This window comes from Streptomyces sp. SS1-1, from assembly GCF_008973465.1.
In the GTDB taxonomy this organism is placed as follows: domain Bacteria; phylum Actinomycetota; class Actinomycetes; order Streptomycetales; family Streptomycetaceae; genus Streptomyces.
This window is the reverse complement of record NZ_WBXN01000004.1, coordinates 3,234,067-3,288,854: the sequence shown is the minus strand read 5'-3', so window position 1 is coordinate 3,288,854 and position 54,788 is coordinate 3,234,067. Positions and strand designations below refer to the sequence as shown.

Here is a 54,788-nt window from a genome sequence, read left to right as displayed (position 1 = left end):
GGGTCCATGGCGTGGTTCCCCGGCAACCACCACCCGTCCGACAAGGCGCTCTACGACATCACCGTGAGCGTGCCGGAGGGGACCGAGGTGGTGTCCAACGGGGAGCTCGCGGAGCGGCGCACCACCGGCGGCCGTACGGCCTTCCACTGGCGTTCGGCCGAGCCCATGGCCTCGTATCTGGCCACCCTCGCCATCGGCGACTACACCCTTCACCGGTCCACCGTGCGCACGGCGGCGGGCCACGACCTGCCCGTCCTGTCCGCTGTCGTCCCCTCGGAGGCCGGGCCCGCCGGGAAGGCGCTGGAGCGGCTGCCGGAGGTCGTGCGCTGGGGCGAGGAGACGTTCGGGCCGTACCCCTTCTCCTCCACCGGCGTGATCGTCGCCGGTGAGGGGGACGCGGACTACGCCCTGGAGACCCAGTACCGGCCCGTCTTCCCCGGCACCCCCGGCACCGGGCTGCTGGTGCACGAGATGGCCCACCAGTGGTTCGGCGACTCGGTGACGCCCGAGAGCTGGCGGGACATGTGGCTGAACGAGGGCTTCGCGACGTACGCGGAGTGGTTGTGGGAGGAGGAGCACGGCGGCGACAGCGCGCAGGAGACCTTCGACGCGCTCTACGACCACGGCGAGGACGAGTACGAGGACCTGTGGTCCTTCCCGCCCGCCGAGCCGTCCGGCGCCGCCCACATCTCCGACGAACCCGTGTACTCGCGCGGCGCGATGGTGCTCCACAAGATCCGGCAGACCGTCGGCGACAAGGCGTTCCGGGCCCTCGTGCGGGGCTGGACGGCGAAGCACCGCCACGGCAACGCGGACACCGAGGACTTCACGTCCTACGTCGAACGGACGGCCCCCGACGAGGACTTCACCCCCATCTGGCGGGACTGGCTGTACGGGGAGGGCAGGCCCGAGCACCCCTGACGGCACCGGCACCGGGACCGGCCGCCGTCAGTCCGTGCCCTCCAGGTCCGCCCGTATCGCCGCCCGTGCCGCCCACACGGCCTCCGCGTGCTTGAGGCGCAGCTCCTGCATCGCGGGGGAGTCCAGCGGCGGGTCGCCGGTGGCGAAGGCGTCCTGGAGGTCGCGCAGGGTCGCGTACACCGACTCCAGGGCGTCGGCCCTCGCCTGCGGCGCGCACAGCAGGGCGCTCTCACGGGCCTCGTCGCAGCCCGACGACCGGAACGCCCGGCGTACGGCCGCCGCACGCTCCCGGCCGTCGCCGGACAGGGCCGCCTCCCGCATGTCCTCGTAGGCCAGGCGGTACGTGGTGAGGACGGTGACGTAGATCTGCCGGCGCTCCTGCCGGGTGCGGTCGGCCCGGTCGCGGCGCCAACGGACGCGGTCGGCGAGGAGGGTTGAGCCGACGCCGACGAAGGCGCCCAGGGCGGTGGCGGCGAGGGTCGTCCAGTCCATGACGGGTCAGGCGTCCCCGTCCGCGCCGTACGCGGCCAGCAACCGGGCCAGGTCCGGGGGCCACAACGGCTCGGTGGGCGCGAGGAGTTCGGGGGCGGTCCACCAGTGCCAGCCGAGGATGTCGCCGGACGGGCCGAGGTGCGGGCCGGCCGGCTCGCGGCGGTCCGTCAGCGCCAGGTAGATGTGCTCCCGGCGCCGGACGGGGATGCCCTGGTGGGTGAAGTCGTGGTCCCAGGTGGCCAGGAGGGGGCCCGGCTCCAGGTCCGTCCAGCCGGTCTCCGCGCGCAGTTCGCGGGCGGCGGCCTCGCGGGGCGTCTCGTCGCCGGACGGAGAGCCGCCCGGGAGCGCCCAGTGCGGGCCGGCCTCGTCGTCGGCGTAGCGGAAGAGGAACACCGCCCCGGCGGGGTCGAGCACGGCCACCCGGCCGCCCTCGAGCACGGCCCGCGGGGTGCCGGGCAGGGACTTGCGCAGGACCGTGCAGGGCCGGCCGTGCTCGCGGTCCTCGCCGTGGCCGATCGGCTCGTAGCCGAGGGACGTCCAGAAGGCGAGGGCCGGGGCGTTGCCGTCGAGGACGGCGAGGCGGACGCCGGTGCGGCCCTCGGCGCGCAGGCGCTCCTCCACGAGGGCGGCGAGCCGGGTGCCGTGGCCCTGGCGCTGGGCGGAGGCGTCCACCATCAGCAGCCCGATCCACGGGTCGGGGTCCTCGGGGTCGGGGTGCCGGGCGAGGGTGATCACGACGCCGACCAGCCGTCCGGCGCTGCGCGCGAGCAGGACCTCGGCGCCCGGCACCGCCAGCTCGTCGGCCAGGGCCGCCGCGACCTGCTCCGGCCGGATGTCGTCCGGGTCGGGGAAGTCGCCGCTGAGCGCCTGGAACGCGCGGTTCGACGCGTAGAGGGCCGTCAGCTCGGTGAGGAGCGGGGCCGGGATGTCGTGGTCGGGGGTCAGCGGGAGGGGGTCGAGGATCACGGGGGCAACCTACCGGAGGGGACGGGGCGCGCCCCGGTACGCCGAACCCCCCGGCGGGGCCGGGGGGTTCGGGGCGGTGCGGGGGGACCGTCAGACGTTCACGCCGAAGTCCTGCGCGATGCCGACGAGGCCCGAGGCGTAACCCTGGCCGACGGCACGGAACTTCCACTCCGCCCCGTTGCGGTACAGCTCGCCGAAGACCATGGCGGTCTCGGTCGCGGCGTCCTCCGACAGGTCGTAGCGGGCGATCTCGGCGCCGCCGGCCTGGTTGACGATGCGGATGTAGGCGTTGCGGACCTGGCCGAAGTTCTGCGAGCGGTTCTCCGCGTCGTAGATGGAGACCGGGAACACGATCTTGTCGATGTCGGCCGGGAGACCGGCCAGGTTGACGTTGATCGCCTCGTCGTCGCCCTCGCCCTCGCCGGTGCGGTTGTCACCGGTGTGGACGATGGTGCTGTCCGGCGTCTGCTTGTTGTTGAAGAAGACGAAGTGGGCGTCCGAGTAGACCTTGCCCTGGGTGTTGACCGCGATCGCCGAGGCGTCGAGGTCGAAGTCCGTGCCGGTGGTGGTGCGGACGTCCCAGCCGAGACCCACGGTGACGGCGGTCAGGCCCGGAGCCTCCTTGGTGAGCGAGACGTTGCCACCCTTGGACAGGCTTACAGCCATTGTTGGGAGTCCCTTCCCTCGTTGCGGTACGGCTAGAAGCTACAGCTACCCCTATGAACGCGGGGAGCGGTACCGCAGTTCCAGGTGTCTTTACTTTCTTTGCCGAAGAACGCCCGCAGGGGGCAACCGCCGCCGTCGGCGCCGCCGATATTCGCGTGACGTGGACGGGACGGGCGCGCGACCATGGACGGCATGTCCGGTCCCCATGTCATCCGCGGCTCCGTCTCCCTCCCGGAGGCCGAGCTCATGTGGCGTTTCTCGCGCTCGGGCGGACCCGGGGGCCAGCACGTCAACACCAGCGACTCGCAGGTCGAGCTGCGCTTCGACCTCGCGGCGACCGAGGCGCTGCCCGAGGTGTGGAAGCAGCGGGCGCTGGAGCGGCTGGCCGGCCGGCTGGTCGACGGCGTCCTGACCGTACGGTCCTCCGAGCACCGCTCCCAGTGGCGCAACCGCGAGACGGCCGCCGTGCGGATGGCGTCGCTGCTCGCCGAGGCGACGGCCCCGCCGCCCAAGCCGCGCCGGCCGACCCGCGTCCCGCGCGGCATCAACGAGCGCCGCCTGCAGCAGAAGAAGCAGCGCGCCCAGACCAAGCGCGGCCGCTCCGGGCGGGACTGGGGCTAGAAAGCCCGGACCGACCCGGCCTCCAGCTTCGCCGTCGTCAGGTCCAGCACCCCCACCGTCTGGTCGCCGGACGTCTCCCCGGTCGCCCGGAAGCCCAGGCCGAGGTAGAAGCCCTCGGGGCCGTCCGGTCCCGGGTGCCAGGTGACGTACAGCTCGTCGCCGCCGCGCCGGCGGATCTCGGCGGCCACGCTCGCGACCGCGAACCGGCCGTAGCCCCGGCCCTGCTCGCTCGCGTCGATGTTCAGCCGCCACAGCCCCGAGCGGCGCACGCTCCCGCCGTCGCCGCGCCAGTCGATGTCGAGGAACGCCATCAGGAAGCCGACCGGGCGCTCCCCGTCCATGATCAGCCGCGGCCAGGCCACGCCGACGGGATGGACGTACGCCTCGGCGAGGGACTCGACCACGGGGGTCACCGCGTGTTCCTGGTCGGGACGGACCCGTATGCCCGTGGCGGACTCGAGATTTCCAGGTGTGATCTTTTCGAGTCGCGGCGAGGAAGTGTGCGGTGTCATCCCGGGAGGGTAAGCCGCGCGATCTTCCGCGGGCGCGGGAATTTCCTCCGCCGCGCCCGCTCATCGCGCGTGGAGATCACCTCAACTGCCGGTAACGGCCCCGGAAATACGTCAGCGGGCCGCCGTCCGGACTCGGCAGCGAGGCCGTCAGGACCCGGCCGATGACGAGGGTGTGGTCGCCCGCCGTCACACGCTGCTCGGTGCGGCACTCCAGCGTGGCGAGCGCGCCGCCCACCAGCGGGGCGCCCGTCTCGATGCCACGGGTGTACGGGATGTCGGCGAAGAGCAGCCGGTCGCTGACCCGGCCCTTCATGGCGAAGCGGCCCGCGATGTGCCGCTGGCTCTCGGCGAGGACGGAGACCGCCCACAGCGGCTGCTCGTCCAGCAGGTCGTCCATGCGGGAGCCCTCTCGCAGGCTGACCAGCACCAACGGCGGGTCCAGGGACACCGACAGGAACGCGGTGGCCGTCATCCCGACGTCCTCGCCGGCGGGTGCGTGCGGGTCGCCGGGGTCCAGGGGCGGCTCCAGCGCGGTCACCAGCACCACACCCGCGGCCAGCCGCGACATGGCGGCGCGGAACTCGTCGTTGCTCACTCCCTCAGCATGCCCGTGGGGGCCGCGGGACGCGGGGAGGACGGCGGTGACGGGCTGCGTGGGAGTGGTGAAGTTCTGCACGGGGAAACGCTAATGTCGGCCCCGGTACGGGCACATCGGGCCTGCGGACGAGAACGGACCTAGGACTCGCGCCCTACCGTCTTCCGGGGTGTTTCGCGGCACCTCCACACACCCCCGGGTTCGCGTTCTGTGAACACACAGGAAAAACGCAGAAACGCCGGTCAATTGTTCATGTTTCTCTGTGACTTGAGTCACAAGGGGCATTAATTGTTGACCCTGTGTACCGAGTGGGCAGCGCGCTGTGATTCAGTGGCGGGGAACCCAGCAAGGACGATATGCCGAAGAGCACCCTTGAAGCGCTGCGAGGTCTCGGGGGGAGGGCGAGCATGGAGACCGAGTCGGAACCGTACGTCCGTCTTGCGACCCTGCGGCGACTGCACCAGGTCATGGCTGACATGAACACGGCTCGCAGCCTGGCCGACACCCTCCAGACCGTCGCCGACGGCGTCGTCAACGGCCTCGGCTACGAACTCGCCTGCGTCAACCTGGTGCGTCCCGACGGCGACCTCGTGGTCGCCGCCTTCGCCGGGAACCCGGCCGCCGAGGCCCTCATCACCGGCCGCGTCGGCTCCCGCGACTCCTGGGAGCGCCGCCTGAACATGGGCGAGCACTGGGGCGACCTCGTCTTCATCCCGCACACCGAGGGCTGGGTCCTCGACGACGACGACGTCCCCCAGCCGCCTGAACATGGGCGAGCACTGGGGCGACCTCGTCTTCATCCCGCACACCGAGGGCTGGGTCCTCGACGACGACGACGTCCCCCAGTGGTACACGGAGGGCCCCGCGCCCCGCTTCGAGGACGAGTGGCACCCCGCCGACCGCCTCTTCGCCCCGATGTACACGCCCGGCGTGCACGGCGGCGCGTGCGGCGAGCTGATCGGCGTGCTCTCCGTGGACCGCCCGCGCAACGGCCGGCTGCCCGGCGCCTGGGGGCGCGAGGCGCTCCAGATGTACGCCTTCCAGGCCGCCATCGCCATCAGCAACGCACGTCTACGCGCGAATATGCAGCGGGCCCTGGTCCGCCTCGAGCGCGACCAGCAGGCGCTGCGGGCCAGCGAGGAGAGCTTCCGGCAGGCCTTCGAGTACGCGCCCTCCGGCATGGCCATCGCCGAGATGGGCGGCGACCAGCACGGCCGCATCCTGCGCACCAACGACGCCCTGTGCCGGCTGCTCGGCCGCCCGGCCTCCGCGATGCGCCGCTACTCCTTCTCCGACCTGGTCCACCCCGAGGACATCGGCACCCTGCTGCGCACCTCCGCCGAGGGCGGCCGGGCCGAGCTGCGGCTCGCCCGCCGGGACGGCACCTACGTCTGGGTCTCCCTGCGCAACAGCGTCGTCGCGGACGCCGCCGACGGCCCGCGCTTCCTGCTCACCCACGTCGAGGACATCGAGGAGCGCAAGCGCCGCGAGCTCCAGCTCGCCCACCGCGCCTCCCACGACTCGCTCACCGGCCTGCCGAACTCGGCGGAGCTGCGCTCACGCCTGTCCGCCCGGCTGTGCAAGCGCCAGGCGCACGCGGGCGCGCTGGAGTCCACGGACGCCGCCTACGGGCACCCGGCCGTCTTCGACGCCAACGGGCACGGCTTCGACTTCCCCGGCTCGGCCGCGCTGGACGCCTACGACCACCATGTGCACACCGTCGCGCCGGAGGAGTCCGAGCGCGACGACGGCACGAAGGGCCTCGCGGTGCTCTTCTGCGACCTCGACGGCTTCAAGTCGATCAACGACCGGTTCGGGCACAACGCGGGTGACGCGGTTCTCATCGAGGTGGCCCGGCGGCTGACCCGGGGCGTCCGCGACGGCGACACGGTCGCCCGGCTCGGCGGCGACGAGTTCGTGATCCTCGCCGACGGGCTCGGCCGGGCCGACGCCCAGGACCTCGCCGTCCGGCTGCGCAACGAGATCATCCAGCCCATACGGGCCGAGGGACGGGCCGTGCGCGTCGGCGCCAGTTTCGGCATCGGATGGGCACACTGCGGAATGACCGCGGACGAAGTGTTGAAGTCCGCCGACGAGCGGATGTACGTAGAGAAACGATCTCGTCCCAAACAGCACAGACGGGCGGGGTGAGGCCCAGGTCAGCGAGCCGGTGCGGTGTGAGTCACCCGTTTGGGTCCACAGGAGCGGGTAGGCTCGCCATTCTGACCCCATGCATCGCAGCCCGCACCTGGTGAGGAGTACCAAGGGATGACGTCCGGCAACAACGGCGCCACTACGCCCGAGGACGACGACCCGTTCGGCTACCTCTACGCCGACGGGCAGGCCAATGGCGCCCAGCCGCCGTCCGGTGGCTACGGCTACCCGAACGCCGTCAACCGGGTGCGTACGGTCGGCCAGCGCCAGTACGGCCAGCAGGGCCAGCAGCCGGGGGCCGGGTACGGCCAGATACCGCAGCAGCAGGGCTCCTACGGCCAGCCGAACGCGCACTACGCGGCCCCGGAGACCCTGCCCGGCGGAGCGCCGACGACCCAGACGTCGTACAGCACCGGCACCGGGTCCGGCGGCCGCGGCCGCGGGCCCAACACCAAGGGGCTGCTGATCGGCGCCATCGCCGTCGTCGCGGCGGTCGTCATCGGCATCGGCGTCGCCATGCTGGGCGGCGACGACGACAAGGACGCCAAGGGCGACGACACCCCGGCGACCCCGACGCAGACCCAGACCCAGGACACCGAGCCGTCGAAGACGGCCGACCCCGGCGACGAGGTCGAGCTGCCGAAGAGCGACGCGAAGACGCTGGCCCTCGGCGGCACAGCGGCCACCGCGTCCGACGTCAAGGGCGCCCAGGCGGACGGCGGCGTGTACGTCACCGGCTTCAACCAGGTCGGCTCGTCCGTCACCTGGACGGTGAACGGCATCCCGAAGGGCGGCAAGTACACCGTCTACGTCGGCTACAGCGTCCCGGGCAAGGACGGCAACGCCACCCTGACGGTCAACGGCACGCCCTCCACCGCTCCGGTCAACCTCAAGAACTACGCGCACGCGGGTGAGGGCGACTACGAGAAGGGCTGGACGAAGACCTACAACTACATCCAGCTCAACAAGGGCACCAACACGATCAAGGTGTCGTGCGAGGAGGGCAACCAGTGCGACGCCCTGCTCGACCAGGTGTGGCTCGTCAAGGGCTGGGTCAAGTCCTAGGTCGCGCTCCGCGATCCCGTCAGGCGGCGGTGGCCTCGCCGGTCACCGCCACCCGGTCCCGCAGTTCCTCGTAGGTGCCGCGGTCGAACTCGCCGGCCACCGGCGCCACCACGCTCGCCGCGCCCAGAGCCGTCGCCCGGGCCAGCCGGTCCGGCCAGGCCAGCCCCTCGATGAGGCCCGACAGCAGGCCGGCGACCACCGCGTCACCGGCGCCCGTCGGATTGCCGCGCAGCCGGGCGGGCGGGGCGGCACGCCAGCGGCCCTCCGGGGTGACGGCGAGCAGTCCGCCCTCCCCGAGGGAGGCCACCACCGCGCGGGCACCCCGGCGCCGCGCGTCCTGCGTCGCCCGTGACGGCTCGTGCGAGCCGGTCAGTTCGGCCAGTTCCCCCGCGTTCGGCTTCAGGACGTCCGGGCGGGCGGCCACGCCCCGGCGCAGTGCCTCCCCGCTGGTGTCCAGGAGCACCGGCACCCCGGCCGCCCGCGCGGAGCGGACCAGTCCGGCATAGGCCCCGACCGGCACCCCCGGCGGCAGGCTGCCGCACAGGGCCACCGCGGACGCGGAGGCGAGGAGGGTGTCGTACGCCTCCTGGAAGGCGGACCACTCGGCGGGCGAGACGGTCGGGCCGGGCTCGTTCAGCTGGGTCGTGTCACCGGTGCGGTCGTCGACGACGGCGACGGTGCGCCGGGTCGGACCCGTCACCGGCACCAGGGCGTCGATCACGCCGGGGACGGCGGTGAGCCGTTCGCGCACCTCCCGGCCCGTCGCGCCGCCCGCGAAGCCGGTGACCGTCACCTCGTGCCCGAGGCCCGCCAGGACGCGGGCCACGTTCAGGCCCTTGCCGCCGGCGCGCTCGGTCACCTCGGAGACCCGGTGGGAGGTGTGGGGGCGCAGCGCCCCGACCCGGTAGGTGATGTCGAGAGCGGTGTTCAGCGTGACCGTCAGGATCACCTGGGCCGACCTCCCCCGAAGAAGTTCTCGATACGTGTGCCGTCGCCCGCCGGACGTCCCGTGCGGGCGTCACGATCATGCCAAAAGGGCGGCGGCCGTCACAGTCTCCCAGGACAACCGCCGCCCTCAACAGCAGGACACATCACCCCAGTTGGGGATCGATCACCCATTCACCCCGGCGCATCACGCCCTTGAGGTCGAAGTCGGCGTCCAGGACCACCAGGTCGGCGTCCTTGCCGGGCTCCAGGGAGCCGACGCGGTCGTAACGGCCGAGGAGCTTCGCCGGGTTGGCCGACAGGGCCGCCACCACGTCCCCGACCGGCAGCCGGTCGATCGTCACCGCCCGCTTGAAGGCGCGGTCCAGGGTGAGGGTCGAGCCCGCGATCGAGCCGCCCTCCACCAGGCGCGCCACACCGTCGGCGACCTCCACCTCCAGCGGGCCGAGCATGTAGCGGCCGTCGCCGAAGCCGGCGGCGTCCATCGCGTCCGTGATGAACGCGACCCGGTCCGCGCCCGCGTGACGGAACGCCAGCTCCAGGGAGGCAGGGTGCAGATGCGTGCCGTCGTTGATCAGCTCGACGGTGACCCGCTCGTCCTCCAGCAGGGCCACGATCGGGCCGGGCTCGCGGTGGCCGAGCGGGGGCATCGCGTTGAACAGGTGCGTGGCGACCGTCGCCCCGGCGTCGATCGCCTCCACGGTCTGCTCGTAGCCGGCGTCCGTGTGCCCGATCGCGGCGATCACCCCGTGCTCGACCAGCAGCCGTACGGAGTCGATGCCGCCCGGCAGCTCGGTGGCGAGGGTGACCATCGCCGCGTGGCCGCGGGCCGCGTCGATCAGCTTGCGCACGTCCGCCGGGTCCGGGTCGCGCAGCAGCTCCTCGGAGTGCGCGCCCTTGCGGCACGGCGAGATGAACGGCCCCTCGAAGTGGATGCCCGCGAGGTCGCCCTGCTCGGCGAGCTCGGCGAGCAGCCCGGCCCGCCGGGCCAGGAAGTCCATGTCGCCGGTGACGGTGGAGGCGACCAGGGTGGTGGTGCCGTGCAGCCGGTGGGTGTGGATGCCCTTCAGGACGTCCTCGGGCGTGCCGGAGGTGAAGGAGGCCCCGCCGCCGCCGTGGTTGTGGATGTCGACGAAGCCGGGCACGATCCAGTGCCCGGTGAGGTCGACGCGGTGGGCGTTCTCCGGTGCCGTGCCGGCGATCCGGGAGCCGTCGACGATCACCTGGCCCTCTTCGGGCGTTCCCGTCGGCAGGACCACCCGGGCGCCGGACAGGACGAGGGGCGCCGGGCCCGTCGCGGGCCGCGGGTGCGTCGTGGCGCTCTCCGGCGCCCCTGAGGGGATTGCCATCAGGCCGATTCCTCCGTGCGGTCGGTGGATGTGAGGAGATCCCAGGCCAGAAGACCGGCACCGAGGCAGCCGGCCGTGTCCCCGAGTGCCGCGGGGACGATCTCCGGCAGCTTCTGGAAGGTGACCCGCTGCCGGACCGCGTCCCGCAGCGGTGTGAACAAGGTTTCCCCCGCTTCGGCCAGGCCGCCACCGATGATCAGGGTGCGCGGGTCCAGCAGGGTGAGGGCCGTGACCAGGCCGTTGGCGAGCGCGTCCACGGCGGACCGCCAGACGCGGACGGCGTTCGGGTCACCGGACACGACGGCCTTGGCGCAGTCCGCCGCGTCCGCGTCCGGGTCGCCGCAGGCGGCGGCCCACGCCTCGCTGACGGCGGCCGCCGAGGCGTACCGCTCCAGGCAGCCGTGCTGCCCGCAGGGGCAGGGGGCGCCGCCGGGCCGGACGACGACATGGCCGATCTCGCCGGCGAAGCCGTGCGCGCCCGCCTCGACGCGGCCGTCGATGCCGATGGCGCCGGCGATCCCGGTGCCGAGGGGCACGAACAGGAAGCGGTCGGCCCCGCGGCCCGCGCCGACGCGGCCCTCGGCGAGGCCGCCGGTGCGGACGTCGTGGCCGAGGGCGACGGGGATGCCGCCGAGCCGTTCGGCGAGGAGGTCGCGCAGCGGGAGGTCCCGCCAGCCCAGGTTGGCGGCGTACACGGCGATGCCGCGCTCGGCGTCGACGATCCCGGGGACCGCGACGCCGGCGGCGGCCGCGGGCTCGCCGAAGTGCTCCTCGCCGTGGGCGCGCAGCTCCGCGGCGAAGTCGAGGATGCCCTCGACGACCGCCTCCGGGCCGCGGGCGCGGCCGGTCGGGCGGCGTGCCTGATGGAGCAGTTCACCGCCCGCTCCGGCCAGGGCGGCCTTCATCCCGGTGCCGCCCACGTCGAGGGCGATGACATGTCTCACGGGGGACAGTGTGGCTTGCGAACCCGCGAGAGGTCTAGTCCACTTACGTGGTGTAGACCTGTGGGGGCAATATGTATGACGATTCGAAAATTTCGAACAGAGGCGTGGGGCGGATTCGCGTGCAGCGGCGTGGTCGGAGGCGTACAGGGGCGGTCGTGGCGGTGGTGTCCGCGCTGGGCATGACGGCGGTGCTCGGCGGCTGCGGGGTGACCGGCGGCTCGGACGACGTCACGCTCAAGCTGGTGGCCGCCGACTACGGCGACGGCAAGGCGACCAGCTCGCGCGCGTACTGGGACAAGCTCACCGACGCCTACGAGGCCGAGCATCCCGGTGTCACCGTCGACGTCGAGGTCTACTCCTGGAACGAGGTCGACGCCAAGGTCAAGGAGATGGTGGCCGCGGGCGAGGCCCCCGACCTCGCGCAGATCGGCGCCTACGCCGACTACGCGGCGAAGGACCTGCTCTACGAGGCCGACGACCTGCTCTCCATCCCCGTGCAGGCCGACCTCGTCGCGCGGCTCGCCGAGGCGGGCCAGGTCGACGGCGTGCAGTACGGCATCCCGTTCGCGTCCTCCACGCGGCTGCTCTTCTACAACAAGTCGCTCTTCGAGGAGGCCGGCCTCACCGCGCCGCGCACCTGGAAGGAGCTGGCGGCCGACGCCGCCACGCTCAAGGCGCGGGGCGTCACGTACCCGTACGCGCTGCCGCTCGGGTCCGAGGAGGCGCAGGCCGAGACCATGCAGTGGCTGCTCAGCGGCGGGGGCGGCTACACCGACCCGCAGCTCGGCACCTACAGCATCGACTCCCCGGAGAACGTCGCCACCTTCACCTGGCTGAAGGACGACCTGGTCGGCAAGGGCCTCACCGGCCCCGTGGCGCCCGCCAGGCTCAACCGCGCCGACGCCTTCGCCGCCTTCGCGAAGGGCGAGGTCGGCATGCTCAACGGGCACCCCTCGCTGATGCAGGCGGCCCGGAAGAAGGGCGTGAAGGTCGGCATGGTGCCCATGCCCGGCGCCGAGGGGCCCACCAAGCTGTCCATGGGCGTCGCCGACTGGATGATGGCGTTCAAGCAGAACGGCCACGGCGAGGAGATCGGCACCTTCCTCGACTTCGTCTACGACAAGCAGAACGTCCTGGACTTCTCCCGGCGCTACGACCTGCTGCCCGTCACCACCTCCGCGTCCGAGGCGATGGCCGGAGCGAAGCAGGACGCCGAGCTCAAGCCCTTCCTGGAACAGCTGCCGTCCTCCGAGCTGTACCCGGTCGGCCGGACCTCCTGGGCCGCGGTCAGCGCGGAGATCAAGAAGTCCATCGGCTCGACGGTCGCCTCCGGCGGCAGCCCGTCGGCGGTCCTGGCGCGGCTGCAGACGACGGCGACCAGGCTGGACGGGGCCGAGTAGGAGCCGCTGTCGGTGGCGGGGGTTACGGTGCCAGGCATGGACCAGCACAAGGACCGGCCCGACGCCGCCCTCGCCGACCGCGAACGGGCCGTGCTCGCCCTGGAGCGCCGGGGCTTCTCCGGCCCCGGCGCCAAGGAGCGCGCCATACGCGAGGAGCTGGGCCTGGCCCCGGTGCGCTACTACCAGCTGCTCAACGCCCTGCTGGACGACCCGCGGGCCCTGGCCCACGACCCGGTCACGGTGAACCGGCTGCGCCGGGTGCGCGAGGCGCGCCGGGCGGAGCGCTGACGGCAGGGATAGGTCCGCGGCCGCTGGATAGGGTCCTTGATATGGCCCGTCACGACGATCCGACCGACCCCTCCCCGTCCCCCGCGGGCGCGACCCTTCCGGAGCCGGCCACCGGGCCCGGCCGGGACGGGCTCGCGGCGCTGCTCGCCCGGCCCGCCCGCGCGCTGATCGCGCTGGACTTCGACGGGACCCTCGCGCCGATCGTGCCCGACCCCGAGAAGGCGCGGGCGCACCCGGAGGCGGTGCCGGCGCTCGCCGCGCTCGCGCCCGAGGTCGCCGCCGTGGCCGTGATCACCGGCCGGCCCGCCGAGGTGGCCGTGCACCACGGCGGTTTCGCCGGGGTCCCGGGCCTCGAGCACCTGGTGGTGCTGGGGCACTACGGCGCCGAGCGCTGGGACGCGGTGAGCGGCGAGGTGTCCGCGCCCGACCCGCACCCCGGGGTCGCCGCCGTCCGCGCCGCCCTGCCCGACGTGCTGGCCGGCCACGAGGACGGCACGTGGGTCGAGGACAAGGGGCACGCGGTCGCCGTGCACACGCGCCGCGCCGCCGACCCGCAGGGCACCTTCGACGCCCTGCGCGGCCCGCTCACCGACCTCGCCGGACACAACGGCCTGATCGTCGAGCCCGGCCGGATGGTCCTCGAACTGCGCCCGCCCGGCATGGACAAGGGCAAGGCCCTGAGCGACCTCGCCCGCGACCTGGGCGCCGAGTCGGTCCTGTACGCCGGCGACGACCTCGGCGACCTCCCGGCCTACGCCGCCGTCGACACCCTCCGCACGACCGGCACCCCCGGCCTCCTGGTCTGCAGCGGCAGCGAGGAGGTCACGGCCCTCTCGAAACGCGCGGACCTGGTGGTGAACGGCCCGGAGGGCGTCGTCGAACTGCTCCGCACCCTGGCGGACCGGATCAGGTCGACGCACCCGACCACCGACTGACCGCCCCGCCGCCCCGCGCGCGCCGGCGCGGGTGGATGACTCGCGGCGACGGCTGCCCGGCCCGGTGGTCCGCCATGCGCGGGGCGCGCGGTGGGCCGGGCGGCCGGGGTCTCCGGCTCTGCCGGGGCCATGCGCGCCCGGCGCGCCTGCTGACCGCCCGCGCCGCCCCGTGGCACCGGGGCCGGATCCGGGCGGCGCCTGCCCGGACCGGTATCGGTGTCCCGCGCCGACTCGGCGCGCGCGGGCGAGGTGGCCGCGCACCACGCGGCGGTCACGCTGTTCCGCCACGGCCCCGGCGCCCTGTCCGCCGCGTTCGTGCGGGAGCGGCTGCAGCCGGGCCGCCCGGCCGCAGCCGGCAGCGCACCCCCTGCGGGGCGGCCGCCGTCAGCCCTGGTCGTCCCGCAACGCGTTCAGCTGGTCCAGGAACCACTGGGACGGGGGGAGGGCCGTCGCCGCGGCGGCGAGGCGCTTGGAGCGCTCGGCTCGTTCCGCCGGGGGGACGGACAGGGCCTCGTGGAGGGCCTGGGCCGTGGCGATGACGTCGTACGGGTTGACGGGGATCGCGTCCTCGCCGAGTTCCTCGAAGGCGCCGGCCTCGCGGGACAGGACCAGGACGCAACCCTCGTCGGAGACGAGCGGCACTTCCTTGGCGACCAGGTTCATGCCGTCCCGGATCGGGTTGACCAGGGCCACGTCCGCCAGCCGGTACGCGGCCAGCGAGCGTGCGAAGTCGTCCTTGACGTGCAGCACGACCGGCGTCCAGCCGGGTGTGCCGTACGCGTCGTTGATCTCCCGGGCGACCCGCTGCACCTCGGCCGTGTAGTCGCGGTAGACGGCGAGGTCCTGCCGCGAGGGATAGGCGAAGGCCACGTGCACCACCCGCTCGCGCCACTCGGGGTGCTCGTCGAGCAGCTGCCGGTACGCCAGCAGGCCGCGCACGATGTTCTTCGACAGCTCGGTGCGGTCGACCCGGACCACAGTGCGGCGGGGCGAGCCGTCGGGGGCGGTGCCGATCTCCTCGCGCAGCGCCGTCATCCGTTCGGCCACGTCGTCCTCGTGCGAGCGCGCCCGCAGGAAGTCCGCGTCGGCGCCCAGCCCGTGCACCCCCGTACGGGTGCCGCCGAGCCCGCCGGCGAACCGCTCGCAGCACGCCTCGAAGGCGTCCGCCCAGCGCCGGGTGAGGAAGCCGAGGCGGTCCGCGCCGAGCATCCCGCCCAGCACCTGCCGCGCGATGTCGTCGGGCAGCATCGCGAAGTACTCCGGCGGCGCCCACGGCGTGTGCGAGAAGTGCCCGATCCGCAGGTCGGGCCGCAGCTCGCGCAGCATCCCGGGCACCAGCGTCAGGTGGTAGTCCTGCACCAGCACGGCCGCCCCGGGGGCCGCCCGCTCCGCCAGGGCCTCGGCGAACGCGCGGTTGTAGGTCTCGTACGAGGCCCACTGCCGCCGGAACTCCGCGTCGAAGACCGGCTCCACCGGGGTCTGGTAGAGCATGTGGTGCACGAACCACAGGACCGAGTTCGCGATGCCGTTGTAGGCGTCCGCGTGCACGTCCGCCGGGATGTCCAGCATCAGCACGCCGTCCTCGCCGGCCCCGCGGCGCACCGCCTCCCGGTCGCCGTCGGACAGCGCCGAGCACACCCACAGGGCGCCCGCGTCCGGCCCGATCGCCGACAGCCCGGAGACCATGCCCCCGCCGCCCCTCTTGCTGTGCAGCGAACCGTCGTCGCGCACCTCGTACGAGACCGGGCCGCGGTTCGAGGCGACCAGTACCTTGGCAGCAGTCTGCGAGGAAGCCATACGCCTCAACCTAGCCCGGCCCGGAAACGCTCAAACGTGCGGTTCGGCTCAGTGGGGGCTCACGTACGCGCTGTATACGGCCGGGATGCCGCGTTCACGCGACCCTGCGCGCCGCGTACTCCGCGATCTCCACCATGGGCGGCCGCTCCTCCGTGTCCACCGAGTACGTCCGTGGCTCGAAACCGTCCTGCCCGCGCTCGAACTGGGTCAGCGCCGGGCGCACCAGATGCCCGCGCGCCAGCCGCAGTTGCGCGGTGCGGTAGATCGCCGCGGACATGCGGCCCAGCGCCTGCCCGTCCTGGTGCCGGTGCTTGCGCACCCCCACGTCCACCTGCGCGAGGGCGTCCAGCCCCACCAGGTGCAGGGCGTCCACCAGCATGCCCAGCTCGACGCCGTAGCCGACGGGGAAGGGCAGCTGCTCCAGCAGGGTGCGGCGGGCCGCGTACTCGCCGCCGAGCGGCTGTACGAATCCGGCCAGCTGCGGCCAGTGCATGTTCAGCAGGGGGCGGGCCATCAGCTCGGTGACCCGGCCGCCCTGTCCGGACGCGCCGCCGAGCGGGCGGTCGTACATCGCCTTGACCAGGTCGACGCCGGGGTCGGTGAGCAGCGGGCCGACGATGCCGAGGACGAAGTCCGAGGAGAACTCGCGCAGGTCGGCGTCGATGAAGCAGACGATGTCCCCGCCCGTCACCAGCAGCGAGCGCCACAGCACCTCGCCCTTGCCGGGCACGGCGGGGATACGGGGCAGGATGTCGTCGCGGTGGACGACCCGCGCGCCGGCCGCCGCGGCGACCTCGGCGGTGCGGTCGGTGGACCCGGAGTCGACCACGACGATCTCGTCGACCAGCGGCACCTGGTGCACCAGGTCGTGGGCGATGATCGCGACGATGTCGCCGACCGTCTCCTCCTCGTTGAGGGCGGGCAGGACGACCGAGACCGACTGGCCCGAGCGCTGCTTGGCGGCCAGCACGTGGTGCAGCGGACGGTCGGCCAGGGACCAGGAGCGGCTGATCAGCCAGCGCTCGACTTCTTCCAGCACGGTCGGCGGCTCCTCACTGTCGAAACTGTCGCACGACGTCGGTGATCCATCTCGCGGTTCGGACTGCTCTCTCAACTGTCCTGGCCTTCGGTTACAGTCTTGAACAACGCGAGTGACCATCGCATGTCAGGGTCGCCCGGGTTCACAACCGCAGGACAACCGCATACCGCTCATCCAGAGGGGCAGAGGGACACGGCCCGATGAAGCCCCGGCAACCCTCCAGTCGGTTCTCGTAGATCAGCGTCGATCGTCACCGTTGATCGTCTCCGCGAGGCTCCCGGCTAGGGAAGGTGCCAAATCCGTCTCACGGCGAGATGCGTCGTGAGGAAGATGAGGAGAAAGGGCCTCGCCTCACATGGCTGTGCAGACTGTTGCAAGCAGCACCGACTCCACCGTAGACCTCGGCCCCGCCGCCGCGCTGTCCTGTCGCGAGTGCGGCCACCGGGTCCCGCTCGGCCCGGTCTTCGCCTGCGAGGAGTGTTTCGGCCCGCTGGAGATCGCCTACGACTTCTCGGGCTACGACACCGAGAAGCTCCGTCGGAGCATCGAGGCGGGCCCCGCGAACATCTGGCGCTACGCGCCCCTGCTGCCCGTCCCGGCCGACGTGGCGGACAAGCCGAACATCAACCCCGGCTGGACCAAGCTCGTCAAGGCCGACAACCTCGCCCGCGAACTGGGCGTCACCGGCGGCCTGTACGTCAAGGACGACTCCGGCAACCCGACGCACAGCTTCAAGGACCGCGTGGTCGCGCAGGCCCTGGAGGCGGCGCGCGCCTTCGGCTTCACCACCCTGTCCTGCTCCTCCACCGGCAACCTCGCCGGCGCGGTGGGCGCCGCCGCGGCCCGCGCCGGCTTCCGCTCGTGCGTGTTCATCCCGCACGACCTGGAGCAGGGAAAGGTCGTCATGGCCGCGGTCTACGGCGGCGAACTCGTCGGCATCGAGGGCAACTACGACGACGTGAACCGTTTCTGCTCCGAGCTGATCGGCGACCCCGCCGGTGAGGGCTGGGGCTTCGTGAACGTCAACCTGCGGCCGTACTACGCCGAGGGCTCCAAGACGCTCGCGTACGAGATCTGCGAGCAGCTCGGCTGGCGGCTGCCGGACCAGCTGGTCGTGCCGATCGCCTCCGGCTCCCAGCTCACCAAGATCGACAAGGGCCTCCAGGAGCTGATCAAGCTCGGCCTGGTCGAGGACAGGCCGTACAAGATCTTCGGCGCCCAGGCCGAGGGCTGCTCGCCGGTGTCCACCGCCTTCAAGGCCGGCCACGACGTGGTCCGCCCGCAGAAGCCGGACACCATCGCCAAGTCGCTCGCGATCGGCAACCCGGCCGACGGCCCCTACGTCCTGGACATCGCCCGCCGCACGGGCGGCGCCGTGGAGGACGTGACGGACGCCGAGATCGTCGCGGCGATCAAGCTGCTCGCGCGGACCGAGGGCGTCTTCGCCGAGACCGCGGGCGGCGTGACGGTGGGCGTCACCAAGAAGCTCATCGAGAGCGGGGCGCTCGACCCCGCCAAGACGACCGTCGTCCTGAACACCGGCGACGGCCTCAAGACGCTGGACGCGGTGGCGGGTACGGGCCTCACCGCGACGATTCGTCCCAACCTTGACTCCTTCCGAGAGGCTGGCCTCGCATGAGCGTGACCGTTCGCATCCCGACCATCCTGCGCACCTACACCGGCGGTCAGGCCGAGGTCGCCGCCGAGGGCGCCACCCTGGCCGAGGTCATCTCCGACCTCGAGAAGAACCACACGGGGATCGCGGCCCGGGTGCTGGACGACCAGGGCAAGCTGCGGCGCTTCGTCAACGTCTACGTCAACGACGACGACGTGCGTTTCGAGCAGGGTCTGGAGACCGCGACGCCGGACGGCGCCGGCGTCTCCATCATTCCGGCCGTCGCCGGCGGCTGACCGGATGACCGAACATTACCTTCGGTAACCCCGGTTACCGAGCGTTCATCGAATTGCCTCCTCCGTAAGAGAAGCGGAGGAGGCAATTCTGTGTGATTGAGCGGGGTACAGTTGGGGAACGCACCGCCGGTCCCTGGACCGGCCGTCTTTGATTTCTGCCGCCGACCCGACAAGAAGTAGCCAAACTCCGCGGGTCCTATGCGGCTTTTGTTCTTTTTGCCCGGCCCGACTTGACCTGAAGTCAGCGGAATTGTCGCCACATTCCCGACCGGTCGTGCCCGGATTTCTCGTCCGATTGACCTGTTGCAGACGGCAGTTGGGCAGATACATTCAGCCGCGGTCGACGCGTTCCGGCGCACGCCCCCGACCGATCTGGGGGGCGAGGTCTGACCCGGATCCGCGAAGTGTGGATCTGTGCAAGGGCCAGTAATAGGGGAGTTAGGCATGGCTCAGGGCACCGTCAAGTGGTTCAACGCGGAGAAGGGGTACGGCTTCATCGCGGTCGACGGTGGTGCGGATGTTTTCGTCCACTACAGCGCGATCCAGATGGACGGGTACCGCACCCTGGAAGAGGGCCAGCGGGTCGATTTCGAGATCTCGCAGGGTCAGAAGGGGCCGCAGGCGGACATGGTCCGGCTGGCGACCGGCTGAAGCACGCGTCGACGAACAGCAGCGACGTTCTTCTTCGAAGGGCCCGCGCCTCCTGGGGGCGCGGGCCCTTCGTCGTGCCCTCGCGCCCCCGCGCGCCGACGGGCGCGATACCCGGGCGCCTTGCACTCTCGTACCCCGAGTGCTAATCATTGGCGTTAGCACTCTGAAGGTGAGAGTGACAAAGGAGGACCGGGTCGGTGAGGCCCGCAGGCCAGGTGGGGCAAGGAACCACGCGGCCGGCGAGCCGTCCGTCGCGGGCGCGGGCGCGGTCCGAAGGAATCACCCCCAGTCCTGGAGGGACCACTTCACATGGCCAAGATCATCGCGTTCGACGAGGAGGCGCGGCGCGGCCTCGAGCGCGGCATGAACCAGCTCGCGGACGCCGTCAAGGTGACGCTCGGCCCCAAGGGCCGCAACGTCGTCCTCGAGAAGAAGTGGGGCGCCCCCACGATCACCAACGATGGCGTGTCCATCGCCAAGGAGATCGAGCTCGAGGACCCGTACGAGAAGATCGGCGCCGAGCTGGTCAAGGAAGTCGCCAAGAAGACGGACGACGTCGCCGGTGACGGTACGACCACCGCGACCGTCCTCGCCCAGGCCCTGGTCAAGGAGGGCCTGCGCAACGTGGCCGCCGGCGCCAACCCGATGGCCCTCAAGCGCGGCATCGAGCGTGCCGTCGAGGCCGTCAGCGCCGCCCTGCTGGAGCAGGCGAAGGATGTCGAGACCAAGGAGCAGATCGCTTCCACGGCCTCCATCTCCGCCGCCGACACCCAGATCGGCGAGCTCATCGCCGAGGCCATGGACAAGGTCGGCAAGGAAGGCGTCATCACCGTCGAGGAGTCCCAGACCTTCGGTCTGGAGCTGGAGCTCACCGAGGGTATGCGCTTCGACAAGGGCTACATCTCGGCGTACTTCGCCACCGACATGGAGCGTATGGAGGCCGTCCTCGACGACCCGTACATCCTGATCGCGAACTCCAAGATCGCCAACGTCAAGGACCTGCTCCCGCTGCTGGAGAAGGTCATGCAGTCGGGCAAGCCGCTGCTGATCATCGCCGAGGACGTCGAGGGCGAGGCCCTGTCGACCCTGGTCGTCAACAAGATCCGCGGCACCTTCAAGTCCGTCGCGGTCAAGGCCCCGGGCTTCGGCGACCGCCGCAAGGCGATGCTGAACGACATCGCCATCCTCACCGGCGGCGAGGTCATCTCCGAGGAGGTCGGTCTCAAGCTGGAGAACACCTCCCTGGACCTCCTGGGCAAGGCCCGCAAGGTCGTCATCACCAAGGACGAGACCACCATCGTCGACGGTGCCGGCTCCTCCGAGCAGGTCCAGGGCCGGGTCAACCAGATCCGCGCCGAGATCGAGAACAGCGACTCGGACTACGACCGCGAGAAGCTGCAGGAGCGCCTGGCGAAGCTCGCCGGCGGTGTCGCGGTCATCAAGGCCGGCGCCGCCACCGAGGTGGAGCTGAAGGAGCGCAAGCACCGCATCGAGGACGCCGTGCGCAACGCCAAGGCGGCCGTCGAGGAGGGCATCGTCGCCGGTGGTGGCGTGGCCCTGCTGCAGGCCTCCCAGGTCTTCGAGAAGCTGGAGCTCGACGGTGACGAGGCGACCGGCGCCAACGCCGTGAAGCTCGCGCTGGAGGCCCCGCTGAAGCAGATCGCCGTCAACGGTGGTCTCGAGGGCGGCGTCGTCGTGGAGAAGGTCCGCAACCTCACGGTCGGCCACGGCCTGAACGCCGCGACCGGCGAGTACGTCGACATGATCGCCGAGGGCATCATCGACCCGGCCAAGGTGACGCGCTCCGCGCTGCAGAACGCCGCGTCGATCGCCGCGCTGTTCCTCACCACCGAGGCCGTCATCGCCGACAAGCCGGAGAAGGCCGCGGCCCCGGCCGGCGGCGGCATGCCGGGCGGTGACATGGACTTCTGATCGTCCTCGGGGCTCCGGCCCCGGTCGATCACGTCCTACGCGGAGGGCGGTGCTTCCTGTTCGCAGGAGGCGCCGCCCTTCGGCGTGTCCGGGGTCACGCGGGAGAGTTCGGCGAGCGGGATGCACCGGGCACGGAGAGGTGTTTAAGGTGATGCAACAATGCACATGCACATACTTCCCGGTCAGCCAGGCTGACCCCCTTCCGAGGAGCCCCCCATATGACCCTCGCCCAGCCCACCGCCTCCCGAGCGGCCGAGATCCTGTCCCGGCCCACCGTGATCAACGGCCTCACCGTCCCGAACCGCGTCGCGATGGCGCCGATGACCCGGATGTTCTCGCCCGGCGGCGTCCCCGGTGAGGACGTCCGGTCGTACTACGCGCGCCGGGCGGCGGCCGGAGTCGGCCTGATCGTCACCGAGGGCACCTATGTCGGGCACCCCTCGGCCGGGCAGAGCGACCGGGTGCCCCGGTTCCACGGCGAGGAGCAGCTCGCCGGGTGGGCGAAGGTCGCCGAGGCCGTGCACGCGGCGGGCGGCACGATCGTGCCGCAGCTGTGGCACATCGGCATGGTCCGCGAGCAGGGCCAGCCGCCCTTCACGGACGCCCCGGCCGTCGGGCCCTCGGGGCTGCGCATCGGCGCCGACGAGCCCACCGGCCGGGCGATGACCCGGCAGGACCTGGACGACGTGATCGGCGCCTTCGCCGACGCCGCCGCGGCCGCCGAGCGCATCGGCTTCGACGGCGTGGAGATCCACGGCGCCCACGGCTACCTCGTCGACCAGTTCCTGTTTGCGGGCACCAACCGCCGCACCGACGCCTACGGCGGCGACCCGGTCGCCCGCACGCTCTTCGCCGCGGAGATCGTGGCCGCCGTACGCGAGCGGGTGTCCCCGTCCTTCCCGGTGATCTTCCGCTACTCGCAGTGGAAGCAGGACGCGTACGACGCCCGTCTCGCCGAGACCCCGCAGGAGCTGGAGGCCATCCTGGCCCCGATCGCCGCGGCCGGCGTCGACGCCTTCCACGCCTCCACCCGCCGCTACTGGATCCCCGAGTTCGACGGCTCCGACCTCAACCTCGCGGGCTGGACCAAGAAGCTGACCGGCAGGACCACCATCACGGTCGGCTCGGTCGGCCTCGACGGCGACTTCATCCGGGCGTTCGCCGGCGAGGGCTCCGTCACCAAGGGCTTCGACGACCTGCTGGACGCCCTGGAGCGCGAGGAGTACGACATGGTGGCCGTCGGCCGCGCCCTCCTCCAGGACCCGCAGTGGGCGGCGAAGGTCCTCGACGGCCGCTTCGACGAGCTGAAGCCGTACGACGCGGCGTCGCTGAAGACCCTCAGCTGAACCCCGGCGGCCGGTAGCCGCCGCGGCGACGTGGCGGCTACAGGTTGCCCAGCGGCTCGATGTCGACCTTCACCGGGGTGCCCCAGATCCGCAGCACCTCGTAGTCGGTGAACTCGTGCACGAGCCGGTAGGCCATCGCGGGGCGCGGCCCGCGCCGCTGGGCGGCGAGATACAGCTCGGCCTCCCGGCGGTCGCGGCGCGGGGTGCCGCACAACTGCCACTCCTGCCCGTTCCACAGCTCCGGCAGCCAGCGCTGCTGGGGCTGCGGACGGTCGCCCCGCACCCCGTACCGGGACGGTGCCGTGCGCTCGGGGGAGCGGGGCACGTCCGGGCCGTTGAACTCCGAGCGCCGCGCGGCCCGGCGCCGGGTCTCGCAGAGCAGGCACAGGTCGTGCGCGTTCTCGTCGACCGGTCCGTTCGGATGCTCGGGGCAGCGCGTCGCGGGCGCGGCGCCGCCGGCGCTCTCGTCCAGCAGCTCGAGCGCACGGCGCAGATCCGCCTTCATCTCGTGCAGCCGGGCGTCCGGCGTGTCCGCGGTGAGGGCGTCGCCGTGCTCACCGACGAGACGGAGAGCACGGCCCAGGGCGGTCATCTGGGCGTGGTTCATGGACCCCAGTCTGGGCAGTCCCCGCCCCTTTACGCCATTCCCGTCAGCTCATCGTCTTCGCGCCGTCCAGGGACTCCCGGATGATGTCGGCGTGCCCGGCGTGCTGGGCGGTCTCCGCGATGACGTGCAGCAGCACCCTGCGCGCCGACCAGCGGGCGCCCTCCTCGTTCCACGGCGCCCGCGGCAGCGGGTGGGACGCGCTCAGGTCCGGGAGCTTCGCGACCAGCTCGTCGGTGCTCCGGGCGACCTCCTCGTACTCCGCCAGGACACCGGCCAGCGTCTCGCCGGGCAGCATCCTGAACTCGTCGGCCCGCTTCGCGAAGTCCGCCTCGGTCATCGCCGAGAAGTCGGGCATCGCCGACGGCCCCTCCACGATGAAGGCGGCCCAGGCCCGCTCCACCGACGTGACGTGCTTGATCAGCCCGCCCAGACACAGCGCGCTGGCGGTGGTCCGGGCGCCGGCCTGCTCGTCGGTCAGGTCCCGCGTGGTGAACCGCAGGAAGTGCCGGTGCTTGGCGAGCGCCTCCAGCAGGTCGGCGCGCTCGTCTACGACGGTGGTGTTCGTGGTGTCGGTCATGAGCCCACCGTAGAAGCCGATTAGGTCAGATCCTGACCGCTTGGACGAAGGCCGCCCAGACGGTTTCGGAGAAGACGAGGGTGGGGCCGTGGGGGGTCTTGGAGTCACGGACGGGGACGACGGCGGGGAAGTCGTGGGTGACTTCCAGGCAGTTGCCGCCGTCGCCGCCGCTGTGACGGGACTTGTGCCAGGTGGCCGTCTTCAGGTCCTGCTCAGGAATGCTCCTCATGCGCGTAATCCTCGGCCATGGCCTCGAGGACGGCCAGGGACTTCCGCGGAGAGAGCGCGCAGGCCGCGAGCAGGTCGTAGGTGTGCCGTCGGCGGCGGACCGTGGAGGGGTCGTCCTCCAGCCGTCCGGTGCCGATCCCCTCGAAGTAGACGAGCGGCGGCGCGTCCTCGAACTCCATCAGCTTGAGGGCGCCCTGCATGGCGGCGTGGGCCCCGGCCTCGAAGGGCAGCACCTGCACGATGACCCGGCTGCGGCGGACGAGGGCGGCGATGTGCCGCAGGGCCTCCGCCATGACCTCGCGTCCGCCGGTGAGCCGCCGCAGCGCGCCCTCGTCCAGAACCACCCACAACAAAGGGTTTGTTGGATCGCTGAGCAGGCGCGCCCGCTCCATGCGCGCGCTCACCAGCCGGTCGATGGCCTCCTGTGGGGCGGTCGGCTGGTAGGCCCGGCACACGGCCTCGGCGTAGGCGGGGGTCTGCAACAGGCCGGGGATGAGGAGCGGGGCGTACTCGCGGATCTCCGTGGCCGTCGCCTCGGCCTCCGCCGCCTGTGCGAAGTGCTCCGGGTACCGGGAGACGGCCGTCACCCGGCAGTTGCGCCGGAAGAAGTCGCCCGTGCCCAGGACCTCGTCCAGGACGCGGGCCTGCTCGGTCTGGAGCCGGCGGGTGCCGGCCTCCAGTTGGCCGACGAACGAGCCGCTGACGAACAGCAGTTGCCCCAGCTTCTCCTGGCTCAGCCCCGCCTTCTCGCGCGCGTGGCGCAACTCGGCGCCGAGCAGCGCGCGCGGCGACGACGACGGATCGAGGTCCTTGGGCCCCGGCATGGCACCTCCCGGTCGGACAGCCGAGGGTGTTGGGACACCCCCTCTGGCCAGCCTAGGCACTCACCCGCCACTCTGTGTGCCGAATCAGTGACTCAGCGTGGAGAGGTGACCGCCCATGAGGTCGTCCGAAGAGATCGTCGCGGCCCTGCGTGAAGCGTTCGCGGCCGTCGATGTCGTCCTGCCCTCCCTGTGCGTGGACCCCGTCACCGGGGCCGGCAGGGAGCCGTTCGCGCTCGTGCAGTTGGGGCGCTGCAACGTCCGCACCGCCGAGCGGCTGCTCGCCGTGCTCCGGGACGCGGCGGAGGTCAGGCGCCCGCCTCTCGCAGTGCCACCCGCAGATGCCCCTTCGCCGCGCTGAGCAGCTCGCCGGCCGTCGGGCCGTCGACGTCCGCGAGGAGGACCAGGATCGCCGTCTTGACCTCGCCGTCCGCCTCCGCCAGGGCCCGTTCGACGTCCGCGTCGTCCGCGCCGGTGGCGAGGGAGACGATCCGGCGGGAGCGGGCCCGCAGCTTCTCGTTGGAGGCGCGGACGTCGACCATCAGGTTCCCGTACGTCTTGCCGAGCCGGATCATCGTGATCGTCGACAGCATGTTGAGGACCAGCTTCTGCGCGGTGCCCGCCTTCAGCCGGGTCGAGCCGGTCAGCAGCTCCGGGCCGACGACGACCTCGATGCCGTGCTCGGCGGCGGCCGCCAGCGCGCTGTCCGCGTTGCAGGACAGGCCGATCGTCAACGCGCCGAGCCGCCGGGCGTGTTCGACCGCGCCGACGGCGTAGGGGGTGCGGCCGGACGCCGAGACGCCGACCACCGAGTCGAGCGGGGTGAGGGCGAGGGCGTCGAGGTCGGCGCGGGCCAGCTCGGCGGAGTCCTCGGCCCCCTCGACGGACGTGACGACCGCCCGGGGGCCGCCCGCGATGACGCCGACGACCTGCCCGGGGTCGGTGTTGAAGGTGGGCGGGCACTCGGAGGCGTCGAGCACGCCCAGCCGGCCCGCCGTGCCCGCGCCCGCGTAGACGAGGCGCCCGCCGCGCGCCATCCGCTCCGCCACGGCGTCCACGGCGGCGGCGATCTCCGGCAGGCGCCGGGCGACGGCGGCGGGCACCGAGCCGTCCTCGCCGTTCATGAGGCGGGCGATGTCCAGCGTCGGCAGCCGGTCGATCTCGGCGAACTCGGGCCGGAACGCCTCGGTGGTCAGGGTCTCCAGCTCGGCGCGGAGGTCACGAGGAGTGGAAGCGGAGGTCATGCGCGGGCGGCTCTCTTCGTTGCTCGACGACGGTGCTGCGGAGCGGGCTAGCGGCGGTGCCGGTGGGCCAGGGCCTCGTAGGAGGCGGCCAGCGCCGGTGCCGCGGTGTCGTACGTCCGCTGGGCCACCCCGACGAACAGGCAGTCCACGACGAGGAGCTGGCTCGTGCGGGACGACATCGCGGCCGGGCGCAGCTCGCTCTCGCGGGCCGTCGACGTCGTGAGGACGTGGTCGGCGTACTGCGTGACCGCGCCGTCGGGCCGGCCGGTGATCGCGACCGTGGTGGCCCCGTGCTCGAAGGCGACCCGCAGCGGCTCGATGACGTCCCCGGTGGAGCCGGAGTGCGTGATCGCGATGGCCACGTCCCCGGCGCGCAGCTGGACGGCGTTCGTCACCGCGAGGTGCGGATCGCTGTGCGCGTGCGCTATCAGCCCTATCCGCAGCAGCTTCTGGGTGAGGTCCTGGGCGACCAGGCCGCTCGCTCCGATGCCGTACACGTCGATCCGGCGGGCCGCCGCGGCGGCGGTGACCGCCGCGCCCAGCTGCACGGTGTCGAGGCCGGCCGCCGTGTCGGCGAGGGTCTGCTGCTCGTCGTAGGCCAGCTTGGCGACGACGTCGGCGATCGGGTCGTCCACCGCGATGTCGGTGGTGATGGCGGGCGCACGGCCCGACTCCTGCTGGGCGGCCAGGCCGGCCAGGGCGAGCCGCAGGTCGCGGTAGCCGGGATAGCCGAGGAGGCGGGCGGTGCGCACGACGGTGGCCTCGCTGGTGCCGGTGAGCTCGGCGAGTCCGGTGACCGTGAGGGCGGCACAGCCCGCAGGATCCTTCGCCACCGCTTCGGCGACGCGCTGCATGGAGCGGGTCATCGACGGGGCGAGCGTGCGCACCTTGGCCGCGAGGGCGGCGGGCGCGGGCGCGCGGCCGAAAGTTTCCTTCACGTCATTGGTCACATATGAAACGTATTTTCAATGCCGGGTCGTGGTCAAGAGTGCGCACAATAGACGCATGGACCCCGTCACCCCGCTCGAACAGGCGCTGCACACGGCCCGCGCCCTGGTGCTCGCCGACCTGACCGCCGACGAGGTCGCCGAGGCGGACGTCGTCTCCCTGGTGGAGAAGTCCGTCGCCGACCGGCGCTGGTGGGTGGAGCAGTGGCCGGACGGCGCCGCGTACGTGCCGGGGCTGGTCGCCCAGGACGTGCAGGACGCCCTGCTGGACCGGCACGGCCGCTGGCCGCTGTGCCCGGTGTGCGGCAGCGGCGAGCCGCACGCGCTGGACGTCGAGCCCGAGCTGGGCCCCGACCCGCACTGGGTGTGCCACAAGGCCGGCGTGAAGGTCGCGCCGCTCGGCTCGCTCGGGCCCGCGCTCGGCGGGACGCCGCCCGCGTGACGATCTACATCGACCCGCCGACCTGGCCGGGCCACGGCCGTCTGTGGTCGCACGTCGTCAGCGACGTCTCCTACGAGGAGCTGCACCGCTTCGCCGACGGCATCGGCGTCCCGCGCCGGGCGTTCGAACGCGACCACTACGACCTCCCCGCGCACCGGTACGCCGACGCGGTCCGCGCCGGCGCGATCGAGGTCAGCAGCCGCGAGGTGGTGCGGCTGCTGTACGGGGCCGGGCTGCGCCGGCGGAAGAAGGACATGCGTCACTGACCGGACGGCGTGCCCGGGTCCCGGCGGACGTACAGCAGGAGCGCGCCCTCCGACTCGTGCCGGCCCTGGACCGCGCGCTCCTCCTCGGCGCCGGCGCGGACGTATCCGGCGCGTTCGACGACGCGCTGGGAGGGGACGTTGTCCTCCTCGACCGTCGCGCACAGGCTGTGGACGTCGTCGCGGGCCAGCGCCCACCGGGACAGGGCCTCCAGCGCCTCCGTCGCGTAGCCGCGGCCGCGGGCGCCCTCCACCAGGTCGTAGCCGATCTCCGCGCGGCCCCCCTCGTCCGGGGCGCCGTGGAAGCCGATCCCGCCGACCGCGAGGCCGTCCTCCTGCCGCACGAGGACGAACACGCCGAACTCGGGGCGGTGCAGACCCGCCTCGTACGCCTGCGTCAGCATCCCGGCGGCCTCCCGCGTCCCCTCGTAGGGGCCGCCGACGACCCAGTCGAACCCGCCGTCGCCGCCCTGGGCGATGTCGGCGGCGGTGGCCGGGGTGAGCCCCTGGAGCGTGAGCCGCCCGGAGGTGAGGACGAGGTCGTTCTTCCAGCGCCAGGCGTCGACGGGGGCGCGGCCGGGCAGGTCGCCGCGTCCGGTGGCCCACAGCAGGGTGCGCCAGGGGTCCGCGTCCGGCCGGACCTCCGGGAAGATCGTCGTCAGCACGAACGTGGCGAGGTGGGCCGGGGGTTCGTACGCGAGCCCCAGCCCGACGGCGATGTCATGGGTGTGCAGCAGCACCTCGGCGACGCCCATCGCGGCGAACCCCTCGCGGTTCGCGCTGCGGAACGGGTACGGGTGGAAGGCGCGCACCTCGGGCGGGGTGGTGCGCAGGACCGCCGTGAGCAGGACGCCGGTCGTCTCGACGACGTCGAGCAGCCCGTCGTTGCCGGTGCCCTCGTCCAGGGTGATCTCGAACGGGACGTACGCGCGCTGCGCCCGCCCCGCGAGCTGCCCCGCGTAGGCGATGAGGTCACCGGCGACGTGCTCGGCCGTGGCACGGCAACTCCAGTCCAGCCGCCCGGCCTTCACCCCGTCCCAGTCCCGGTCCGCCACCGTGCGCAGCAGCGCCACGGCATCGGCCACGGCCTCGGTCACGTGTTCCCCGCCCATGTGTCGCATGCCGTGCAGGCTACGGCTCCGCATGGCTCAGAGCGACAGCATTTCCAACTCCGAGGTGAGGTTGTAGCGGGCCGTCGCCTCCCAGTTCTCCCGGCCGTACGGCGTGCGGAACAGGCCGGGCAGGTCCAGGAGTTGACGCAGCACGTCGGCGCGCCCGGCGCGGAAGGCGTCGTTCGGGACGAAGTGGTACTCCTCGCGGACGGCGGCCGTGTAGGCGGCGTACGCCGACGGCGGCGCGGCGAGGATCGCGAGGTCGGCGTCGCACAGCACCTGCCCGTTCAGGTCGTCGGCGGCGGGATCGTGCGTGACGGTGAGCCGCACCAGCCGGGCCACCTCGGCGGTCCGCTCGGCGGGCACCCCGGCCTCGGGCAGCGCCCGCTCGGCGAGCCGGGCGGACCGCTCCTCGTTCTCGGACCGGTCGGGCAGGTACACGGCGTCGTGGAACCAGGCGGCGAGCCGTACGGCCTCGATGTCGCTCGCGTACTCCGCCAGCTCGTCGACGTGCTCCAGCACCGCCGCGAGGTGGTCCACGGTGTGATAGCGCCGCTGCGGCTCGGACCAGCGCTTCAGCAAGGCCTCCCCGTACGGCTCGGGCGCCGCGGTGCCGTCGGAGCGTGCGGCGAGCAGGGTGCGCAGCCAGCGGGCGCGGAGATCGTCGAGATCGGCCATGACGTCATTCTGCCCACCGGCGCTGATCGCCCCTAGCGTGGTCTGCATGACTTCTGCGGACGTGTACGACGTACGGGATCCGGAGCGGCCGGGGCGGCTGCTGACCGTCGAGCGGGACACGCTGGTCCCGCTGCTGCGGACGAGGCCGGACGAGGACTTCGCGCGGCCGGCGGCCGCCTGCCCCGGGTGGTCGGTGCGGGACGTGCTGGCGCACTGCTCGGCCGCGCTGACCCGGGTCGTGGAAGACCGGCTGGAAGAGGGCGTGTTCTCGCCCGCGTCCAACGACCGGGACATCGCCGAGCGGGCCGGATGGAGCAACGCCCGGATCGTCGACGAGCTGGAGCGCGCGATGACCGAGGCGGGGCCGGTGATCGCCAAGGCGGGCGGCGCCCTGGACGGCGTCGGGCTCGGCGAGTGGGTGCACGCCGGTGACGTGCGCGAGGCGCTGGGCGAGCCGGGGGCGTACGCCGGGGCCGGGCTGCCCGACGCGCTGGCGCTGCTGGCGTGGCTCACCCGAGAGCGCCGGCACGTGCCGCTCCAGGCCGACCTGGACGACGTGGACGAGCCCCTGCGGCTGGGCGACCCCGTCGCGCCCCGGCCCCCGGCGCGCTTCATCGGGGACGCCACCACGCTCGTACGGCTCTACTCGGGGCGCCCGGCGGCCGGGGCGTCGTACGAGCTGGCCGGGGCGGAGCCGGGGGAGCTGAACCTCTTCGCGTGACCCCGGTCCCGGCCCGGGGTTGAGCGGGACCCCGGATGGGCAGGCGTAGGCTTTGATTGGACTAGACCTGTAGTCGTCACCAGTCGCCGTCGAATGCCGAGGAATGGGGTCCCATGAGCGAGCGTGCAGTCCTGGAGGTGATCGCCCTCGGCGTCGAGGACGCGGTCGCCGCCCAGGCCGGGGGTGCGGACCGGCTCGAACTCGTCACCGACATGGCGGCGGACGGGCTCACCCCGCCCGTCGAGACGTTCACCGGGATCCGCGCCGCCGTCGACATCGATCTGCGCGTGATGCTGCGGCTGGCCGACGGGTTCGCGGTCGGGGACGTCGAACGGGTCGTCCGGGCGGCACGCGAGCTGCGGGACGCCGGGGCCGAGGAGTTCGTGCTCGGCTTCCTCGACGCCGACGGCTGCGTGGACCTCGCCGCCATGGAGCGGGTCGTGCCGGAGCTGGACGGGTGCCGGTGGACGTTCCACCGGGCGATCGACCGCGCCGCCGACCGGGACGGCCTGCGCAAGCAGCTCGACGGGATGCCGGGCCTGGACACCTACCTCACGGCGGGGGCGGCGGGCGGCGTGGACGACGGCCTGCCCACACTGCTCGCGGAGGCGGCACGGGACGGCGAGCCCGGCTACGAACAGCGCGTCCTGGTCGGCGGCGGCCTGCGCCTCGACCACGTCCCGGACCTCCTGGCGGCGGGCATCGACGCCTTCCACATCGGCGGCGCGGCCCGCCCCCAGGGCTGGACGGGCCCGGTCTCGGCGGAGGCGGTCTCCACCTGGAGAACGGCCCTGGACACCCGGGCGTAGTTTTTTTGGGCTGCCAGGGGCGCGGGGCACTGCCTTTCACGGGGCGCCGGCAGGTGCCGTCAAGGGGCGCGGGGAACTGCGCGATCAACCCCCACCGGCCGGCAGCCGGCACACCAGCCGACCCCGCACCCCCTCACCCCAACTGCGCGGGCAGCGCCTCCGTGTGGGTCACGGTCAACCCCGACACGGCCCGAGTCAGCGCCACATACAGCCGCCGCAACCCCGTCCGCTCGTCCGGCTCCCCCTCCACCACGGCCGCCGGTTCGTCCAGGACCACGTAGTCGTACTCCAGACCCTTCGCCAGCGACGCCGGCACCAGCGTCAGCCGGGCCTGCCGGGTCGTCTCCTCACCCGGCGCCAGATACTCCAGCCCCGCCGCCTTCAGCGCCTCCGCCAGCACCGGCACCCGCGCGTCCGCGGCGATCAGCCCGACCGACCCCTCGTGCCGCAGCGACTCCCCGCACGCCGCGACCACCTCCGCCGCCTCCGCGACCTCACGGATCTCGAAGAACCCGGGGTTGTCACGGATCGACGCCACCGGCGCGAGCCCCGGCGCGATCGACGGCAGCAGCCGCGACGCGTACGTGATGACGTCCGTCGGCACACGGAAACCGGCCGTCAGCTCCTCGATCACCCCGTCCCGCTTGCCGAGGTGCTCCAGCGCCTCCTCCCAGCTGCGGGTCGCCCACGGCGTCGTGCCCTGCGCCAGGTCGCCGAGGACCGTCGCCGACCCGGTCGTGCAGCGCCGCCCCACCGCCCGGTACTGCATCGGCGACAGGTCCTGCGCCTCGTCCAGCACCACATGTCCCAGCGACGGCGTCCGCGTCACGAGGTCGCTCGCCTCGTCGATCAGCACCGCGTCCGCCGCCGACCACTTCGCCGACTTCACCGACCGCGCCGGCCTCGCCCACAGGATCGTCCGCTGCTCGTCCTCGTCGAGGACGCCGTCCGCGTGCTCCGCCAGGAACTCCGCGTCCGACAGCAGCCGCAGCACCAGCTTCGCCGGGTCCACCGGCGGCCAGATCGCCTTGACGGCCGCCTTCACGGCCGCGTTCCGGGCCACCGCGTCCTGCACCCGGTCGTCCGGCGCCTCGCCCGACCGCTCCATCTGCACCAGCACCGCGTGCGCGATCCGCTGCGGAAGCGCCTCGCGGGCGGCGCCGTACCGGATGTCGCGGTCCAGCAGCTCGCGGACGATCTCCTCGACCTCGTACGCCGGGACACGCCACCGACGCGACCCCCGCACCACGACGACCGCCTCGGCCGGCATGCTCACGTGCGCGTACACCGCCCGCCGCAGCACCTCGGCCATCCGCGCGTCCCCCTTGACCACCGCGGCCGCCGCGTCGTCGGTGCCGCGCACCTCGACCCGGGCCACGAGATCGTCGACCGTGGCCTGGCGGACCGTCAGCTCGCCGAGCGCGGGCAGCACCTGCTCGATGTAGTGCAGGAAGGACCGGTTCGGCCCGATCACCAGCGTGCCGGTGCGGGCCAGCCGCTCCCGGTGCGCGTACAGCAGATACGCCACCCGGTGCAGGCCGACGGCCGTCTTGCCGGTGCCCGGACCGCCCTGCACGCACACGGTCCCGCCGAGCCCGGACCGTACGATCTCGTCCTGCTCGGGCTGGATCGTCGCCACGATGTCCCGCATCGGGCCCACACGCGGCCGTTCGATCTCCTGCTGGAGCAGCCTGCTGGTCCGTGCCGCCTCCGCCGGGTCCGACAGGTGCTCGTCCTCGTACGCGGTCAGGTCGCCGCCGGTGTACCCGAAGCGGCGGCGCAGCCCGATGTCCATCGGGTCCTTCTTGGATGCCCGGTAGAACGGCTGGGACACCGGCGCACGCCAGTCGATGACCATCGGGTCGCCGTCCGCGTCGTGCACATGCCGCCGCCCGATGTAGAAGCGTTCACCTTCCGCGCCCTCCGCCCCCTCCGCGCCCGGGGCGTGCAGATAGTCGAGCCGCCCGAAGAACAACGGGGTGTCGCTGAGGTCGGCCAGCGCCTTGATGCGGTCGTCGATCTGCCGGGTCAGGACCTCCGCGTTGACCCAGTTCGCGGTGACGTCGCGGATGTCGAGGGACTCGACGTCCTCACGCATGGCGCGCAGCGCGGCACGCGAGGACGCCAGATGGGAGCGCTCTCGCTCGAGCGGATCGAGGCTGTCGTCGACGGGCCTGGACAAGGGGGTGCCTCCGGATGACCTGTGAGCAGGTGGACGAGAGAGAGCCGTCCGGTTTCCGTCCGGGCGGCGGCACTCCGCGAGGGGAGGCGGGCAAGAGCGGAGATTTTAGGCGAGCGCCCGCTCCGCACGCGAACCGATTTTCCCGATACCCCCTAGGGGATGCCCTCCTCCTCAAGGGTGGCCCGTCCGTCCCGAGGTGTACGGGGACGGCCCCCGGCTTCGGCCCCTGGACCGATGCGTTCTTCACGGACGCGAACGCATCATGGAGACATGAGCGCAGCAACCATCCACTCGGCCCCCGCGGCCCCCCGCGGAGCGACCGCGCTCCAGGGGAGCCACCGTCATCGACTCGGCGAAGCCCTGCGTGCCGTCAAGGTGTTCGTGGGCGCCGCCTTCGACGTGATCGTCCTCGGCGAGTACCGGGAGGAGGCGGGCGTCCGCCGCAAGTGACCGACCCGCCGGTCACGGTGACACACCGTCAAGGAGCGTCACCGTACGGAACCGCCTGCCCCTCCCGGGCCTTCAGCCCTCGGCGCCCTCGGCGCCTTCCGCCAGGATCTCGTCGGCGTCCACGATCCGGTACGCGTAGCCCTGCTCCGCCAGGAAGCGCTGGCGGTGGGCGGCGAAGTCCTGGTCGATCGTGTCCCTGGCGACCACCGAGTAGAAGTGCGCCTGGTGCCCGTCCGACTTCGGCCGCAGCACCCGGCCGAGCCGCTGCGCCTCCTCCTGGCGCGAGCCGAACGTCCCCGACACCTGGATGGCGACCGTCGCCTCCGGCAGGTCGATGGAGAAGTTCGCGACCTTCGACACCACCAGCACGTTGATCTCGCCCTGCCGGAACGCCTCGAACAGCTTCTCCCGCTGCGCGTTGGACGTCTCGCCCTTGATCACCGGCGCGTCCAGATGCTCGCCCAGCTCGTCGAGCTGGTCGATGTACTGGCCGATCACGAGGATCTGCTGCCCGGCGAACCGGCGCACCAGCGCCTCGGTGACCTTCCGCTTCGTGTCGGTCGTCGCACAGAAGCGGTACTTCTCCTCCTGCTCGGCGGTGGCGTACGCGAGCCGCTCCGAGTCCGTGAGGTTCACCCGGACCTCGACACAGTCCGCGGGCGCGATGTAGCCCTGCGCCTCGATCTCCTTCCACGGCGCGTCGAACCGCTTCGGGCCGATCAGGGAGAACACGTCGGACTCGCGGCCGTCCTCACGGACCAGGGTCGCGGTCAGCCCGAGCCGCCGCCGCGCCTGGAGGTCGGCGGTGAACTTGAAGACCGGCGCGGGCAGCAGGTGCACCTCGTCGTAGACGATCAGGCCCCAGTCCCGGGAGTCGAACAGCTCCAGGTGCGGGTAGACGCCCTTCCGCCGGGTCGTCAGCACCTGGTACGTGGCGATGGTCACCGGGCGGATCTCCTTGCGGGTCCCGCTGTACTCGCCGATCTCCTCCTCGGTCAGCGAGGTCCGCTTCACCAGCTCGTGCTTCCACTGCCGCGCGGAGACGGTGTTCGTGACGAGGATCAGCGTGGTCGACTTCGCCTCCGCCATCGACCCGGCGCCGACCAGCGTCTTGCCCGCGCCGCACGGCAGGACGACGACCCCGCTGCCGCCGTGCCAGAAGTTCTCCACGGCCTGCCGCTGGTACGGCCGCAGCGACCAGCCGTCCTCGGCCAGCTCGATCGGGTGCGCCTCGCCGTCCACGTACCCGGCGAGGTCCTCGGCCGGCCAGCCCAGCTTCAGCAGCGTCTGCTTGATCTGCCCCCGCTCGGAGGGGTGCACGGCGACCGTGTCCGCGTCGATACGGGCGCCGACCAGCGGCGCGACGCGCTTCGAGCGCAGCACCTCCTCCAGCACGGGCCGGTCGGTGGTGGTCAGGACGAGACCGTGCGTGGGGTGCTTGGACAGCGTGAGCCGGCCGTAGCGGTCCATCGTCTCGGCGATGTCGACCAGCAGGGCGTGCGGCACGGGATAGCGGCTGTACGTCACCAGCGCGTCCACGACCTGCTCGGCGTCGTGCCCGGCCGCGCGCGCGTTCCACAGGCCGAGCGGCGTCACCCGGTAGGTGTGGATGTGCTCCGGTGCCCGCTCCAGCTCCGCGAAGGCCGCGATCGCCCGACGGCACGCGTCGGCCTGCTCGTGATCCACTTCCAGGAGCAGGGTCTTGTCCGACTGGACGATCAGTGGTCCGTTCACGTGGGGTCCGTCCTTCCGCTCACCACTCGGCCAAACGTCCAGTGTGCCTGATCGCTTCCCGGCCGCCCTCAGATCTGGTCGTCGGCCAGCTCGGCGACCCCGGTGATCCGGTGCAGCGGATACGTCCGCACCTCGTCCGCCGTGTGGTCGTACGCCGTCACGAACCCGCCCTCGACCCGGACCGGCGCGATCACTCGCTGGCTCGCGGCACCCTCCGCGTTGACGTACCCGATCCACAGCGCCCCGCCGGTCAGCACGGCCGCCTGCATGGTGGCCAGCGTCTCGGCGGACGTCGTGCGGGGCAGCTCGCCGCCGCCGGGGGCGTCCACGGCACCGCTCGGCCTGCGCGGCGCCGTGGACGCCAGGTCGCCCGCGCGGATGGCGCGGATCGCCGCGGCCAGCAGCGTGTCGTCCGGCGCGGGCGGGCCGTCCGGCACCGGCTCGGGGGCCGCACGCGGCGGGGTGCGGTGGGCGTCGGCCCAGGTGATCAGGACATCGCCCTCGGCCGACTCGGCGGCCGGCGCGAACCCCATCGCGCGCAGCCCCTCCAGCAGCGTCGCCGGGTCGCTCTGCGCGGCCAGCACGGTCGGCGCGAGACGGCGCAGCCGCAGCCCCGCCGCGCGCTTGTCGGCCAGGATCTCGTTCAGCATCGCGTCGTCGTCGCAGCGGACGTACGCCGACGCCGCGCCCACCCGCAGCTGCCCGTGCCGCCGGGCCACGTCGTCGATCAGATACGCCAGCGGCTGCGGCACCGGCGTACGCGAGTGCCGGGCCAGGAAGGCGTGCAGGTCCGAGGCGCTGCGCCCGGCGTCCAGCGCCCGGCGCACCGACCCCGGCGTGAACCGGTACACGGTCGCGCCGCCCTTGGACTCGACGTCCGCGAGAACCCCCAGCATGTCGGCGAGCGGCCGCTGCAGCGGGCCGGGCGCCACCGCCGTCAGGTCGGCCTGGAGCAGAACGTGGTCCAGCGGCTCCGGCAGCAGCGGCGCGAGGAGCCGCGCGGCCGCGGCCGCCGCCGCGGCCCGCTCGGCCGGCGGCAGCGGATCGAGAGGCGCGACCGGACGCGGGTGCTCGTGGTGCACGGGCAGCTTGTCGCCGGGCCCGGAAGGCTCCCCCGCCGGGGCGCCGTGCGGAGCCCCGCCGGGCCCGTCCGCGCTCGGACCGGTCGCCGAAGGGCCCTCGGCGGCCGGTGCCGTCCCGGCGGGCGGAGCCGGGGGCGCGCCCAGCAGGGCCCGCCCGTGCGAGGACAGCGCCCCCCGCCCCGTCACCCCCAGCCGCTCGGCCTCGTCCAGGGTCCACCGGGCCAGCCGGGCACGCAGGTCGTCGTCACGCTGGGGCCCGCGCAAGGGCCGCTCCCAGCGCAACCGGGCCAGCACCGAGTCCGGTGCCGGGGCCGACCCCTCCGGGAGCGCGGCGAGCAGCGCCAGCACCCGGTGCCGTACCTCCGGCGCCGCGGAACGGTCCAGGCCCGGACCCAGCGCCGACAACGTCCGGTCCTTCGCGTCCCGGCCACCCACCACACCCGGCGTCCGGGTCGCCGTCAGCCAGGCGCGGGCCAGCGCCGCCCAGCGCTCGGCGGGCGGCCGCTCCAGCCACTCGTCGTAGGCCGGGGTCGCCGCGTACCGCTCGTCGGCCTCACCGTCGGAGGCCACCAGCCCGGCGGCGTAGGCCAGCTCCACCCAGAACGCGGCCACCGGCTCCGGCACGTCCAGGGCGACGGCCGTCCGCTTCAGGTCACGCACACTCAGCCCGCCCGCCCGCAGCACCGGCGGCCCACCCTCGTGCCAGTCCTTCAACAGCTCCTCGACGGTGGCCAGCGCGGTGTACGCCTGCCCGGCCGCCGTCGCGTCCACGATCCCCGCGCGATGCGTGGCCGCCGGCTCCACCGACGGCGGCAGCGGCTCGGTGGCGCGGTGCGCGCGCCCGCCGCGCAGATGCAGCGCCGCCTCCCGGGGCAGCACCACCGTGCCGGGAGCCGTGGGCAGCAGCAGACCCCGGTCCATCAGCCAGCGCAGCCGCGGCGCCGGGTCCGCCGTCACCTGCCCGTACGGCGGCCCCCACACCAGCCGGGACAGCACCTCCACGGAGTCCGCCGGCGCCTCGTCGAGCAGCGCCGCCATCCGCCGCCGGTCGGTGAACAGCGCCGTGAGCGCGTCCAGCGCGGACACCGCGTCGTGCGTGGACGGCAGCCCCGCCGCCGTCACGATCTCCTGGATACGGCCCGGCGACATCCCGGCCGCCGCCTCCCGCACGGTCGGCCCCAGACCGGTCGGCGACGGATGCTGCGGCGAAGGCGCCAGCAGCTCACGAGCCGTGCGCACCAGCCGCAACCGGTCGTCGCCGCCCCACACCAGCGCCTGGTCGCGCAGCGTCCCCAGCGCCCGCGGCAGCGCGCCCTCGACCGCCGGGTCCCCGTCGTCACCGGCCATCAGCCCGAGCAGCTCCGCGTACGTCGCCGGGTCCGGCGCCACGGCCAGCGCCTCCGCCGACTGCAGCGCGAACCGGTCCAGCCGCTCCAGGGCGCGCACCACGGACGCCCGCGTGCCGGCCCGCGTCGCGAGCTGCGTCAGATCGGTGGGGACGGGCGTGATGAGATCGGGCCGGCTGCGCAGGAGCACGGCCAGCGAGGCGTCGTCCCGCGCGCGGAGCGCCTCCGCGAGGGAACGGGGCGGTGTAGCCGGTTCGCTCATCCGACCCAATCTAGCGGGTACCCGCCCGGCGCAGGGGAGGCGGCGAACCCCCGGATCCCGCGCGGCGGCCGGGGCCGGCGGCACCGACGGCACCGCCCCCGCGTCCCGTGAGCCACGCGCGCCCTGCGCTACCGTCGTCCCACGGGGTATCACAACGCGTCCACCCCGGAGGGGACTTCGTGGGGATCGAGAGCGACCAGGTCGTCTACGAGTATCTGAGCCGCGTCGGCGACGTGGCCCAGCAGCGGCAACTGCCGTCGGCCACCCGGATGCGCCTGGTGAACGAGTTGCGCGGCGAGATCGACCGGCGCCGCGCCAAGGCACCCGTCGACAGCCCCGCCGCCGTCCGCCGCATCATCGACCGGCTCGGCAGCCCCGACGACGTCGTCACCGCCGCCGGAGGCGGCACCCCCACCGCCGCCCCACAGGGCCCCGTCACCGCCGTGCCCGCCCAGCCGTCCGCCGACGACACCACCTCCACGCGGCGCCCCAAGGGCCTGCGCCGCATCGTGCCGCGCCCGCGTCCCGCCGAGCCCGCCGCCCGCCCCGACGTGCCCCCGCCGCCCCATCTGGCGACCACGGCCGACCTGGGCGGCAGCGCGCTGCGGCCCGACTGGTGGCAGGTGGACAGCACCCCGCTCGGACCCGGCGAGGACATCCCCGGGTTCGTCGGCGGCGTCGAGATCCCCGAGATGCTCCGCCGCCCACCCGCCAAGGAAGCGCCCGGCACGAAGGACGCCGAACCGGCCGCCGCCGAGCAGGCCGACGACCCCGTGGTCGACGAGACGCCCCGGCGCCGCCGCCTGCTGCGCCGCCCGACTCTCCCTGGGAGCCGCTGGAACAACCCGCTGCTGCTGGCCGCCGCCGCCCTGCTCGTCGCCGGGGCCGTCCTCGGCAACCTCCTCGTCCTGCTCCTGGGCTGGCTCATCGCCTGGGGCTCCCGGCGCCTGAGCGACACCGAGACCAAGTGGGCGGTCGTGATCCTGCCCGGCCTCTCGCTCACCGCCGGCGTCGTCTGGCTCTGGGGCCGCGCCACCGGCCGCTGGGGCGAGGCGCTGCTGCCCGGCCAGACCAACGCGGCGGTCGTCGAGACCTGGCCCTGGGTGGTGCGCGGCGCCGCCGTGGCGTCCGCCCTCTTCATCGTCTGGCGCTCCCAGCGGCGCACCTGACGCGTCCCCGCCGGACGCCCGTGGGCGGCGGCTCGGCACAATGGTGCATATGGCACTCACCGTCGGCTTCGACCTCGACATGACCCTCATCGACTCCCGCCCCGGGATCCACGCCTGCTACCAGGCGCTGAGCGAGCGGACCGGGACGTACATCGACGCCGACCTCGCGGTCACCCGGCTCGGACCGCCGCTGGAGGAGGAACTGGCGAACTGGTTCCCGGCCGAGCGGGTCGCGGCCGTCGCCGAGGAGTACCGGGCGATGTACCCGGCGTTCGCCGTCACCGCCACGACCATGCTGCCCGGCGCCCATGAGGCGATAGCCGCGGTACAGGAGGCCGGCGGGCGGGCGATCGTGGTCACCGCCAAGCACGAGCCGAACGCGAAGCTGCACATGAGGCACCTCGGCCTCGAACCCGACGTCGTGGTCGGCGACCTGTGGGCCGAGCGGAAGGCCGTCGCCCTGCGCGAGCACGGGGCGAGCGTCTACGTCGGCGACCACCAGGGGGACATCCGGGCGGCCCGCGCGGCGGGGGCGCTGTCGGTCACCGTCGCCACCGGGCCGTTCGACGCGGCGCAGCTCGCCGAGCTGGGCGCGGACGTCGTCCTCGCGGACCTGACCGGCTTCCCCGACTGGCTCGCCGGCTACCGCGCGGCGGCCTGACGCGCCTCGCGCCGCCCGGCCGCGATCGACCGGAGCACCCCGGCGCCGGCGACGAGGAATCCGACGCCCATGAGCATGCTCAGACCGAACATGAAGGTCGGAAAGGGCGTCGTACCGAGCAGGAACGGGGCCACCGTGACCAGTGTGGCCACGGCGCCGATGAAGAAGACGATCGCCCCGGCCCGGATCAGCCGGTCTCCGGGCGCGGTGGAATTCGTTCGGGTTTTGTCACGCACCGCACCAGGGTAGTTCCCTGCCCGAGGGAACGACCGGGCGACGTCTTGTCACCGGCCCGGGTCGCCCACGCTCCCGCCATGACATTCTGGTGGCTCTGTTCTTCCGGCTGATCGAACGGGTCGGCGCCACCACCGAGGAACCGTTCGCGAACCGCGGCCAGGACGTTCCCATGACCGCTCTGGCCATCAACCTCGAACGTGACCTGCTCGAACTCATCGACGTCCCGAACCGCCCAGCACAGGCCCTTCCCGTCGACGGTTACCTGTGGTGACGGTGCGCGCCCAGCCGTCGCACCAACCGCCCCACCCTGTACCGGCACCTTGGCTGAGTTGCCCAACAGCCCCTCGTAATCGCTGCCTTCACAGGGCAGGGCTCCGGGTCGTTTCGGGGCGTGATTAAGGCCGTGTGTCCCTGGGGAGAGCCCCAGTAAGGTGGTTAACGGCAGTTCAGTGGCGTCCGGCCCCGTCCGGGACCGATCGAGGGAGCGTGTGCTTTGCCGACTGGCAAGGTCAAGTGGTTCAACAGTGAGAAGGGCTTCGGCTTTCTCTCCCGTGACGACGGCGGTGACGTCTTCGTCCATTCCTCGGTCCTCCCCGCCGGCGTCGACGCGCTCAAGCCGGGCCAGCGGGTGGAGTTCGGTGTCGTCGCCGGTCAGCGCGGGGATCAGGCGCTGTCGGTCGTCCTGCTCGATCCGACGCCGTCCGTCGCGGCCGCCCAGCGCAAGAAGCCGGACGAACTGGCGTCCATCGTCCAGGACCTGACGACCCTCCTGGAGAACATCACGCCCATGCTGGAGAAGGGCCGTTACCCGGAGAAGAACTCCGGCAAGAAGATCGCGGGCCTGCTCCGGGCCGTCGCCGACCAGCTCGACGTATAGGCGACACGGGCGGGATTCGGGGATTTCTAGGGGAAATCCAGTGCGTGCGGGTCGAGGGGCGGAAGGAGTCCCTCGGCCGCCGCGCGGGTCAGCAGTCCGCGTACGGCCGCGTATCCGTCCTCGCCGAGACCGGCCGTGAACTCGTTGACGTACAGACCGATGTGCTGGTCCGCGACCGCCGGGTCCATTTCCTGCGCGTGCTCCATGACATAGGGCCGGGAGATCTCCGGGTCGTCCCACGCGGCCCGTACCGAGGCGTGGATCGCGTCGGCCAGGGCGGTCAGCCGCTCGGCGCCCAGCGACCGCTTGGCGATGATCGCGCCCAGCGGGATCGGCAGCCCGGTGGTGGCCTCCCAGTGCTCGCCCATGTCGGCGAGCTTGTGCAGCCCGTAGTCCTGGTACGTGAAGCGCGCCTCGTGGATGACGAGGCCCGCGTCGACCTTCCCGTCGCGCACGGCGGGCATGATCTCGTGGAACGGCATCACCACGATCTCCCCGACGCCGCCGGGCACCGTGTCGGCGGCCCACAGCCGGAACAGCAGATACGCCGTCGACCGCTCGCTCGGCACCGCGACCGTGCGCCCGGCCAGATCGGTGCCGGCCTCACGGGTCAGCACCAGCGGCCCGCAGCCCCGGCCCAGCGCGCCCCCGCAGGGCAGCAGGGCGTACTCGCCGAGTACGTACGGCAGCACGGCGTACGACACCTTCAGCACGTCGAACTCGCCGCGTTCGGCCATGCCGTTGGTGATGTCGATGTCCGCGAACGTGACGTCCAGGGCGGGGGCGCCGGGGACGCGGCCGTGGGCGAGGGCGTCGAAGACGAACGTGTCGTTCGGGCAGGGGGAGTACGCGATCTGCAACGGGTCACCGGTCATGTGGGTTCCAACTCGAAAGGACGGGGGTGATCTTCCCGAAGCCCTCGGCGAGCGCGGCCAGGGCGTCCCCGATCCGCCAGGCGGCGCGGTCGCGCGGGCCGACGGGGTTGGAGACGGCACGCAGTTCGAGCACCGGGGTGCCGTGCGCGGCCGCGGCCTCGGCGACGCCGAAGCCCTCCATGGCCTCGGCGAGGGCGGTGGGGTGGCGTTCCCGCAGGCGGGCGGCGCGGGTGGCGGTGCCGGTGACGGTGGAGACGGTCAGCACGGCGCCGGGGCGGGCGCCCGTCGCGGACGCCACCGCGCGCACCAGGGTCTCGGGCGGGCGGTGGGTGACGGTGCCGAAGCCCAGCTCGGTGACGGGGAGGAAGCCGTCGGGGGTCTCGGCGCCGAGGTCGGCGGCCGTGATCTCGTCGGCGACGACGAGGGAGCCGACGGGCGCGTACGGCGCGAAGCCGCCGGCGATTCCGGCGGAGACGACCAGCGCGAAGGGGCGGCCGTCGAGGGCGGCGGTGGTCAGGGCCGTGGCGGTGGAGGCGGCGGCGAGGGCCGGGCCGACACCGGCGGCGATCACCTCTACGTCCGGCAGGCCGAGCGCCGGGGCCACCGCGTCCCGCTCGGCGGGGACCGCGGTGGCCACGAGGATCCGTGGGGCGGACGTGATCAGCTGTCCTTCTTCAGCTTGAAGGACCACAGGCCGGTGACGCCCTTCTCGCCCTCCTTGATGGAGACGAGCGTGGAGTTGCCGCTGGCGCCGTACTGGGCGTTGAAGAACACGCTGCCCGGGACGGTCCGGTAGGTCTTGGTGCTGGAGTCGGTGAGCGGCTGGCCGTTCATGAGGATGGTCCAGCCCTCGTCGGCGATGTCCGGGTCGACACCGAAGCGCACGGTCTCGTCCGGGTCGACCTTGATGGACTTGATGTCCTTGTCCTTCAGGCACTTGGCGAGGTCCGAGGTCTTCACGGTCTCACCGCTCTCGCCACCGCAGCTGGCCTCCGCGTGGACGGAGGAGGTGCCGACGGTCACCGTGGCGAGCGGCGTCGGCTTGTCGCAGGCCGACAGGACGAGCAGTCCGGCGGAAACGGCGCCGGCGGCGGCGAGCGCGCGGCGGCGTCGCACAACGGATTGCAGCGTGGTCATGGGCGAAGGCTATCGGGCGTGTGTCGTGCTCTCTCCATGCGGGTGCGGCGTGCCGTGTCCGGGCGCGGCGCGGCCGGTCCCCGGGGTGCCCTCATTCGACCCGTGCCCGGACGTGCCCGCCGTGCCGGGCGGAGCCGAGCAGGCCCTTGACGGTGGTCAGCCAGCCGGTGGCGACGATGGCGGCGCCGATCAGCAGCCCGAACGAGCCGCGCAGCGGCAGCACGATGCCGATGGCCCCGCCGAGCACCCACGACACCTGCAGCAGGGTCTCGGAGCGGGCGAACGCGGACGTGCGCACCGACTCCGGCACGTCCCGCTGGATGAGGGCGTCCAGGGACAGCTTGGCCAGCGCCTGGGCGAACCCGGCGACCGCCGCGAGACAGGCCACCATGACCGCCCCGAACAGGGCCGCCGCCGTGAGCGCCACGGCCATCACCAGGCCGACGACGGTCACGATGATGATCTCCGGTGCCCGGGATCTGAGCCAGGCGCCGACCGCCGTGCCCAGCGCGTTGCCGGTGCCTGCCGCGGCGGCGACTATGCCGAGGGACACGGCGGCGCTCTGGCCGGACATCGGGTGCTCCCGCAGCAGGAACGCCAGGAAGAAGATCAGGAACCCGGAGAGACAGCGCAGGGCGGCGTTGGCGCCCAGGGCGTGGGTGACCGCGATGCCGACCGTGCGCAGGTTCGGGCGTTTGACGGGCTGCCGGTGCGGGCCGTGCAGATGCTGCTCGTCGGCGGCGAGCAGCGCCCGGTCCTCGCCCTTGGCCGAGTCGACCTTCCGGGGCAGCGTGAACGACAGGACCGTACCGGCGATGAAGATCGCGCAGGCGCCGAACAGTGGCCAGCGCGGTCCGATCGCCTGGAGGCCGGCGCCGATCGGCGCCGCCACGCCGGTGGCGAGCAGCCCGCCCAGGGTGACCCGTGAGTTGGCCTTCACCAGTGAGAACCCCGGTGGCAGCAGCCGGGGCACGACGGCGCTTCTGACGACGCCGTACGCCTTGGAGGCGACCAGCACCCCCAGGGCGGCCGGGTACAGCTGGAGGTCGCCGCTGACGACCGCGCTGGACAGCACCAGGGCGAGGAGTGCGCGGGCCAGCATCGCGCCGGCCATGGCGGCGCGCCGGCCGTGCGGGAGGCGGTCGAGAAGCGGGCCGATCACGGGGGCCAGGAGAGTGAACGGGGCCATCGTGATGCCGAGGTACAGCGCGACGCGGCCGCGGGCCTCGTCGGTGGGGACGGAGAAGAAGACGGTGGAGGCGAGGGCGACGGTGATCATGACGTCGCCGGCGCCGTTGACCCCGTGCAGCTCGATCAGCTTGCCGAGGCCCGACTCGCCCGCCCCGTGCGCGTGCGTGGCCTTGCGGATGCCGCGCGCCGGCCCGGTGAAGGGGAAGTGCAGGGCACGGCCGATCGTGCGGAGGGGGCCGCGCGTCCGGCCCGATCCGCCACGTAGATTGCGCCCTCCCTCGGGCCCACCGGTGCCGGTGGCTCCTTCGGGCTGCCTCGCGGTCGCCACGACGCAATAGTGCCCCGTAATGGGGGTGGCTAGTGCGGTTACGGCGCGTATGGAGGGCACGCGGGGCCGGTCGGCGGGCATCGCGGAGCGCCGAGAAGCACCGTCGGTGTAGGCCCAGCGCCCGCGAACAGGTAGCGTGCGTATCTCAGCCATCCCGCACAATGGATGACGTAGGTGCGCCCGAGCGCGATTCGGACGCGGACGTCGACGCGGCCCACAGGTCCGCTCCGTCCGCTCCGCCGCCTTGAGGCACCCGCACCCGTAAGACGGCGTAGGAGAGAAGCGATACCTGTGAGCGCAGCGACCACGCGAAGCCGCACCCCCGATCGTCTGTGCGCCGAGGCCGTCGACCTCGCCCGCGGCGCCGCAGAGGAGGCCGCCGCGCCCGGTGTCGTCGGCGAGCACGCGGGCGTGGTGTCCGAGGGCGACCGTGTGGTGACCCACTTCTTCGAGTGCAAGGAGCTGGGGTACCGCGGCTGGCGCTGGGCGGTGACGGTGGCCCGCGCGTCGCGTGCCAAGGTCGTCACGCTCGACGAGGTCGTCCTGCTGCCCGGTCCCGACGCCCTGCTGGCCCCCGAGTGGGTGCCGTGGAGCGAGCGGCTGCGCCCCGGCGACATGGGCCCCGGCGATCTGCTGCCGACCGACGCCGACGATCTGCGTCTGGAGCCCGGCTACACGGGCGTGGACGAGCCCGGCCCGAACGCGCCCGTCTCCGAGGAGATGGCGGAGCTGGTCGAGGCGGAGGACGCGGAGGTCACCGGCGGTACCCCGGCGAACCTGCCGACGGCCCCGTCGCGCGGTTCCATCGCCGCCCTCGCGGACGAACTGGGCCTGCGCCGCGCCCGCGTCCTGTCCCGTTACGGTCTGCACATCGCCGCCGACCGCTGGGAGGAGGCGTTCGGCGCGAAGACGCCCATGGCGCAGGCGGCCCCCGCCACCTGTGTCAGCTGCGGCTTCCTCACCCCGATCGGCGGTTCCCTCGGCCAGGCCTTCGGTGTCTGCGCCAACGAGTTCTCCCCGGCGGACGGCCATGTGGTCTCCCTGACCTACGGCTGCGGCGGGCACTCGGAGGCGGCCGTCATGCCGAAGCCGCCCCGCCCGGCGCCGCCGGTCGTCGACGAGACCCGCGTCGACCCCTTCCCGCTGCGCCCGTCCCCGGACTCGGGCTCCGTCCCGGCGACGACCGACGAGGACTCGGCGGAACTCGGCCACTCCTGACCCGGGCTCCCGGCCCCCGCAGCGGGCCTGGTCGGACGCCCCGCGCATCGGCCGTCCATGAGCGGTACCTTCGTCGCGACGGCGATGAGGAGTGTCAACGTGAGCAAGTTCGTGCGGCCCGCGGCCGAGGGCGCCGACCCGTTCGGTACGGCGCGTCTACGGCGTGGAGTGCTGGACGCGTGGGCGACCAGCCCCGCCCGGTTCCGGGAGGACGCCAACGCCGAGGAGGACCTCGTCCTCGGCGGGTACCGGGACCGGCTGGTCGTCGAGCTCGCGCAGAACGCCGCCGACGCCGCCGGCCGGGCCGGGGTGCCCGGACGGCTGCGGCTGACCCTGCGTGAGGGTGTGCTCGTCGCCGCCAACACCGGTGCGCCGCTGGACGCGGCCGGTGTCGAGTCGCTGTCCACGCTGCGGGCGTCCGCGAAACGCGACAGCGAGGCCGTGGGACGGTTCGGTGTCGGCTTCGCCGCCGTCCTCGCCGTCACCGACGAGCCCGCCGTCGTCGGACGGCACGGCGGGGTGCGCTGGTCCCTCGCCGAGGCGCGCGAGCTGGCCCAGGACACCGCCCGCCACAGCCCGGGACTGGGCGACGAGATCCGGCGCCGGGACGGTCATGTGCCGCTGCTGCGGCTGCCGTTCGCCGCCGAGGGCACGGCCCCCGACCCGTACGACACCGTCGTCATCCTGCCGTTGCGCGACACCGCCGCCGCCGACCTCGCGGAGCGGCTGCTGGGCGGCGTCGACGACGCGCTGCTGCTCGCCCTGCCCGGCCTGGAGGAGGTCGTGGTGGAGATCGGCGACGCCCCGCCGCGCACCCTGCGCCGCGGCACCGACGGCCCGTTCACCGTCGTGGAGGACTCCGCGTCCGGCGTCACCCGCTGGCGCACGGTCACCGCCCACGGCCCGCTCACCCCCGACCTGCTCGCCGACCGCCCCGTCGAGGAACGGCTGCGCCCGCACTGGTCCCTGACCTGGGCCGTCCCCGTGGACCCCGCCGACGGCGGCCCCGCCCTCCCCCGCACCGCGCCCGTCGTGCACGCGCCCACCCCCAGCGACGAACCGCTCGGCGTGCCCGCGCTGCTCATCGCCTCGTTCCCGCTCGACACCACGCGGCGGCACGCCGCGCCCGGCCCGCTCACCGACTTCCTCGTGGAGCGCGCGGCCGACGCCTACACCGAACTCCTCGCCGGCTGGCGCCCGGTGGGCGAGGGCGTCATCGCGCTCGTGCCCGGCCCGCTCGGCAAGGGCGAACTGGACGGCGCCCTGCGCCAGGCCGTCCTGGAGCGCCTCCCGCGGACCTCGTTCCTGCCGCCCGCCCTGCGCCCGTCCGAGCCGGACTCCGAGCTGCCCGAGTCGCTGCGGCCCCGGGACGCCGAGGTCGTCGAGGGCGCCGGCGCCGACACCGTGCGGGTGCTGGCCGAGGTCCTGCCCACCCTGCTGCCCGCCGGTCTCGAGCGAAGGGTGGAGCTGCGGACCCTCGGGGTCGCCCGGGTGCCGCTCACCGACGCCGTGGACCGCCTCGCCGGGCTGGAGAAGGAGCCCGGCTGGTGGCACCGCCTCTACGACAGCCTCGCCGGGGTCGACCCGGACCGGCTGTCCGGGCTGCCCGTGCCCCTTGCCGACGGCCGGACGACCATCGGTCCCCGGCAGGTTCTGCTCCCCACCCCCGGCGGCACCTCCGTCGCCCCGGAGGTCCTGGCCCGCCTCGGCCTCAAGGTCGCCCACCCGGACGCCGCGCACCCGCTCCTGGAGAAGCTCGGCGCGCTCGCGGCCACGCCCCGCGCCGTCCTGACCACGCCCCAGGTGCGGGCCGCCGTCGCCGCCTCCCTCGACGACGACGCCGTGCCGAGCTGGGAGGAGGACGCGCCCGACGCCGAGGAACTCGCCGACACCGTGCTCGCCCTCGTCCGGGACGCCGGCCTGGAGCCCGGCGACGAGCCGTGGCTCGGGGCGCTCGCCCTCCCCGACGAGGACGGGGAGCTCGCGGCGGCCGGGGAACTGGTGATGCCCGGCAGCGCCTTCGCCGAGGTCATGCGGGAGGGCGAACTGCCCTTCGTGGACGCGGAACTGGCCGAGCACTGGGGTGAACAGCCCCTCGCCGCCTGCGGGGTGCTCGCCGGGTTCGCGCTGGTGCGCGCCACCGACGTCGTCCTCGACCCGGACGAACTGGAGCCCCGGTACGGCGACTTCGCCGAGCCCGACGACGCCGGGCTGCTGGACGCCGTCGACGTGTGGTGCGAGGACGTCCTGGACCGGTTCCCGGACACCCCGGTGCCGCCGGTCGCCACCGAACTCGTCGCCGTACGGGATCTGGAGCTGGTCGACGACGACAAGTGGCCGCGGGCCCTCGCCCTGCTCGCGCGGCCGCCCCTGCGGGACGCCCTCACCCAGCCGGTGCGCGTCCTGCTGCCCGACGGCACCCACGAGGTCGTACGGCCGTACACCGCCTGGTGGTTGCGGGGGCACCCGGTGCTGGACGGCCGCCGTCCCGCGGGCCTGCTGGCCGCCGGCGGCGACCCGCTGCTGCGCGGCCTGTACGAGGAGGCCGACGCGACCGGCTTCGACGACGAGCAGGTGCTGCGGGCCCTCGGTGTGCGCACCTCGGTCGCCGCGCTGCTGGACGAACCGGGCGGCGCCGCCGAACTCCTGGACCGCCTCGCCGACCCGGAGCGGACCGTCACCGCCGCCCAACTCCACGCCCTGTACGGGGCGCTGGCCGAGCTGGACCCCGACCAGGTGACCCTGCCGGACGACCTGCGGGCCGTCGTGGACGGGCGGGTCGAGGTGGTCGACGCGGCCGACGCGGTGGTCGTCGACTCGCCCGACCTGCTGCCGTTCACCGCGGGCGTGCCGCTGCTGCCGGTACGGCCGGCGAGGGCGGCGGAACTGGCCGAGCTGTTCCAGGTGCGGCGGCTGAGCGAGTCCGTCACCGGCGGCGTGGACTCCGAGGGCACCGAGCACGAGGTGCCGGAGGCGGTCCGGGCGCTGCTCGGGGCACGGACCCCGGCGTCGTACGTCGAGCACGAGGAACTCGTCGTGGACGGCGTGGAGATCGACTGGCGGCTGACCGGCGACGGCGTCCTGCACGCGGCCACCCTGGAGGGCGTGGCCGCCGGGCTCGCCTGGGCGGCCGGGCAGTGGCCGCGTCGCTTCGAGGTGGCGGCGCTGCTGGAGGATCCGTCGCGGACGGGGGAGTTGGCGCGGGACCGCTGGTTCGACTGAGGGACGCCGAAGGTCATGTGATCACAAAATCTTCACCGCCCGTACAACCATTCGCATCCGCTGCCGATCTGATCACGCGAGTCAACAGGCTCCACGATCACCTGGGCCGGCCGGCGGCGTCCTCCTCCCGTGAGGACGGCCGCGGCCGGGCCCTCTTCCCACCAGGGGAGCGCATGCGCATTCGAGCCACTGTGGCCGCCGTCTCCGGCGCCCTGGCCCTCTCCGCCCTCGCCGTCCCGGCCGCGCAGGCCGACGGCGGTCCTTCGCACGGCAAGGACGCGATCCGCGAGGCCGTGCAGGCCGTCGGTCACTCCGGCCGCAGCACCTTCGCCGCCCGCGACACGGGCGAGCCCTACGCCCTGGACCTGAGCTTCTCCAACGTCAAGGTCAACAACGGCAAGCCGATCGTCGTGGGCACCACGAACACGGTGACCGTCCCGGTGACGTACAAGGTCACGCACGCCGCGGACCTCGACCTCAACGCCCCGGAGGTCTTCCTGGACGTCGAGATCTACCGCGGCTCGTCCTACGCCGACGCGACGAACGTGCTGTTGGGCGACGACTGGCCGGTGTGCACGCCGACCACGTCGACGACCGCCACCTGCAAGGGCACGCTCGACATCTACCCGCAGTACGAGCTGAGTCTCGCCGACGCCACGTCGTGGAAGGCCGGCGGCTACGCCTACGACTTCAACGACCAGGACCCGAAGGCGGACGACATCGACTGGGACCAGGTCGGCTTCACCATGCAGAGCGGCCTGGCCTCCACCCGTCTGCAGCGCTACTCCAAGCTGACGGTCAACGCCACGCCGGAGCCGGTGAAGAAGGGCAAGACCATCACGGTCACCGGCAAGCTGTCCCGCGCCAACTGGGACGACGGCAAGTACCACGGCTACACGAACCAGCCCGTGAAGCTGCAGTTCCGCAAGAAGAACAGCAGCACCTACACCACCGTGAAGACCATCAAGTCGAACTCGACGGGCGCGCTGAAGACCACGGTCAAGGCCACCGTCGACGGCTACTTCCGCTACTCCTTCGCGGGCACCACGACGACCCCGGCGGTCAACGCCGCGGGTGACTTCGTCGACGTCCGCTAGCCGTTCGAGCGCCAACCCCCGTGAGCCGCACGGGGGTTGGTGACGAAGGTCACTGAATCGGCCCGTCGGTGAGACAACCGGCACCGGCGGGCGCGTATCTGATCACATGGGTCAACAGGCCCCCGATCATCCGGGCCCCGCCATGACCAGCGGGGCCCCTTTCCGTACCAGGGGAACGCATGCGCATCAGAGCCACCGTGGCCGCCGTCTCCGGCGCCCTGGCCCTCTCCGCCCTCGCCGTCCCGGCCGCGCAGGCCGACGGCTCCTCCGTGGACCGCGCGGACGTGGCGAAGGTCCGCCGGGCCGCTCTCGCCGCCACCGGCCGGGCCGCGGCCGCCGAGGGCAGGCCGTACGCCCTGAACGTCTCCTTCTCCAACTTCAAGATCGCCAAGACGGTGAAGGTGGGCACCACCAACCACGTCTCCACGAGCGTCAGTTACACGCTGACCCACGGCGCCGACGTGAACATCAAGGCCGCCGACTTCTTCACCGACCCGATCCTCTACAAGGGCTCCTTCGCCGCCCCGGAGAACCGGCTGTACGGCGACAAGCGCGCCACCTGCACGGCCACCTCCGCGACGACGGCCACCTGCAAGGGCACCATCGACGTCTACCCGGCCGAGAGCGAGCTGATCAACTCCGACGCCGGCGGCTGGAAGGCGTCGGCGGAGGCCACCGCGTTCAACGGCGAGGACCCGGACGCCGAGGTCTTCGACATCACCAAGGTCGGCTACAAGAGCCAGGGCGGCCTGGGCACCACGCTCATGCAGCGCTACTCCAAGCAGACGGTGAACGCCTCGCCGGAGCCGGTGAAGAAGGGCAAGACCATCACGGTCACCGGCAAGCTCTCCCGGGCCAACTGGGAGGACAACAAGTACCACGGGTACACCGCCCAGCCGGTGAAGCTGCAGTTCCGCAAGAAGAACAGCAGCACCTACACCACGCTGAAGACCGTCACCACCAACGGGACGGGCGAGCTGAAGGCCACCGTCACCGCCACCGTCGACGGCTACTTCCGCTACACCTTCGCGGGCACCTCGACGACCCCGGCCGCCACCGCCGCCGGCGACTACGTCGACGTCCGCTAGGTCGTGTCCGCGACTCAGCACGGGACCCGGCGGTCGACCCACTTCCACAGGAACTCCAGGGCGACCGCCGCCACCGCGGCGATGCCGACCGCGACCCACGGCAGCATCATCCCGACCAGCCGCAGCGCGAAGAAGTCCTGCAGCCAGGGCACGACCAGCACCAGCAGGAACGCGAAGCCCATCGCGGCCACCAGCGCGATCCGCCACCAGGTGTAGGGGCGGGCGATGATCGCCAGCACCCAGATCGAGATCAGGAACAGGGTCAGGGTGGCCGCGCTGGTCTCCGCGGGCAGGCTGTCGGGTCCCGTGTAGTGGTGACGCGCGATCAGATACGTCGCGAACGTCGCCAGTCCCGCCACCACGCCGCCCGGGAGCGCGTAGCGCATGACCCGCCGTACGAAGTGGGGCTGCGCCCGCTCCCGGTTCGGCGCGAGGGCCAGGAAGAAGGCCGGGACCCCGATGGTGAGCGTGGACAGCAGGGTCAGATGGCGCGGCAGGAAGGGGTACTCCACCTGCCAGAACACCACGAGCAGCGCCAGCAGCACCGAGTACACCGTCTTGACCAGGAACAGGGTCGCCACCCGGGTGATGTTGCCGATCACCCGCCGCCCCTCGGCCACCACCGACGGCAGCGACGCGAAGCTGTTGTCCAGCAGCACGATCTGCGCGACGGCCCGGGTCGCCTCCGACCCCGAGCCCATGGCCACCCCGATGTCGGCGTCCTTCAGGGCGAGCACGTCGTTCACGCCGTCGCCGGTCATCGCGACGGTGTGCCCACGCGACTGGAGCGCCCCCACCATGTCCCGCTTCTGCTGCGGGGTGACCCGCCCGAAGACGGTCGCGTCCTCGATGGCGCCCGCCATCTCGTCCCGCTCCCGGGGCAGCCGGCGCGCGTCGACGGTCGTACCGGCCAGCCCCAGCTTGGAGGCGACCGCGCCCACCGAGACCGCGTTGTCCCCGGAGATCACCTTGGCCTTGACGTCCTGCTCGGCGAAGTAGCGCAGGGTGTCGGCGGCGTCGGGCCGCAGCCGCTGCTCCAGGACGACGAGCGCGGCCGGCTCGGCGTCCCGGGCGACCTCGGGATCGTCGAGCTCACGGCCGGCGCGGGCGAGCAGCAGCACCCGCAGGCCCTGTTCGTTCAGCCGGTCGGTCTCGCCGAGCGCCGGGTGCCCGTCGGGGAGCAGGACGTCGGGCGCGCCCAGCAGCCAGGTGCCGGACCGCCCGTCGCCCTCGCTGACGGTGGCGCCGCTGTACTTGCGGGCGGAGGAGAACGGCAGGGCGGCGGTGATGCGCCAGTCCTCCGTGTCGGGGAAGGCGGCGATGACCGCCCGGAGCGAGGCGTTGGGGCGCGGGTCGGACGCGCCGAGGGCGCCGAGGACCGTGCGGACGTAGGGCTCGTCGAAGCCGTCCAGGGTGCGCAGCGCGGTGACGTCCATGCCGCCCTCGGTGAGGGTGCCGGTCTTGTCGAGGCAGACGGTGTCGACGCGGGCCAGGCCCTCGATGGCGGGCAGCTCCTGCACCAGGCACTGTCTGCGGCCCAGCCGGACGACGCCGATGGCGAAGGCGACGGAGGTCAGCAGCACGAGCCCCTCCGGGACCATGGGCACGATGCCGCCGACGGTCCGGGCGATCGAGTCGTCGAGGTCGTTCTCCTTGACGAACAGCTGGGTGATGATCAGGCCGATCGCGGCCGGGACCATCATCCAGGTCACGTACTTGAGGATCGTCGAGATGCCCGAGCGCAGTTCGGACTGGACGAGCGTGAACCGGGACGCCTCCTCGGCGAGCTGGGCGGCGTACGCCTCGCGCCCGACCTTGGTGGCCTGGAAGGCGCCGCCCCCGGCGACGACGAAGCTGCCGGAGAGGACCGGGTCGCCGGGCCGTTTGACCACGGGGTCGGCCTCGCCGGTGAGCAGCGACTCGTCGATCTCCAGCCCGTCGGCCTCGACGCACACCCCGTCGACGACGGCCTTGTCCCCGGGTCCGATCTCCACCAGGTCGTCGAGGACGATCCCGGAGGTCGCGACCTGGGCCGACACCCCGTCGCGGCGCACGGTGGGCCGTGCCTCGCCGATCACCGCGAGCGAGTCCAGGGTCTTCTTGGCCCGCCACTCCTGGACGATCCCGATGCCGGTGTTGGCGAGGATGACGAACCCGAACAGGCTGTCCTGGATCGGTGCGACGAACAGCATGATCAGCCAGAGCACGCCGATGATCGCGTTGAACCGGGTGAAGACGTTGGCGCGGACGATCTCCGCCATCGACCGGCTGCTGCGCACCGGTACGTCGTTGACGGCTCCCCGCGCGACCCGTTCGGCCACCTCGGCCGCGGTGAGTCCGCTCGCCGCGACGGTGACGGAGGCGCTGTGCACGGAATGGTTGACATCGGTGCCCGCGTCGGCATGCGTCATGCCTTCGACGGTACGTGCGGAGCGGGGAGTTCACCCGCCGAGTGGGCGGAAGTTCCGACCGGGGGAGGAGCGGGGTCGTACCAGGGGTGTACGGCCGCTACTCGGCGGAGGGGGCGGTGGGCTGCTCGGTGCGCGCGCCGGTGGTCCCCCGCTCCGCCTCCGCCCGCTTGATGGCGGCGTCGCGCTTGCGGACGTACCAGATGCCGATGAGTCCGAGGCCGCCGCCGGCCAGGCAGGTCCACACCCACCAGGTGTGCCCGTGGTCGTCGAACCAGCCGTAGAACGGCAGCTGCACGACGAAGAGGACGAACCAGATGATGGTGCCGCCGGTGATGGTCGCGACGACGGGGCCCTCCAGGGGCTCCGGCGCCTCGTGCTTGGGGGTCCACTTCGCCATGCGACACAGCTTACGAGGTGATCAGGTCTACGCGCGGAGATGGCTCTTCCCGGCTTTATATGTTCATACTGAAACGGTTTGAGTCTGACCACTTCTCTTCGTAGGAAACACCAAAAGCATGTCCACCTCGGCTCCTGCCAAGGCCCCCACCCCTGAACAGCCGGGAGCCGGGCCCACCTACGGCGCACTCGACCGCTTCTTCAAGATCTCCGAACGCGGCAGCTCCCTGCCGCGCGAGATCCGCGGCGGTCTCGCCACCTTCTTCGCGATGGCGTACATCATCGTGCTGAACCCGATCATCCTGGGCAGCGCGAAGGACATGTACGGGCATCAGCTCGACAACGGCCAGCTGGTCACCGCGACCGCGGTCACGGCCGCCTTCAGCACCCTGCTGATGGGTGTCATCGGCAATGTGCCGATCGCGCTCGCCGCCGGCCTCGGCGTGAACTCCGTCGTCGCCCTCCAGCTCGCCCCGCGCATGTCCTGGCCCGACGCGATGGGCATGGTGGTCCTGGCGGGCTTCGTGGTCATGCTGCTCGTCGCCACCGGTCTGCGCGAGCGCGTCATGAACGCCGTGCCGTTCGGCCTGCGCAAGGCCATCTCCATCGGTATCGGCCTGTTCATCATGCTGATCGGCCTGGTCGACTCCGGCTTCGTCACCCGTATCCCGGACGTCGCCCAGACCACGGTCCCGCTCCAGCTCGGCACCGGCGGGCACCTCAACGGCTGGCCCGTGCTGGTCTTCGTCCTCGGCGCGCTGCTCACCCTCGCGCTGATCGTCCGCAAGGTCCCCGGCGCGATCCTCATCTCGATCGTCGCGATGACCGTGGTCGCCGTCGTCATCGA

The 54,788-nt window shown here is 72.8% G+C and carries 54 protein-coding genes, 1 pseudogene and 1 riboswitch (2 of these 56 only partly in view); of the genes and pseudogenes, 27 read left to right on the top strand and 28 right to left on the bottom strand.

The window, feature by feature from the left end:
• A protein-coding gene (locus F8R89_RS16155; protein WP_151784655.1) for a M1 family metallopeptidase crosses the window boundary here: on the top strand, positions 1–921 show its 3' portion. Its footprint begins 489 nt before the window's first position; only the last 921 of its 1,410 coding nucleotides appear in the window; its start codon lies off the left edge, out of view; its stop codon occupies positions 919–921.
• 27 nt (positions 922–948) lie between these two features.
• Here the strand turns inward: F8R89_RS16155 and F8R89_RS16150 are convergent, their stop codons facing one another.
• The 3 genes from F8R89_RS16150 to F8R89_RS16140 form a co-directional block, all read right to left on the bottom strand.
• A complete protein-coding gene (locus F8R89_RS16150; RefSeq protein ID WP_151784654.1) occupies positions 949–1,413 on the bottom strand; it encodes a hypothetical protein in 465 nt (154 codons plus the stop codon).
• Between the two features lie 6 nt (positions 1,414–1,419).
• Positions 1,420–2,379, bottom strand: a complete 960-nt coding sequence (locus F8R89_RS16145) for a bifunctional GNAT family N-acetyltransferase/NUDIX hydrolase (RefSeq protein WP_151784653.1) — start codon at positions 2,377–2,379, stop codon at positions 1,420–1,422.
• 90 nt (positions 2,380–2,469) lie between these two features.
• Positions 2,470–3,045: a TerD family protein gene (locus F8R89_RS16140; protein WP_062669051.1), complete on the bottom strand. Its 576-nt coding sequence runs from the start codon at positions 3,043–3,045 to the stop codon at positions 2,470–2,472.
• Positions 3,046–3,228: 183 nt separating this feature from the next.
• On the opposite strand from F8R89_RS16140, the gene arfB reads away from it, so the two are divergent.
• Positions 3,229–3,666 (top strand): alternative ribosome rescue aminoacyl-tRNA hydrolase ArfB, encoded by a 438-nt coding sequence (arfB, locus tag F8R89_RS16135; protein WP_151784652.1) that lies wholly within the window; start codon positions 3,229–3,231, stop codon positions 3,664–3,666.
• On the opposite strand, the gene F8R89_RS16130 is transcribed toward arfB, so the two are convergent.
• Positions 3,663–4,178 carry a GNAT family N-acetyltransferase gene (locus F8R89_RS16130; RefSeq protein WP_151784651.1) on the bottom strand — a complete coding sequence of 172 codons (516 nt, stop codon included), beginning with the start codon at positions 4,176–4,178 and terminating at the stop codon, positions 3,663–3,665. The genes arfB and F8R89_RS16130 overlap by 4 nt on opposite strands.
• A 76-nt stretch (positions 4,179–4,254) precedes the next feature.
• Entirely contained in the window at positions 4,255–4,746 is a 492-nt protein-coding gene (locus tag F8R89_RS16125; protein WP_376727293.1) for a flavin reductase family protein, read from the bottom strand.
• Between the two features lie 434 nt (positions 4,747–5,180).
• Here F8R89_RS16125 and cdgB point away from each other — a divergent pair.
• Positions 5,181–6,924 (top strand): annotated as a pseudogene (cdgB, locus tag F8R89_RS16120) (diguanylate cyclase CdgB).
• Positions 6,925–7,041: 117 nt separating this feature from the next.
• Positions 7,042–7,992: a CBM35 domain-containing protein gene (locus F8R89_RS16115; RefSeq protein WP_151784649.1), complete on the top strand. Its 951-nt coding sequence runs from the start codon at positions 7,042–7,044 to the stop codon at positions 7,990–7,992.
• Between the two features lie 19 nt (positions 7,993–8,011).
• Here the strand turns inward: F8R89_RS16115 and F8R89_RS16110 are convergent, their stop codons facing one another.
• From F8R89_RS16110 to F8R89_RS16100, 3 genes are all read right to left on the bottom strand, one after another.
• Positions 8,012–8,941 carry a 1-phosphofructokinase family hexose kinase gene (locus tag F8R89_RS16110; RefSeq protein ID WP_151784648.1) on the bottom strand — a complete coding sequence of 310 codons (930 nt, stop codon included), beginning with the start codon at positions 8,939–8,941 and terminating at the stop codon, positions 8,012–8,014.
• A 142-nt stretch (positions 8,942–9,083) separates the two neighbouring features.
• Positions 9,084–10,286 (bottom strand): N-acetylglucosamine-6-phosphate deacetylase, encoded by a 1,203-nt coding sequence (gene nagA / locus F8R89_RS16105; RefSeq protein ID WP_192806136.1) that lies wholly within the window; start codon positions 10,284–10,286, stop codon positions 9,084–9,086.
• The gene (locus F8R89_RS16100) at positions 10,286–11,230 is read right to left on the bottom strand and encodes an ROK family protein (RefSeq protein WP_151784647.1); all 945 of its coding nucleotides are present in this window, start codon (positions 11,228–11,230) and stop codon (positions 10,286–10,288) included. The genes nagA and F8R89_RS16100 overlap by 1 nt, the downstream gene beginning before the upstream one ends.
• 179 nt (positions 11,231–11,409) lie before the next feature.
• Between F8R89_RS16100 and F8R89_RS16095 the strand changes: the two genes are divergently transcribed.
• The 3 genes from F8R89_RS16095 to otsB are packed head-to-tail and all read left to right on the top strand — an operon-like array spanning position 11,410 to position 13,853.
• The gene (locus F8R89_RS16095) at positions 11,410–12,630 is read left to right on the top strand and encodes an ABC transporter substrate-binding protein (RefSeq protein WP_151788143.1); all 1,221 of its coding nucleotides are present in this window, start codon (positions 11,410–11,412) and stop codon (positions 12,628–12,630) included.
• 36 nt (positions 12,631–12,666) lie between these two features.
• Entirely contained in the window at positions 12,667–12,918 is a 252-nt protein-coding gene (locus F8R89_RS16090) for a DUF3263 domain-containing protein (RefSeq protein ID WP_151784646.1), read from the top strand.
• Positions 12,919–12,959: 41 nt separating this feature from the next.
• A complete protein-coding gene (otsB, locus tag F8R89_RS16085; RefSeq protein ID WP_151784645.1) occupies positions 12,960–13,853 on the top strand; it encodes a trehalose-phosphatase in 894 nt (297 codons plus the stop codon).
• Positions 13,854–14,237: 384 nt separating this feature from the next.
• Here otsB and F8R89_RS16080 read toward each other — a convergent pair whose 3' ends face one another.
• Positions 14,238–15,650, bottom strand: a complete 1,413-nt coding sequence (locus F8R89_RS16080) for an alpha,alpha-trehalose-phosphate synthase (UDP-forming) (protein ID WP_151784644.1) — start codon at positions 15,648–15,650, stop codon at positions 14,238–14,240.
• A 94-nt stretch (positions 15,651–15,744) separates the two neighbouring features.
• The gene (locus tag F8R89_RS16075; protein ID WP_151784643.1) at positions 15,745–16,689 is read right to left on the bottom strand and encodes a glucosyl-3-phosphoglycerate synthase; all 945 of its coding nucleotides are present in this window, start codon (positions 16,687–16,689) and stop codon (positions 15,745–15,747) included.
• 167 nt (positions 16,690–16,856) lie between these two features.
• Positions 16,857–17,026, top strand: a riboswitch (SAM riboswitch).
• A gap of 18 nt (positions 17,027–17,044) precedes the next feature.
• Here F8R89_RS16075 and thrC point away from each other — a divergent pair.
• The 5 genes from thrC (at position 17,045) to F8R89_RS16050 (ending at position 22,529) form a co-directional block, all read left to right on the top strand.
• On the top strand, positions 17,045–18,328 hold the full coding sequence (gene thrC / locus F8R89_RS16070) for a threonine synthase (protein WP_151784642.1): 1,284 nt from the start codon (positions 17,045–17,047) through the stop codon (positions 18,326–18,328).
• On the top strand, positions 18,325–18,600 hold the full coding sequence (locus tag F8R89_RS16065) for a MoaD/ThiS family protein (RefSeq protein ID WP_055625113.1): 276 nt from the start codon (positions 18,325–18,327) through the stop codon (positions 18,598–18,600). Before thrC ends, F8R89_RS16065 begins: the two co-directional genes overlap by 4 nt.
• A gap of 444 nt (positions 18,601–19,044) precedes the next feature.
• Complete coding sequence (locus F8R89_RS16060) at positions 19,045–19,251, top strand: cold-shock protein (RefSeq protein ID WP_007493268.1); 207 nt, start codon at positions 19,045–19,047, stop codon at positions 19,249–19,251.
• A gap of 309 nt (positions 19,252–19,560) precedes the next feature.
• A complete protein-coding gene (groL, locus tag F8R89_RS16055) occupies positions 19,561–21,183 on the top strand; it encodes a chaperonin GroEL (RefSeq protein WP_151784641.1) in 1,623 nt (540 codons plus the stop codon).
• 218 nt (positions 21,184–21,401) lie between these two features.
• Positions 21,402–22,529, top strand: coding sequence for an NADH:flavin oxidoreductase (locus F8R89_RS16050; RefSeq protein WP_151784640.1), 1,128 nt, complete (start codon positions 21,402–21,404; stop codon positions 22,527–22,529).
• 37 nt (positions 22,530–22,566) lie between these two features.
• Here the strand turns inward: F8R89_RS16050 and F8R89_RS16045 are convergent, their stop codons facing one another.
• From F8R89_RS16045 to F8R89_RS16030, 4 genes are read right to left on the bottom strand one after another with little or no spacing between them, the layout of a single operon-like run.
• A complete protein-coding gene (locus F8R89_RS16045; RefSeq protein WP_151784639.1) occupies positions 22,567–23,136 on the bottom strand; it encodes a hypothetical protein in 570 nt (189 codons plus the stop codon).
• A gap of 43 nt (positions 23,137–23,179) precedes the next feature.
• Positions 23,180–23,713 carry a DinB family protein gene (locus F8R89_RS16040; RefSeq protein ID WP_151784638.1) on the bottom strand — a complete coding sequence of 178 codons (534 nt, stop codon included), beginning with the start codon at positions 23,711–23,713 and terminating at the stop codon, positions 23,180–23,182.
• A gap of 25 nt (positions 23,714–23,738) precedes the next feature.
• Positions 23,739–23,942, bottom strand: a complete 204-nt coding sequence (locus tag F8R89_RS16035; RefSeq protein WP_151784637.1) for a DUF397 domain-containing protein — start codon at positions 23,940–23,942, stop codon at positions 23,739–23,741.
• Positions 23,926–24,765, bottom strand: a complete 840-nt coding sequence (locus F8R89_RS16030) for a helix-turn-helix domain-containing protein (protein WP_151784636.1) — start codon at positions 24,763–24,765, stop codon at positions 23,926–23,928. The genes F8R89_RS16035 and F8R89_RS16030 overlap by 17 nt, the downstream gene beginning before the upstream one ends.
• 115 nt (positions 24,766–24,880) lie before the next feature.
• Between F8R89_RS16030 and F8R89_RS16025 the strand changes: the two genes are divergently transcribed.
• Entirely contained in the window at positions 24,881–25,123 is a 243-nt protein-coding gene (locus F8R89_RS16025) for a hypothetical protein (protein WP_151784635.1), read from the top strand.
• Here the strand turns inward: F8R89_RS16025 and murQ are convergent.
• Both murQ and F8R89_RS16015 read right to left on the bottom strand, forming a co-directional pair.
• Positions 25,071–26,006, bottom strand: coding sequence for an N-acetylmuramic acid 6-phosphate etherase (gene murQ, locus F8R89_RS16020; RefSeq protein WP_151784634.1), 936 nt, complete (start codon positions 26,004–26,006; stop codon positions 25,071–25,073). The two genes, F8R89_RS16025 and murQ, sit on opposite strands and share 53 nt — an antisense overlap.
• A 47-nt stretch (positions 26,007–26,053) precedes the next feature.
• Positions 26,054–26,956 (bottom strand): MurR/RpiR family transcriptional regulator, encoded by a 903-nt coding sequence (locus tag F8R89_RS16015; RefSeq protein ID WP_151784633.1) that lies wholly within the window; start codon positions 26,954–26,956, stop codon positions 26,054–26,056.
• Positions 26,957–27,011: 55 nt separating this feature from the next.
• On the opposite strand from F8R89_RS16015, the gene F8R89_RS16010 reads away from it, so the two are divergent.
• Positions 27,012–27,395, top strand: a complete 384-nt coding sequence (locus tag F8R89_RS16010) for a hypothetical protein (protein WP_151784632.1) — start codon at positions 27,012–27,014, stop codon at positions 27,393–27,395.
• A complete protein-coding gene (locus tag F8R89_RS16005; RefSeq protein WP_151784631.1) occupies positions 27,392–27,661 on the top strand; it encodes a DUF4031 domain-containing protein in 270 nt (89 codons plus the stop codon). The genes F8R89_RS16010 and F8R89_RS16005 overlap by 4 nt, the downstream gene beginning before the upstream one ends.
• Here F8R89_RS16005 and F8R89_RS16000 read toward each other — a convergent pair.
• Both F8R89_RS16000 and F8R89_RS15995 read right to left on the bottom strand, forming a co-directional pair.
• Positions 27,655–28,779 carry a GNAT family N-acetyltransferase gene (locus tag F8R89_RS16000; RefSeq protein ID WP_151784630.1) on the bottom strand — a complete coding sequence of 375 codons (1,125 nt, stop codon included), beginning with the start codon at positions 28,777–28,779 and terminating at the stop codon, positions 27,655–27,657. The two genes, F8R89_RS16005 and F8R89_RS16000, sit on opposite strands and share 7 nt — an antisense overlap.
• Before the next feature lie 27 nt (positions 28,780–28,806).
• Positions 28,807–29,448 carry a hypothetical protein gene (locus tag F8R89_RS15995; protein ID WP_151784629.1) on the bottom strand — a complete coding sequence of 214 codons (642 nt, stop codon included), beginning with the start codon at positions 29,446–29,448 and terminating at the stop codon, positions 28,807–28,809.
• Positions 29,449–29,494: 46 nt separating this feature from the next.
• Between F8R89_RS15995 and F8R89_RS15990 the strand changes: the two genes are divergently transcribed.
• Entirely contained in the window at positions 29,495–30,169 is a 675-nt protein-coding gene (locus tag F8R89_RS15990) for a maleylpyruvate isomerase family mycothiol-dependent enzyme (protein WP_151784628.1), read from the top strand.
• Between the two features lie 113 nt (positions 30,170–30,282).
• Entirely contained in the window at positions 30,283–30,978 is a 696-nt protein-coding gene (locus F8R89_RS15985; protein ID WP_151784627.1) for a copper homeostasis protein CutC, read from the top strand.
• A gap of 133 nt (positions 30,979–31,111) precedes the next feature.
• Here the strand turns inward: F8R89_RS15985 and F8R89_RS15980 are convergent, their stop codons facing one another.
• On the bottom strand, positions 31,112–33,160 hold the full coding sequence (locus F8R89_RS15980; RefSeq protein ID WP_151784626.1) for a HelD family protein: 2,049 nt from the start codon (positions 33,158–33,160) through the stop codon (positions 31,112–31,114).
• A 270-nt stretch (positions 33,161–33,430) separates the two neighbouring features.
• On the opposite strand from F8R89_RS15980, the gene F8R89_RS15975 reads away from it, so the two are divergent.
• A complete protein-coding gene (locus F8R89_RS15975; protein WP_192806135.1) occupies positions 33,431–33,610 on the top strand; it encodes a hypothetical protein in 180 nt (59 codons plus the stop codon).
• Between the two features lie 72 nt (positions 33,611–33,682).
• Here F8R89_RS15975 and F8R89_RS15970 read toward each other — a convergent pair whose 3' ends face one another.
• Positions 33,683–35,344, bottom strand: a complete 1,662-nt coding sequence (locus tag F8R89_RS15970) for a DNA repair helicase XPB (RefSeq protein ID WP_151784624.1) — start codon at positions 35,342–35,344, stop codon at positions 33,683–33,685.
• Positions 35,345–35,412: 68 nt separating this feature from the next.
• Positions 35,413–38,034: a helicase-associated domain-containing protein gene (locus tag F8R89_RS15965; protein ID WP_151784623.1), complete on the bottom strand. Its 2,622-nt coding sequence runs from the start codon at positions 38,032–38,034 to the stop codon at positions 35,413–35,415.
• Positions 38,035–38,213: 179 nt separating this feature from the next.
• On the opposite strand from F8R89_RS15965, the gene F8R89_RS15960 reads away from it, so the two are divergent.
• Positions 38,214–39,203 (top strand): hypothetical protein, encoded by a 990-nt coding sequence (locus F8R89_RS15960; protein WP_151784622.1) that lies wholly within the window; start codon positions 38,214–38,216, stop codon positions 39,201–39,203.
• Between the two features lie 49 nt (positions 39,204–39,252).
• Positions 39,253–39,864, top strand: coding sequence for an HAD family hydrolase (locus F8R89_RS15955; protein WP_151784621.1), 612 nt, complete (start codon positions 39,253–39,255; stop codon positions 39,862–39,864).
• Here F8R89_RS15955 and F8R89_RS15950 read toward each other — a convergent pair.
• Complete coding sequence (locus tag F8R89_RS15950) at positions 39,846–40,100, bottom strand: hypothetical protein (protein WP_151784620.1); 255 nt, start codon at positions 40,098–40,100, stop codon at positions 39,846–39,848. The genes F8R89_RS15955 and F8R89_RS15950 overlap by 19 nt on opposite strands.
• A gap of 89 nt (positions 40,101–40,189) precedes the next feature.
• Here F8R89_RS15950 and F8R89_RS15945 point away from each other — a divergent pair, with 89 nt between their 5' ends.
• Both F8R89_RS15945 and F8R89_RS37235 read left to right on the top strand, forming a co-directional pair.
• Positions 40,190–40,372: a hypothetical protein gene (locus F8R89_RS15945; RefSeq protein ID WP_151784619.1), complete on the top strand. Its 183-nt coding sequence runs from the start codon at positions 40,190–40,192 to the stop codon at positions 40,370–40,372.
• Positions 40,373–40,594: 222 nt separating this feature from the next.
• A complete protein-coding gene (locus F8R89_RS37235; RefSeq protein ID WP_062669018.1) occupies positions 40,595–40,978 on the top strand; it encodes a cold-shock protein in 384 nt (127 codons plus the stop codon).
• A gap of 26 nt (positions 40,979–41,004) precedes the next feature.
• Here the strand turns inward: F8R89_RS37235 and F8R89_RS15935 are convergent, their stop codons facing one another.
• The 4 genes from F8R89_RS15935 to F8R89_RS15920 form a co-directional block, all read right to left on the bottom strand.
• Positions 41,005–41,853, bottom strand: coding sequence for a 1,4-dihydroxy-6-naphthoate synthase (locus F8R89_RS15935; protein ID WP_151784618.1), 849 nt, complete (start codon positions 41,851–41,853; stop codon positions 41,005–41,007).
• Positions 41,843–42,490 (bottom strand): futalosine hydrolase, encoded by a 648-nt coding sequence (locus F8R89_RS15930; protein WP_264158886.1) that lies wholly within the window; start codon positions 42,488–42,490, stop codon positions 41,843–41,845. The genes F8R89_RS15935 and F8R89_RS15930 overlap by 11 nt, the downstream gene beginning before the upstream one ends.
• 23 nt (positions 42,491–42,513) lie before the next feature.
• Positions 42,514–42,990: a DUF2771 domain-containing protein gene (locus F8R89_RS15925; RefSeq protein WP_225994404.1), complete on the bottom strand. Its 477-nt coding sequence runs from the start codon at positions 42,988–42,990 to the stop codon at positions 42,514–42,516.
• A 91-nt stretch (positions 42,991–43,081) separates the two neighbouring features.
• Positions 43,082–44,509, bottom strand: a complete 1,428-nt coding sequence (locus F8R89_RS15920; RefSeq protein ID WP_151784616.1) for an MFS transporter — start codon at positions 44,507–44,509, stop codon at positions 43,082–43,084.
• 291 nt (positions 44,510–44,800) lie between these two features.
• On the opposite strand from F8R89_RS15920, the gene F8R89_RS15915 reads away from it, so the two are divergent.
• The 4 genes from F8R89_RS15915 to F8R89_RS15900 all read left to right on the top strand — a co-directional run bounded on the left by F8R89_RS15915 (position 44,801) and on the right by F8R89_RS15900 (position 51,134).
• Positions 44,801–45,727: a DUF3027 domain-containing protein gene (locus F8R89_RS15915; protein WP_151784615.1), complete on the top strand. Its 927-nt coding sequence runs from the start codon at positions 44,801–44,803 to the stop codon at positions 45,725–45,727.
• Between the two features lie 99 nt (positions 45,728–45,826).
• Positions 45,827–48,949: a sacsin N-terminal ATP-binding-like domain-containing protein gene (locus F8R89_RS15910; protein WP_151784614.1), complete on the top strand. Its 3,123-nt coding sequence runs from the start codon at positions 45,827–45,829 to the stop codon at positions 48,947–48,949.
• Positions 48,950–49,122: 173 nt separating this feature from the next.
• Positions 49,123–50,046 carry a hypothetical protein gene (locus F8R89_RS15905; protein WP_151784613.1) on the top strand — a complete coding sequence of 308 codons (924 nt, stop codon included), beginning with the start codon at positions 49,123–49,125 and terminating at the stop codon, positions 50,044–50,046.
• 179 nt (positions 50,047–50,225) lie between these two features.
• Complete coding sequence (locus F8R89_RS15900) at positions 50,226–51,134, top strand: hypothetical protein (protein WP_151784612.1); 909 nt, start codon at positions 50,226–50,228, stop codon at positions 51,132–51,134.
• 14 nt (positions 51,135–51,148) lie between these two features.
• Here F8R89_RS15900 and F8R89_RS15895 read toward each other — a convergent pair whose 3' ends face one another.
• Together F8R89_RS15895 and F8R89_RS15890 are read right to left on the bottom strand one after the other, a co-directional pair.
• Positions 51,149–53,545 (bottom strand): cation-translocating P-type ATPase, encoded by a 2,397-nt coding sequence (locus tag F8R89_RS15895; RefSeq protein ID WP_151784611.1) that lies wholly within the window; start codon positions 53,543–53,545, stop codon positions 51,149–51,151.
• 97 nt (positions 53,546–53,642) lie between these two features.
• The gene (locus F8R89_RS15890) at positions 53,643–53,942 is read right to left on the bottom strand and encodes a DUF2530 domain-containing protein (RefSeq protein WP_151784610.1); all 300 of its coding nucleotides are present in this window, start codon (positions 53,940–53,942) and stop codon (positions 53,643–53,645) included.
• Between the two features lie 118 nt (positions 53,943–54,060).
• Here F8R89_RS15890 and F8R89_RS15885 point away from each other — a divergent pair, with 118 nt between their 5' ends.
• Positions 54,061–54,788, top strand: partial view of an NCS2 family permease gene (locus tag F8R89_RS15885; RefSeq protein WP_151784609.1) — the 5' portion only. The gene runs 724 nt beyond the window's last position; 728 of the gene's 1,452 nt are visible here — the first part of the coding sequence; its start codon is at positions 54,061–54,063; its stop codon lies beyond the right edge, outside the window.

Bases quoted from the DNA above. Each gene is read 5' to 3' on its own strand.
- F8R89_RS16150 (WP_151784654.1), bottom strand. From the start codon at position 1,413: ATGGACTGGACGACCCTCGCCGCCACCGCCCTGGGCGCCTTCGTCGGC.
- F8R89_RS16140 (WP_062669051.1), bottom strand. From the start codon at position 3,045: ATGGCTGTAAGCCTGTCCAAGGGTGGCAACGTCTCGCTCACCAAGGAG.
- arfB (WP_151784652.1), top strand. From the start codon at position 3,229: ATGGACGGCATGTCCGGTCCCCATGTCATCCGCGGCTCCGTCTCCCTC.
- F8R89_RS16130 (WP_151784651.1), bottom strand. From the start codon at position 4,178: ATGACACCGCACACTTCCTCGCCGCGACTCGAAAAGATCACACCTGGA.
- F8R89_RS16125 (WP_376727293.1), bottom strand. From the start codon at position 4,746: ATGTCGCGGCTGGCCGCGGGTGTGGTGCTGGTGACCGCGCTGGAGCCG.
- F8R89_RS16115 (WP_151784649.1), top strand. From the start codon at position 7,042: ATGACGTCCGGCAACAACGGCGCCACTACGCCCGAGGACGACGACCCG.
- nagA (WP_192806136.1), bottom strand. From the start codon at position 10,286: ATGGCAATCCCCTCAGGGGCGCCGGAGAGCGCCACGACGCACCCGCGG.
- F8R89_RS16095 (WP_151788143.1), top strand. From the start codon at position 11,410: ATGACGGCGGTGCTCGGCGGCTGCGGGGTGACCGGCGGCTCGGACGAC.
- F8R89_RS16090 (WP_151784646.1), top strand. From the start codon at position 12,667: ATGGACCAGCACAAGGACCGGCCCGACGCCGCCCTCGCCGACCGCGAA.
- otsB (WP_151784645.1), top strand. From the start codon at position 12,960: ATGGCCCGTCACGACGATCCGACCGACCCCTCCCCGTCCCCCGCGGGC.
- F8R89_RS16080 (WP_151784644.1), bottom strand. From the start codon at position 15,650: ATGGCTTCCTCGCAGACTGCTGCCAAGGTACTGGTCGCCTCGAACCGC.
- thrC (WP_151784642.1), top strand. From the start codon at position 17,045: ATGGCTGTGCAGACTGTTGCAAGCAGCACCGACTCCACCGTAGACCTC.
- F8R89_RS16065 (WP_055625113.1), top strand. From the start codon at position 18,325: ATGAGCGTGACCGTTCGCATCCCGACCATCCTGCGCACCTACACCGGC.
- F8R89_RS16060 (WP_007493268.1), top strand. From the start codon at position 19,045: ATGGCTCAGGGCACCGTCAAGTGGTTCAACGCGGAGAAGGGGTACGGC.
- groL (WP_151784641.1), top strand. From the start codon at position 19,561: ATGGCCAAGATCATCGCGTTCGACGAGGAGGCGCGGCGCGGCCTCGAG.
- F8R89_RS16050 (WP_151784640.1), top strand. From the start codon at position 21,402: ATGACCCTCGCCCAGCCCACCGCCTCCCGAGCGGCCGAGATCCTGTCC.
- F8R89_RS16045 (WP_151784639.1), bottom strand. From the start codon at position 23,136: ATGAACCACGCCCAGATGACCGCCCTGGGCCGTGCTCTCCGTCTCGTC.
- F8R89_RS16040 (WP_151784638.1), bottom strand. From the start codon at position 23,713: ATGACCGACACCACGAACACCACCGTCGTAGACGAGCGCGCCGACCTG.
- F8R89_RS16035 (WP_151784637.1), bottom strand. From the start codon at position 23,942: ATGAGGAGCATTCCTGAGCAGGACCTGAAGACGGCCACCTGGCACAAG.
- F8R89_RS16030 (WP_151784636.1), bottom strand. From the start codon at position 24,765: ATGCCGGGGCCCAAGGACCTCGATCCGTCGTCGTCGCCGCGCGCGCTG.
- F8R89_RS16025 (WP_151784635.1), top strand. From the start codon at position 24,881: ATGAGGTCGTCCGAAGAGATCGTCGCGGCCCTGCGTGAAGCGTTCGCG.
- murQ (WP_151784634.1), bottom strand. From the start codon at position 26,006: ATGACCTCCGCTTCCACTCCTCGTGACCTCCGCGCCGAGCTGGAGACC.
- F8R89_RS16010 (WP_151784632.1), top strand. From the start codon at position 27,012: ATGGACCCCGTCACCCCGCTCGAACAGGCGCTGCACACGGCCCGCGCC.
- F8R89_RS16000 (WP_151784630.1), bottom strand. From the start codon at position 28,779: ATGCGACACATGGGCGGGGAACACGTGACCGAGGCCGTGGCCGATGCC.
- F8R89_RS15995 (WP_151784629.1), bottom strand. From the start codon at position 29,448: ATGGCCGATCTCGACGATCTCCGCGCCCGCTGGCTGCGCACCCTGCTC.
- F8R89_RS15990 (WP_151784628.1), top strand. From the start codon at position 29,495: ATGACTTCTGCGGACGTGTACGACGTACGGGATCCGGAGCGGCCGGGG.
- F8R89_RS15985 (WP_151784627.1), top strand. From the start codon at position 30,283: ATGAGCGAGCGTGCAGTCCTGGAGGTGATCGCCCTCGGCGTCGAGGAC.
- F8R89_RS15975 (WP_192806135.1), top strand. From the start codon at position 33,431: ATGAGCGCAGCAACCATCCACTCGGCCCCCGCGGCCCCCCGCGGAGCG.
- F8R89_RS15965 (WP_151784623.1), bottom strand. From the start codon at position 38,034: ATGAGCGAACCGGCTACACCGCCCCGTTCCCTCGCGGAGGCGCTCCGC.
- F8R89_RS15955 (WP_151784621.1), top strand. From the start codon at position 39,253: ATGGCACTCACCGTCGGCTTCGACCTCGACATGACCCTCATCGACTCC.
- F8R89_RS15935 (WP_151784618.1), bottom strand. From the start codon at position 41,853: ATGACCGGTGACCCGTTGCAGATCGCGTACTCCCCCTGCCCGAACGAC.
- F8R89_RS15925 (WP_225994404.1), bottom strand. From the start codon at position 42,990: ATGACCACGCTGCAATCCGTTGTGCGACGCCGCCGCGCGCTCGCCGCC.
- F8R89_RS15905 (WP_151784613.1), top strand. From the start codon at position 49,123: ATGCGCATTCGAGCCACTGTGGCCGCCGTCTCCGGCGCCCTGGCCCTC.
- F8R89_RS15900 (WP_151784612.1), top strand. From the start codon at position 50,226: ATGCGCATCAGAGCCACCGTGGCCGCCGTCTCCGGCGCCCTGGCCCTC.
- F8R89_RS15895 (WP_151784611.1), bottom strand. From the start codon at position 53,545: ATGACGCATGCCGACGCGGGCACCGATGTCAACCATTCCGTGCACAGC.
- F8R89_RS15890 (WP_151784610.1), bottom strand. From the start codon at position 53,942: ATGGCGAAGTGGACCCCCAAGCACGAGGCGCCGGAGCCCCTGGAGGGC.